This window comes from Mobiluncus mulieris ATCC 35243 (genome assembly GCF_000160615.1).
In the GTDB taxonomy this organism is placed as follows: domain Bacteria; phylum Actinomycetota; class Actinomycetes; order Actinomycetales; family Actinomycetaceae; genus Mobiluncus; species Mobiluncus mulieris.
Window position 1 is genome coordinate 521,675 of sequence record NZ_GG668519.1, and the last position, 57,671, is coordinate 579,345.

Below are 57,671 nucleotides of genomic sequence, written 5' to 3' on the forward strand. Positions count from 1 at the left end.
CGCCGGACCTTTACGTGGCATTACTTCTTCTCCTTCTTTGCACCGTACTTGGAACGTCCCTGCTTGCGGTCACGCACCCCCTGGGTGTCGAGTGCCCCGCGCACAATGTGGTAGCGCACCCCCGGCAAGTCTTTCACACGCCCGCCGCGCACCAGCACGATGGAGTGTTCCTGCAGGTTATGCCCCACCCCGGGGATATAAGCGGATACTTCAATGCCCGAGGACAACCGCACACGAGCCACTTTACGCAGCGCCGAGTTAGGTTTTTTCGGGGTAGTGGTGTACACGCGGGTACACACGCCACGACGCTGGGGAGACCCCACCAAGGCCGGGGTCTTCGACTTGGAGCGCTTCGTGGAACGTCCCTTGTGGACGAGCTGTTCAATAGTTGGCACAGTTACTCCGTTTCTTGCAATCTGTTAATTGGGATTTCTGGCTTCCAATCCCCCAGTGGGCACACGACATCGTCTGGGGGCCGGCCCGCCTTCCGTCCGCGTGAAACGGCTGAGGTTGCGTCCGGAACTCCAAACGATAGGAGCCCGCTGTCCTCTCGGGTTTCTCCGAAAGGCTCTGGGTGACTAAAAACAGACACCAAACGGAGATTCTAGCAAAATTCCCTATCGGCTGGCAATTTCGTTTCAATTGCCGCTTCATGAGGTGCCAGCCCAGTACTATGATTAACACATGATTATACCCCAACAATCATCAAAGAATTCCGGCTTGTGGCAACAGGCCACGCTCCTCCCTATCGCCCTGGTGGCGATTGAGATTCTGGTCATTAATGGAGGCATGATTCTGGATATGACCACCAGTGGCACCAGTGATGCGACCCGGGTACTTTTGATGGATTCCCCGCACTGGTTATTGCTCACCGGCTTGGTTTTAGGAGCCTCGGAAATCCTCGCCTATCGGTTCTTGGTAAAACGATTCGCCAAACGCCCGGTCACAGAATTGGGCGCTACCGGTTGTATTAAGGAAACCGCGCTGGGAATTTTGGTGGGATCCGTGCTGGTCAGTCTGCCGATGCTGATACTTTGGGCGCGAGGATTTTGGCGTTTTAACTCTTTTGCCATTAACTCCGGGATTCTCAAAGGCATTGGAATCGGGTTGATAGCCTGTGTTTTCGAAGAGCTCCTCATGCGCGGAGTCTTCCTGAGGCTACTGGAACAAAAGTGGGGAGCCCCCGGAGCACTGGTTGTCACCAGCCTGGTATTTGGGGCTATGCACCTGAGTAATCCCGGCGTTACCTGGCTGGGAGCCTTGACTATCGGTGTCGAAGCCGGGTTCCTACTGGGGACAGCCTACCTGTGGAAACGCCGCCTGTGGTTCCCCATCGGCCTGCACTTTGGGTGGAACGCCATGCAAGCGGCATTTTGGGGTGTCAACGTGTCGGGAACCGGGAAACAAAGCGGGCTACTGGACGGGACACTCCACGGCCCAACTTGGTTAACCGGAGGCAGCGTCGGGATTGAGGGTTCACTGCTAACAGCCGTGATTGGACTGCTTGCAGCCGGGGTGATTTGGAAACTCACGCCACGCGAAGCGCCCGAAATGGCACCTCATGAAACCAAAACCCCCACCGACGAAGTACCCAACACAGGCGAAACCCCCGCCATTACCGCAAGTGAACCCGGCAGACAAACCCAACGCGACTAGAGCAGCCTTGCCGCCCCCGCATCCAGATAAACCCGCACATCCGGGTGGTTTTGCAACACACTCGCGGGGCAATCCGGGCTGACCGGACCGTGAATCATGTCATAGACCGCCTGAGCTTTGTTCTCGCCCATGGCAATCAAACCGATAGCACGCGCCTCCATAATCGTGCCCAAACCCTGAGTGATGCACTGTGTGGGAACCTGGCTCTGGTCACCCCCGAAAAACCGCGCATTATCCGCAATCGTCTGGGGTGCCAAATCCGCCACATGGGTACGGGAATCCAAGGGCGTGCCCGGCTCATTGAAAGCAATGTGTCCATCAGAACCAATCCCCAGGATCTGGAAGTCCACTCCCCCCGCAGCTTTGATATCCAGATCATAGGCCGCCGCAGCATCATCGAGGGTAGCGATACCTGGGTCACCCACCAGATGTGGATTCGGCACCGCCACATTAGCCGAATTCAAGTCCGTGAGCGCCACCAGGTTTTCCTCGATAAAAGTCCGATAGCTCTGTTCGTGACCGACCGGCAACCCCACATATTCATCGAGTTGGAAAGTCCTCACATTCTTCAGGCTAACCGCCCCGATTTCCACCAGGCGACCCAGCACCCGATAAACCTCTAAGGGGGAAGAACCCGTAGCGGTTCCAAGCACTCCATTGGGCTTGTCGCGGAAAACCGCCGCGACACAAGCCGCAAAATCACGCGCCAATTCCTCGGGGGATTCATAAACTGTATATGGCATCATTGCTGGTAAATCTCCTTTAGCTAGTTGGGTTTCACATCTTAGTGCATGCGGTTGAAAGCGGAATTTTCAACCAGTTGCTCCAAACCATCATGAATGATTTGTGCGCGCTGTGGTCCGACCCCATCAATTTCTTGAAGTTCCTCGGTAGAGACCTCCAGCAGTTCCGACAGGGTGCCCCAGCGGCGCGAAATCGCTTCGACGATATGCGCCGGCAGACGGGGAATACGCGCCAACATTCGCAGCCCGCGCGGCAGCAAAGGAGTCTCGAGAATCTCCGAGCCAGCACCGGAAACCCCGATTATGCGCGCCACCAAACCCAAGTCGAGCAGTTCCGCGTCGTCCAATCCCCCCAGGCGATCCACGACTTTTTCCTCCGAAAAACCCTGCGGGATATAGTCGCGAATCAGCAGGGAACGGTTCACCGCAAAACCACGCATCAACTCGGATTGCTGCATTTTGAGCAAGCGACCGTATTCACCGAGCTGAATCAATTGGTCGGAAACTTCGTGACCCACCCGGCGCACCATTTCCTGGCGTTGTACCACCAGGGACACGTCACGTGCCGTCACCATATCGTCAATTTCAAGGGCAGTTAAGGATTCGGAAACCTCGTCAAGACGGTTGCGATATTTCTCTAAGGTAGCAATAGCCAAACTAGTTCGCGACAGCAACGTTTCGGGGTCATCCAAAACATAGCGCCTATTGTCCAGATACAGCGAAATCGCTCGCAGAGAATGCGAAACAGCAATTACCGGGTTCCCAGTTTGCACCGCCACCCGGTGAGCAGTACGGTGGCGCATCCCGGATTCCGTAGTGGGAATGGAAGGGTCGGGCAGCAGCTGGACATTAGCCCGACGAATCCGCCACCGTTCCGGGTCAATAATCACAGCTCCGTCCATTTTGCACAGTTCGCGCAACCTGGTAGCGGAAAACTCGACATCGATTTCAAAGCCATCTGAACACATCCGCTTGATGTGGTCTTCGTATCCCAACACAACCAGTGCCCCCGCCGAGGCTTTGATAACCCGGTCTAACCCGTCGCGCAGCTCCGTCCCGGGAGCCAACATAGTAATAACTTCCCGGAATCTTTGCGCGTCACTCATGGTTTTATCCTAATAGTTATCCAGCGGTTTTGGCAGGGTTTTCACCGGAGTTTTCCGTCTGGGCAGAGGGCGGGGGCGGATCTTGGAGCGCCAACACGGTTTCGGGGTCAACCGCCACCCCATCCCAAATTGCTTGGCTGCGATAGGTTCCCGCCCGCGCCACTTGTGTAGCGGGACTGCAATCCGAGTTGTGCACCATCCCATCCCAGTTCAGGGTCTGTTTCCAGCTTTTCCCGCCAGCCAGTAAAAGCTGCTTGGTGGCAGTCTTTTCCGGTTGACAGCTGGTGGAGTTATAAACAATTTGGTTTCCGGAAACGATTTGTACCCCAGATTTTCGGGGGTCAATCACGACGGTGCAAGGCGTTTTGCTGGCATTTTGAATCTCGAAGGCCATTTTCTCGCCCGTCCCCACATACACCAGGGGCGCGCCGGGAGTAAGGGCAATTTTCAGGTTTGACGCCGCGCAGGGTTTGGGCGGCTCGAAGGTGCGTTCTTCCATGCGAATCTGGTAGGCCCTGTCTTCAGCGGCCTGGTTTTTTTGCCAACGCTCAAGGGCAGCCACGCTGGAGCGAATTACCATCACAATTGCGATGATAACCACCACCACCAACGCCAAAATCATCAGAGCAATAATCCGATTGCGTCGAATTTGAGCGGGGGTGTATTTGCGACGCACCGCAGGTTTCGCGCCAGGTTTCGCGCCAGGTTTCGCGCCAGGTTTCGCACCCGAAGGCCGGCGCGAGGAGGAACCCGAGGGCTTCGCTGAGGAGGTTTTTTTAGACACCACTTTTCAAAGTTTAGGCGCGAGCGCGGTTTTTCTCCGGTTCCACGCCGTGCTTTGCTAGAATCGTCCGTAGACAAAGGAGTGTGCTATGCCATCACATGACAACCCCAAGACTCGACGTTTCCCATTTGTTCCCAACGCGCGCCAGCAATCCGTTACTTTGTTTGGCACCTTGGTGGTTTTTCTGTGGTACGCCATCCCGGATTTCATAACTGAAAAAAAGGCGCGCTTTTTCACCCGCCTAGCGGCTCTGGGCGGTCTCGCGGGAGTATTTGCTGCGATAACAAAGAATACCGTCAACGAAGTGCGCCGTGACTTCACTATGGAAAGCCCAGACGAGGAAGCCTGGGAAATGAATTCGAATACGGTGCAGCTAACGCGCGAGAACTTGAATGTGCCGATGCTGGTGCTGCTGTTCAGCTTCGGGGGTGCTATCATCACGGGTTCTATTTGGATAGAAACTTGGCTGTTTCGGCGCGGGGAGCGTCGGCGACGCGAGGGGGTGCGTTTCGCCCACACTCGTCAAGCGATTCCCCTCGGGTTGCTTTTCGGCGCGGTTAATCTTCTCGACGACTCCGCTAGTAGACAGGTTTCATGAGGCGCCACTCCGGGTTTCACTCTTAGGCGGGGGCTCGAACCATCCCGGATGGGGGTGGGGACTTGGGATCATTAGGATTTATAGTGCAGATTTTCTCGACCAAGATTCCGGTTATAACCATCAACACCGCGCCCCCCAGCGCCATGATTTTCGCGCCCAACAGTGCCTCCAAGGCTTCATTGGTCAAGTGGAGCAGCAAATTTACCGTTTGGCCGCCGAAAAATCCTCCCAATATGGCTCCGACATGGGATAAAGCTAAAGCCAGAGCCGCGACTCGTGAAGCGCCAACCGCCGTAATCCACGTCTTCTTACGAGACTTAAACCGTTTAACGTGCCACCCCAACCACCCGGCGAACCCGCAGATAACCACGCTAGCCAACCCGAAATCGTAGCCGCCGACAGGCAGGCTCAGCCCCCGGTTCAGCATCCCCCCGAAAACCGCCGCTGTCACCACCCCCACGCCGAGGGCGAGACCCAGTAACACCAGCGGACGTGAGTGCATCAGCGTGCCTCGTGTTTACGTACGCGCTGCCAATCCGGGGTGACGGGGGTGCTGGGGGCGGTACCGGGTTCATGAGGTGCTGGCGCAGATGCACCCGTTTCTTGAATCGAACCGGGGGGAGAATAAATGTCCCCGGCCACATCGTCCACAACCCGCTGGGCGGCGGGTGTCCCCAAAGCGGCCCGCCACGACGGTAAGCCAAAGTCAGCGGCTTCGCTGGGGGGCGGGCCGGCGGGAGTCCCCAAAACACTGGCCGTCTCGGTAGCAGCCTCAGGTGAAGCTGGAGCCACAGCAGTCTTGCCGGGTTCTTCCGGATGGGGTTCGCGGGAATCAGCACGGGGGGTGTCTAGCCAGTCGAGCCACAGATTCACAATCCCCTCGCGGTCCTGGGCGGCGGCTAATTCTGCTACGGGTTGTCCCTCCAGGCGAGCTGTCGCATCCAGCTCCAGCCACGGCACCAACACAAAGGCACGCGAGGCAGCACGCGGATGCGGCAAGGTCAAACTGGGGTGGTCTGATTCCAATCCTTCTACCGCGATAATGTCGATATCCAAGGTGCGTGCTGCCCACCGCGAGGGACGCTTCCGGTGGTGGTTTTGTTCCAAGTGCTGCGCCAAATCCAACAGCTCGGCGGCGGAAAGCCGGGACACCACCCGCACCACCGCATTGTAGTAATCCGGTTGCGGAGCCTGGTTCTTAGCCAGCACGGGACGGGTGCGTGCTAGAGGCGAGACTTGGACTTCTAAGAACTCGGGGACACTTTGTAAATCAGCTACGACTTCCCGCAAGGTTCGCACCGGATCCCCCAGATTCGCCCCCAAGGCTAAGACCGCTACTCGGGGTTTATTCGGGCGAACTGTCAAATCCGCTGGTAGCAAAGTCGCCTCATTTTCAAAGTCTTCGCGGGTGCGGTGGATACAGATGGAAACGTCTTGAAATTCAACATCCAAAGGAGCATGTGGCTTATGCACAGTGACATCAACGGCCAAAATTTGTTCGTCTTCAAGGATGCGCATTGCGATATTATCAGCCAGGCGTTCAATCAAAGCCCGGCTTTTACCGCCAAGCACGGCCTGGACTTTCGTGGCTACCTCGGAGTAATCCACCGTCAGAGCCAAATCATCGACTCGGGCGGCGGGACGGGAGTCGAACCACAGGGACACATCCACCAGAAAATCTTGGGGCTGGTGGTGTTCAAAATCCAATACGCCGTGAATTGCCAGGGTGTGAATCCCTCGCAACGTGATGCAATCTCCCGTAAGCGGATGTGCCTGGTGTTGTTGCTTAGTCACGCTCAGCCTCCTGAACCCTTGAAACACACTGCAGTAATACAGCGGTAATCCTAGTTTTGGACTGGGAATTCACGGCATTCCGACATTTTTCGCAAGGCACGAATCCCCATCGCTATCGTTTCCACCTGGTGTACCCGCACTGCCCACACGCCTTTGAGGGCGCAATATAAGGATAGCAGCGCCGTGACTTCGTCACGAGGGTGGCGACCCGGGATACTGGTTTCGAATCCCGCCAGGAAACGTTTACGCGAAACTCCCACCAAAACCGGAAAGCCCTGCGCCAAAAAAGCCTCCAGATTTGCCAAAATATTCCAGTCTTGATCGCCTTGTTTGGAAAATCCGAAACCGGGATCGAGGATGACCCGACCAAGGTCTATGTCGCCGCGCTGGCGCATCACTGCGACGCGTTCCTGAACCTCTTGGAGTACTTCCCGGTGAGGATTGTCGTAAATTGCCATCCGGTTGGCATCCTTGAGGTGGCCACGCCAATGCTGACATATATAGCTGAGCTGCGGATGTTGCGCTTGCAGGGCTGCCACGGTGTCGAACATGTCCGGATCCGTCAGTCCCCCGCTAACATCATTGATGATGAGCGCTCCCGCTGCAGCGGCAGCGCGGGCAGTTTCGGCGTGTCTAGTGTCGCATGAAATCAGGGCACCGTTGGCGGCCAAGGCTTCGATTACTGGTACCACCCGTGCGGTTTCTTCCTGGGGGGAAACCGGGTCATTTCCGGGGGCAGTGGATTCTCCACCCACGTCGATTAGGTCAGCTCCGGCGGCCAACAGTTCCTGGCCATGAGCTACGGCGGCATCCGTGTCGAGCCATTTCCCCCCGTCGGAGAAAGAATTCGGGGTCACGTTCAGTACCCCCATAACCAGGGTTTTCCCGGGTCGCAGATATTCTGGGGTCACTTGCTTGACAGTGTGGTCAGGGTTCATGAGGTGCCGGCCTAATCTCGAGACAGAATCAAACTCATAGCTTCCGAACGGGTAACTTGGGAGCTTTGCATCACCCCGCGTACAGCCGAGGTGGTGGTTCTGGCTCCGGGTTTTTTGACCCCGCGTACCGTCATGCACATGTGTTCGGCCTGTAATACTACTATCACTCCCAGCGGGTCGAGCACTTCCCACAAGGCCTGCGAGATTTGCTCGGTGAGGCGTTCTTGAACCTGTAAACGGTGGGCATAACCATCCACTAGACGCGCTAGTTTAGACAACCCCGTGACTCGTTTACCCTTCGGGATATAGCCCACATGGGCGTGTCCAAAGAAGGGCAACAGGTGATGTTCACAGGTGGAGTTGAAGGGAATGTCTTTAACTAAAATCAGGTCATTGTGATCGACGGGAAACAAACGCCGCAGGTGTTCTTTGGGATCCTCACGGTAGCCTTCCAACAGTTCCGCAAATGAGCGTCCCAGTCGCGCCGGGGTTTCTATCAGGCCTTCTCGCTGGGGATCTTCACCGACGGCGGCAAGCAAATCCCGCACGGCTTGTTCCACTTTGGCAGCATCGTATTTACGTACAGTCATTGTTTAGCCTCCCCGGAAGGTGTTGTTGAGCTGGGATTACTCGGCGGTAGGGGTGGAAAATCGTGGGAATCCTGAGAGGAAGGGTTGGTGGTATAAGGTTCTTCTTCGTCGAGAATCCGGATCTCGTCAGCCGGGGGTTTCGGGGGCTGCGCTGGATTCGGAGCGTCACTCGAGATAGAACCAGTCGTAGGGGTGGAGTTTACCTCTTCCGGGTTGAAAGGCACTGTCCCCCCCAAACCAGCTTCGGCCAACGGACGGTTCGCGGCATCAAGCGCAAAGTTACCGCTGGTGGCTTCAAGGGCTTTAGCGGTTCGAATCCGTACCGCCTCGGGGATTTCTATCGGTTCACGATTCGCGGCTTCCAGCCCGGGATAGGACTGCCATGTTCCGCGTTTTGCCGACTTGGTCACGCCCGCAAAGATTTCGGCCAAGGCTTTTTCGTCCAGGGTTTCTTCTTCGAGCAGGCGCCTGGCCAATTCATCGAGAATATCGCGGTTATTTTCGATAATCCACCAGGCTTCACGGTGAGCTGCTTCCATAAGCTGCTGAATCTCTTGGTCGATAGTGGCCGCCGTGGTATCAGAGTACCCCGGCCCCCTACCATATTCCATCCCCACAAAAGGCTCATCATGGGAACTACCGTACTTCACTGTTCCCAAGCCCGCAGATAATCCCCATCTGGTAACCATTTTTCGGGCAATCTCGGTGGCTTTTTCAATATCATTAGCCGCCCCGGTGGAAGGATCACGAAACACGATTTCCTCCACCACTCGACCGCCCATGGCGTAAACCAGTTGGTCGAGCAACTGATTGCGAGTCTCGGAATAGCGATCTTCAGTGGGCATCACCATGGTGTAACCCAGCGCCCGCCCGCGCGGTAAAATTGTCACTTTAGTAACTGGATCGGAATAGTTCGAGGCTGCCGCGCAAAGAGCGTGCCCGCCCTCGTGATAGGCAGTTACCAGCTTGTCGTGGTCATTCATAATCCGGGAGTGTTTCTGGGGTCCGGCCACCACTCGATCCACAGCTTCATCGAGGTCGCTAGCATTGATTTCTTCCCGCGTGTGACGCGCTGCTAACAGTGCGGCTTCGTTCAAAACATTAGCCAAATCAGCCCCGGTGAATCCGGGAGTACGTTTCGCTAGGGCTTTCAAGTCAGTGTCTTTACTCAGGGGTTTGTTCTTGGCGTGTACTGTCAAGATAGCTTCGCGCCCCTTGATATCAGGAGCTTCCACCGCTACTTGCCGGTCAAAACGTCCCGGGCGCAGCAAGGCGGGATCAAGCACATCGGGACGGTTGGTAGCCGCAATCAGGATTACATTGGTACGCTCGTCGAAGCCGTCCATTTCCACCAATAGCTGATTGAGGGTTTGCTCGCGTTCATCATGGCCTCCCCCCATACCGGTGCCCCGGTGACGTCCTACCGCGTCGATTTCATCGACGAAAATAATCGCGGGAGCAGCATTACGGGCTTGCTCAAATAAATCCCGCACTCGAGAGGCTCCCATACCCACAAACATTTCCACGAATTCCGAGCCACTCATGGAAAAGAAGGGCACCCCAGCTTCCCCCGCTACTGCTTTAGCCAATAGGGTTTTCCCGGTGCCCGGAGGGCCATAGAGCAACACGCCTTTGGGAATTTTCGCACCCAGCTTATGGAATTTATCTGGTTCAGCCAAGAATTCTTTGATTTCTTGCAGCTCCTCTACGGCTTCATTCACCCCGGCCACATCCGCAAAAGTAACCTTGGTTTCATCCTCTTTATTAAATTTCCGTGCCCGAGATTTCCCGAATCCTAAGGAGCTAATTCCACCACTCATCCGCGAAGCGAACCAGAAGAACAGGCCGAACAATAGCAACATCGGAATCATCAGTGTCAGCATGCCCTCCCACCAAGTGGAGACCGGGTAAATCGAGTCGTAACCCTTCTGGGGGTCAGCCTTTGCTACGGCGGTGGCCACAGTTTCCGCTTGAGGTCGCACATAGGTGAACACGACTTCTTTGCCCACTACCGGGTCAGGCTTGATTCCGAACAGACCTTCCTTGGGTAGATAGCGTTTAGGACGTTTATAATCCTTGGTCAAGGTCATCGACACAGTTTGAGTGCCGTCATTAATCACGACTTTTTCCACAGTGTGGCTCGCCAACAAATCGATGCCCTCCGCAGTGGTGATGCGTTTGGGACCAGACCCGACCGAAATCATCATAATAACTGCTAGTACCGCCAGTACTACCAGCAGGGTTATCCACCCGGTGAGCCGCCTTTTTTTGGCAAGTTTTGGACTATGTTCCATTTTCCCGTTTTCTTTCGATTTACTAGACCCCCTAAGCCTATCAAGTCCGCCGGGATGAAAATAACCCTAAGTTGACACCTCTGTCTCGAGACAACTAGAGCTACTCGTAGACGTGGGGGGCTAAAAGTCCTACAAATGGCAGATTGCGGTATTTTTCCGCATAGTCCAGACCGTAGCCCACCACGAACTCGTTGGGAATATCGAAACCTACATAACGCGGACTAATGGTGGTCTTGGCTGCGTCAGGTTTGCGCAACAAAGCCGCAATGTTAAGCGAAGCGCAACCGCGACCCCGCAAGTTAGACTCTAGCCATGACAGTGTCAAACCCGAATCGATAATGTCTTCGACTATCAAAACGTGGCGGTCTTTGATGTCAGTGTCCAAATCCTTCAAAATCCGCACCACCCCCGAAGACTTAGTCCCGGAACCGTACGAGGAAACCGCCATCCAGTCCATCGCTACCGGGGTGTGGAGTTTGCGGGCTAAATCAGCCATCACCATAACCGCGCCACGCAGCACCCCCACCAAGAGGATTTCATGGCCAACATAGTCTTGGTCGATTACAGCCGCCATCTGTGCTAGGCGGTTTTGAATTTGTGCTTCGGTCAGCAAAATCTTTTGGAGGTCACTGCCCATGTCATTGGCATCCATCAGGTTCCTTTCTAAATTTACTACTTGATTCTAGACCGTTTTCAAGGGACTAATTACCAGTCTTTCTAAACACAATCTGGCCGTTCTCCCTAGACACTTGAACTCCGGGCAAATCCAGCGGCCCTTGCCCGTGCCAATCATGCACTAAATCTGTCACGGATTCGAGATGCTCCATGGTAACATCCCCCGCTCGCATTCCCGCCCAGCGTCCAGCCCGATACATTACGCGACGCAGGATTGGGCGCGGCACGATTCTTGCTTTTCCTATTCCCGAAAAATCGAGTCTCAAAGGTTGTCCCACATCCCACGTAGCCTCGTCCATAAAGACTTTATCTAATACCTCAGCGGCTTCTACTTGCAGATACATCTCGTCGCTATAGGCTTGCTCGGCTAAACGTGCCAGCGCGGGAGCAGGGTCTTGTCCCAAAGCTCGCCGTAATTCCGGTAAAACGCGTTGACGTATCGCCACACGCGGCAAAGCCTCGCCCGCTGCGGTTTTAGCCTCAGATTCCAGTTCATTGGTGGGGTCGTGGGCAGGAATAAGCCCGGCTTGGCGACACGCCTCGTGGGTAGTCTCCCGGCGCACCCCCAATAGTGGGCGCGAAATCCACACCAGGACATCCTCGTCGTTTTTGACAGAGTTCTCCGGGGGTTCTTCACGCCGAGGTAATCCGCTGGTGGAATCCAGCATGTCAACTGGCCACATCGCTGACAGCGCCAACAGGGAGGCACCGCGCCCCAGCCGTAACAACACGGTTTCGGCCTGGTCATCCAGGGTGTGTCCCGTGAAGAAATGGATGCTCTTTAGCTTGCGTTCGCGCGCGATACTCAGTGCTGCTCGCGTCATGAGGCGCCATCGCATTTCCCGGGCGCTCCCCTCGGGTCCTGCGCCGGTCTCCGGAATCTGAGCGCGAAGCACTTTCGCTTGAGCATAGCCCAAATCCCGAGCACACTTAGCCGCCGCAGCGGCCTCGCTTGCCGATTCGGCACGCCACTCATGATCTACCGTTAACGCCACCAGATTACCCGCTGGAACCCGCCGCGTCGCTGCCCGCAACAAACCCGCCGCCAAAGCCAGCGAATCCGGGCCGCCGGAAAGTGCCACCACCAGCAAGGTATCGGTATAGTCGTCGTCCCCCAGACAGTCTTTCAATACGAGTTGAATTTCACCCAGAGCCCCGCCAGCGTCGTGGTTCCACAGCTCCTTGCTTCGACCGGTTGCCGAAATGTAGGGAGCAATCGCGTCAGTCATGAAATAAGCCTATAACAATTCAGAGTCGCGCTACATAAGGCATGATTTTATTCACGCTGTAAAGCGGCACTACCGTAATTGTTTGCCCCGGTCTGGGGGCGTGGAGTAATTTGCCATCACCGGCGTAAATCCCGACGTGATAGACCCCGGCGGCGGTTCCATCCGAAGAGAAAAAGATTAAATCCCCCGGCTGGCGCTCCGCATAAGAGATATTCGCCAAGCTGGAGTATTGCCCCGAAGCGACGCGCGCTATCGAAAAACCGAGGTCTCTCATTCCGGCATATATCAAGCCGGAGCAATCATAGCCATTCGGGCCGCTGCCACCCCAAATGTAGGGCAGGCCCACTTTGCCATACGCCCAGCTCAACAAGGCGGAACCGACTCCCTGAGAAGCAGCGGCACTGGGGGCAATACTCGCGGGCTTCTTTTCGATTTCTTCGGCTTGTTTAGCGGCGCTAACAGCACGGTCTTGGGCAAGTTGCGCCGCCTGCTGTGCCCGGATTCGTTCTTGGGCATCAGCGCGAGCCTTCGCCGCAGCGGCTTCCTGAGCCTTGCGAGCCGCCTCAGCTTGGCGTTGGGCACGGATTTGCGCTTCGCGTAATTCTTGAGCCTTCTTGCGTTCGGCCTCGCGAGCCGCCCGAGCTGCTTCCTCTTGGCGTTTCTTTTCGGCAGCGGCGGCTAAGGCGGCTTGTCTAGCCGCTTCAGCTTTGGCTTGACGCTCACGTTCCTGAGCGAGGCTAATTTCTCGGGCACGCGCCAGCTCAGCGATAATCTGTTCACGTTGCGCCGAAGCCCTTTCGAGGTCTTTCACCGCTTCCTGGGCGCGAGCTCGGGCTTTTTTCTCTGTTTCTTCCAGGTTCTTAGCGGCCAGTTTTTTGCCTTGCACGGCTTGATTGGCTTTTTCTTGCAAAACCTCCGCCACATTTTTCAAGGCGGTAAGGCTCTGTACCTGAGCATCAGCCTTGGCACCTAAGATGTTATTAACTTCCTGCTTGAGCGCCTGGGTGTGGAAGGCATCGGTTTCGGTAATAGTTTCGAAATCAGCCAAATTGTGATGTTCTTGCCGATACTTCGCCACCGCCAGCAACCCCAGTTTGGCTTTAGCTGACTCGGCGGCTAGAGCGGCTTCCTTGGCTTTGCTTATGGCTGCTTTAGCGCTAGTTTCAGCGGCTTGCAGCTCATCAAAGGCTTGGGCATAGGCAGCGGCAGTCTGGTCTACAGCCAAGGCAGCCTTTTCAGCTTTGACACGGTTTTGCGCAATCTGGCTTTCAAGTTTAGCAATCTTATCCGATTTGCTTTCCGGAGCGGCAGTGGCTGGGGGTAAAGCCACTCCACACCAGCTAAACGCAGCGAGAACCGCGCCGACCATGAGGCGTTTCTGCCACGTTTTGAGCGATGTTCCGGTTCCTAGAGTTTCACAAATCAAGATATCCTCCCCGAGAGTCAACTTCCTTAACTCTAACACCATTAAACACATTTGGCACCAAAGTTAACTTAAGTTAATAATTTCCCCAATTTTATCTACAACATCACGAGTAACATCTGTAACAGCTGGGCTTAACTTAAAGGGTGGACCGGTGTCAATCAGAGTGCAGAAATGTTTGGCGCGGCTCTGAAAAAGAGCCGCGCCAAATTATTCCTAAACTAAACCAGCGGTGTCTTACTCGGCCGGGGTGGTCTTGGCCACCACCATCAAAAACTCGGCATTAGACTGGGTGTCCTTTAGCTTCTTCAACACCAGTTCGGTGGCCGCCTGGGTTTCCAGTCCGGCCATCAAACGACGCAAGCGCCACATAATAGCCAGTTCTTCTTTAGTCAACAGTACCTCTTCATGGCGAGTGCCCGAAGCATTGACATCCACCGCCGGATAGATGCGCTTTTCAGACAGCTCCCGAGACAGACGCAATTCCATATTGCCCGTGCCCTTGAATTCCTCGAAGATTACCTCGTCCATCTTGGAACCGGTTTCAACCAGGGCAGTGGCCAAAATCGTCAGCGACCCACCATTTTCCACATTACGCGCCGCCCCAAAGAAACGCTTGGGCGGATACAGCGCCGAGGCATCCACCCCACCGGAAAGAATCCGTCCGGAAGCGGGAGCCGCCAGATTATAAGCCCGCCCCAATCTAGTGATGGAATCGAGCAAAACCACTACATCCCCACCCAGTTCCACCAGGCGTTTAGCACGTTCAATCGCCAGTTCCGCCACGGTCGTATGTTCATTAGCGGGTCGGTCGAAAGTCGAAGCAATAACTTCACCCTTTACAGTGCGTTGCATATCGGTGACTTCTTCGGGACGCTCATCAACCAAAACCACCATGATGTGGACTTCCGGATTATTAATGGAGATCGCATTCGCAATCTGTTGCAAAATAATGGTTTTACCGGCTTTCGGAGGCGAGACAATCAAACCTCGCTGTCCTTTACCGATTGGAGCCACCAGGTCAATCACCCGCGAGGTTACCGCCTTAGCATTGGTCTCTAAACGCAGTTGCTCATCTGGATACAAGGGAGTAAGTTTCTCGAACTGCACCCGCCCCTGTGCTTCTTCAACCGTCAACCCATTGACAGACTCCAGGTGCACCAACGCATTGTGTTTCACACGCTGTACTTCGCCCTCGCGAGGTTTACGAATCGCTCCCACAATGGCATCCCCGGGACGCAGTCCCCAGCGACGTACCTGCCCCAAAGTAACGTAAACATCATTGGATCCAGGCAGATATCCCGAAGTGCGCACAAAAGCGTGGTTTTCCTTTATATCCAAGATACCTGCAATAGGCAGCATTTCTTCCGGACTCAGTTCCTCGCCGCCACTAGAAGAACTACCATTATCGTTTTCATCCCGCTCGCGACCCCGATTGCGGTTACGATTGCGGTTACGGCCACGTTCCTGGTTGCGGTTGCGTCGCTCAAAACGCTCGGAGCGTTCCTGGTTAAACTCCCTCTTAGCACTGGCCTCATTAGCTACCGCTTCCAAAACCGGGATACTTTCCAATTCTTCCATGCTGGCATCAAGCGACTCTTTTTTACTCGGAGCCGCCCCCAAATCATGTTCCAGCGCTGCTTTAACATCAAGCTTCACCTCAGATTCATGCTCGGGTTCCCCCGCTGGTGCCGAGGCACGCCGCCGAGTACGTCCCCGAGTAGGCAGCGTTTCCGGCGAGTCTTCCTTTCCACTTTCCTTGAGGTTTTCCTTAGCGTCCCTTTTTCCGCTTTCTTTCGAGAGCTGCTCTAAGTTATCCTTGACACCGGCCGGTGCCGATTCCGATTCTTGGGGGGAACCAGCCTCGGCCTGCTTCGAACCGAAACCTTGAGCCATCTGGTTTTCTTGGATAGCCTCAATAAGTTGGGGTTTGCGCGCCTGCGAGATTCCCCTTATTCCCAGCGACTTTGCCAACTCGCGCAGTTCGCCCAGTTTCATTGCAGCAAATGATTGATTATCGTTCACCAGTTTCCTTATCTTAGGAGGAGATAGAATACAACTTCCCCGGGTGAAGACTCGGGGCGCACTGATTCCGAAAAATGAATCAGGCAGCTTCGGTTCGGCACAATTCCGCGAACCTGGAGGTAAGAACCTTCCTAATAACGATGATACTAGTTTTTAGGTTCCAAAGTAAAACGCATCGGGCAGCTATGCTTAAAAACATGTCAAAAGCTGAATTTCTTAAACAAGGCACTCCCCAGGCTCTGGCCTATGAAGCCGCCAGCTTAGAGTGGCTGGATCAGGCAAATGGAGCACGTATCGTAAAAGTGTTGCGCCACGACCACGCCGGATTACACCTGGAGTTCTTGGAAGACGGCTTTCAATCCCCGAAAGCCGCTCATGAATTCGGAGCCGCCTTAGCTGCCACCCACGCCGCCGGGGCACCCGGATGGGGGGCAGCTCCCCCCACGTGGGACAGCGAGCAGGCCTTTAAAGGACTGATGCCCATGAGCGTGGTTCCCGCTGGAAAGGACTTTCCATATCAGTCTTTCGGAACCTGGTTAAGCGCGCAACGCCTGCAACCGGTGGCCGAGGCCGCCGCAAAACATGGTGATTTACCCCCGAAGCTAATGGCACGATTCGAGAAACTGTACCACGTGTTACAAACCGGAGAGTTTGATTCTCCGCAACCGCAACTCGTGAAAACCCCCGCCGCCAGGCTACACGGGGATTTGTGGGCGGGGAATCTGTGTTGGACACGCCCCGGCATTGTCCTGATTGACCCCAGCGCGTACGGGGGTCACGCCGAAACCGATTTAGCGGAATGCGAAGTGTTTTCCACGCCGTATATCAACGAAATCTATGCTGGTTATCAAAGTGTCTCGCCGTTGAGCCCCGGGTGGAAAGAACGCCTGTCCTTGCACCAGCTGTATATGATGACCTTGCATTTAGCACTGTTTGGGGGCGGATATCTGCACGCGGTAAGCCGGATTTTGCAACAATACACCTAAATACTTTTCTCTCGGTGCGGTTTTCGTCCGCTTGGTGGCGGGTTCATGAGGTGATAATCCCGGTTCCAGCCACCGCCGGGGATAACACCCTCCAACCTTTATGTTCCAGACCCTGGCGTAACGCCACCGGCAGATGCGAGAACACGATAACCGTGGGACCGGCACCGGAAACTGCGGCCGGATAATTTTGCGCCCGTAAATAATCCACCAGTTCCAGGCTGGCTGGCATCCCTTCGCGACGGTATTCTTGGTGCAACCGGTCTTGGGTAGCGTAAAACAGCAGTTCCGGATGCGCGCTTAACGCCAAAGGCAGCAAGGCCGCCCTACCGGCGGTGAACACCGCGTCCCGGTGCGGAACAAATTCAGGCAACAGTCCGCGTGCCTTCGAAGTGGCCAGCTGAAAGTCGGGAATCAACACCGTGACTTTCACTTCGGAATGAATCGGAAAGGGCAGCGCAAAAGCCCGGGATTCCCCGGCTTGTTGCGGGTCACGCGGATTGGCAGGTTCAATCCATCCCACCACGGCACCCCCGTAAACAGCGGGAGCAGCATTATCGGGGTGTCCTTCTAGCTTGGTGGCCAGTTGAAAGATTTTATCGGCGGGCAGCGCTCCCGGTTCCACCAGCGCACTGGCGGCCGCCAACCCGGAAACTATCGCCGCCGAGGATGACCCCAGACCCCGCCCGTGAGGAATCCGATTCAAGCAATGCATCTCTATACCGATTTGCGGCGCCCCCACGGTTTCCAAGCCCAGGCGTAGCGACTGTACCACCAGATTGTCTTCATCCTTCATGACTCGCCCAGCCCCTTCGCCTTCCACGCTGACTCGGGTAGCACCGGTGATGGCACGCACCGTAATTTCGTCACGTATTTCAAGAGCCAAGCCTATAGCGTCAAAACCCGGACCTAGATTAGCTGATGAAGCTGGAACACAGACAGTAACCTGATCGCGTACTATCCTCATGGCTGTTCGGTCTTTCCCTCGGTTCTATCTGGACTTACAACCCCAAAGCGGTAACGGCTGCACTCAACTCCGGGGCAATCACCTGGGGGGCGATATTCCCTCGATTTTCCATGGCGGTGGCGGTGTCTTTAAGCCCGTTACCCGTGAGTGTACACACGATTTCAGCGCCGGCGGGCACTTTACCCTCTGCTGCCAAGGCCAGCAACCCCGCGACGCTCGCTGCTGAAGCGGGCTCGCAAAACACCCCCACCTCAGCGGCCAAAATCGCTTGGGCTTCCATAATGGCCGCATCCGATACGGCCGTTATCAGTCCCTGGGAATCATCGCGAGCCGCCACCGCATAATCCCAAGAAGCCGGGTTGCCGATGCGAATGGCGGTGGCCACAGTTTCGGGGTTCTCAACGGGTTTTCCGGCCACGAAAGGAGCCGCCCCTTCGGCTTGGATACCCCACATGCGGGGCACCTTGGTGCTTTGCGGTTTGAGCCTCATGGCAGAGTCCTCGATGGAAGAAGCCACTTTATGTCCAAAGTATTCGTTGTACCCCATCCAGTAGGCGCTGATATTACCAGCATTACCCACCGGCAACACGTGAATATCCGGGGCATCCCCTAAAGCATCACAAATCTCGAAGGCGGCGGTTTTTTGTCCCTGCAGCCGATAGGGGTTAATCGAGTTCACCAATGCAACCGGGTATTTTTCGGTCAGCTCTCGGGTGATACGCAAACAGTCATCAAAGTTCCCATCCACGGCCACCAGTCTCGCCCCGTGCATCACCGCTTGTGCCAGTTTCCCCAGCGCAATCTTGCCGGCCGGAAGAACCACGGCGCATTCTACCCCGGCCGCCACCGCGTAGGCGGCAGCGGAAGCGGAAGTGTTTCCAGTAGAAGCACAAGCCACCATCTGGGTTCCAGCCGCCTTCACCTTGGTCATCGCCATGGTCATCCCCCGGTCTTTAAACGACCCAGTGGGATTGGCACCCTCAAATTTCACGTAAATCCTGGTGCCACTAGCGTCCACGCCCACCGCTTCACTGGCCAGCGCCACCCGCTCTTCGAGTCGCGATGCTCGCACCAAAGGGGTGTTTCCCTCGAACAAGGTAACTACGGGGTCGCCTGGTTCCAGGGGAAGACGGTTCCGGTATTCCTCAATCAGGCCGCTCCACACATTAGCCATGGGTGAATCACTCCTTATTCTCTCTTACGGCTAGGGCTACTGTTCAACTGACAGCACCGATGCGATTCTATGCACCAAGGGGGATTTGGCCAAAACCGCCAAAATCGCGTCGAGCTGCTGGCGGCTGGCCGAATGCGTGGAAATAAACAAAGTGGCCTGGTCAGCCCCCGATTCAACCAAAGGCTGACGCACGGAAGCCACCGAAACCCCTTGGTCAAGGCAAGCCTGGAGCACTTGGGAGAGCGCTCCGATTTGCTGTGATACCTCCAGGCGCAGCTGCAGCCTGGTTTGTACCAACCCCGGGTCGCTGATTGGCAAGGCCGCATAGGTCGATTCGCGGGGAGCGTGCCCCCCGTTCGCAATATGCCCCGCCCCGGCCACCACATCGGAAAGCACCGCAGAGGCAGTAGGTGCCCCGCCAGCTCCCGCCCCGTAAAACATCAGTCGCCCCGCAAACTCGGTTTCCAGCACAATCGCGTTGTACGGCCCGTTAATTCCCGCCAAGGGATGTGTTTGTGGCACCAGGGTTGGTTCCACCCCCAAAGCAATCTGTTCTTGCCCGTTTACCATCACTCGTTCGGCTTTGGCCAACAGCTTCACCACATATCCGGCCTCGCGTGCTTGGGCGATATCGGCGGGGGTAATCTCGGTAATCCCCTTGGTGGGAACATCACTGATAGACACCCGAGTGTGATAGGCCAATGAGGCCAAAATCGCGCATTTCGCAGCCGCGTCGTGTCCTTCCACATCGGCGCTCGGCTCGGCTTCGGCGAAGCCGAGCTCCTGAGCCTTAGCCAAGGCCTGTTCATAGGACCAGCCTTGAGTGCTCATCTGGTCAAGAATATAGTTCGTGGTGCCGTTTACAATCCCCAATACCTGGTTGATGCGGTCTCCTGCCAGGGATTCGCGCAAACCATACACCACCGGCACTGCCCCGGCCACTGCCGCCTCAAAGTACAAGCTCGCGTCGTGGGTGTCGGCCGCAACATTCAGTTCCGGCCCATGCGTTGCCAGCACGGCCTTGTTCCCAGTCACCACGGTTTTGCCGTGCTGCAGGGCTCTAAGCATCGCGGTACGTGCCGGTTCCAAACCGCCCATCAGCTCGATAACTAAATCCGCATTATCGATTACCCGGTCAATATCGCTGGTAAGCAGCGCCGAGTCTATTCCCGGGCGCACCTTACCGGTATCGCGCACCGCCACCCCGGACAACACTAGTTTTGCTCCGGCACGCGCGCTAAGTTCCCGGTTTTGTTCCCTCAGGATTCGCGCCACCTGCAAACCAACAGTTCCAGCTCCCAGTAACCCTATCTTTACGGTTTTTTCGCTCATATTTGCCCTTCCGTATCGGCTCTCACCCTAAGGTATCACGGGGTGAGTCCATAAATATTTCCTAAACGCCGGGTCGTGGTGCGCCAGCATTTCTTCGGCGTTTTCCCCAGAAATTAGCCAGTCCGCCCGCCAAGTTTCTTTCGTTTCCGGGATGGCACCTCGTGAAGCCGAATCCGTATCGTCGCCGGAAACTTGCCACACCCCTAACACTCCGGGGCGGGTAAACCAGTTGTAATTCGAACTCATCGACCAACCATAGGCTCCCGTCATCGGCACTGCCAGCAGGTCGCCTTCCGTCAAATCCGCCGGTAAAGCCACGTTTCGCACCACAATATCCCCCGATTCGCAATGTGTCCCCACCACGCGCGTAGCCACCAGCGGCGCGGCACTAAGCCGGTTTGCCAGGGTCGCCGTGTAGTGCGCGTCATAGAGCGCAGGGCGAATATTGTCACTCATTCCCCCATCCACCGCGACATAGCGGCGATACACAACGCTGCCGTCCAGGCGGGTTCCCACGGGTTGATCTTTTATGTTGAGCACGCGATACAAAGTGATGGTAGTGGGCGCTACCAGCGATCTTCCGGGCTCCACCGAGACTGCGGGGAGCGGCTGGTCGTGTTGCTCGCACGCGTCTTGTACCGCTCGGTACAGTTTTTCGGCGATTTCATGAGGTGCCATCCCGGGTGGTGTCGCCGCTGTGTAGGCCACCCCGTATCCCCCTCCAAGATCGATTTCCGGCACTAAATAGCCCGTTTCGCGCGCTACCGCGCCGCGAAACTCGATAATTTTCTGCGCAGCCGCCGTGAAACCCGCAAAGGCGCTAATCTGCGAACCGATATGGGAATGCAAACCCACCAGTTCTAACCGGTCATCAGCCAAGATGAGTTTCACCGCTGCTAGCGCCGGCGAGTCCGCCGGTGAAACCGCATAGCGACCGTCCCAATCCGAGTCATCCGGGCACAATCCAGCGTGGGTACCCGGCTCCAAGGACAGCCCGAATTTTTGGTCTTCATGCGCGGTGGCGATATATTCATGCCCCCCGGCGTGAACCCCGGTGGTCAAGCGAATCATCACCGGCACCGTCGCGGCCTGAGGCAGCGCATCCAAAACTCTTTGCAGTCGGGGGATTTCGGCCAGGGAATCAATAATAATCCGCCCGATTCCGGCGCTGACCGCCTGGTGTAACAAAGCCGCAGACTTTCCGTTGCCGTGCAGGCCGACCCGCAACGGGTCAATCCCACTAGCCAAAGCCAGTGTCAACTCACCAGAAGAAGCCGTGTCCAGCCCCAGTCCTTGCGCTGTGGCAACACGCGCCAACCCCAGGCACAGGAAGGCTTTGCCGGCATAGTACACCTGGGCGTTGCCCTTCCCGAAAGTCTTTGTGAAGGCCTCGCGCCAGGCTCGCGCTCGCTTCCGGAAATCGTCCATATCCATGATGAACACCGGGGTGCGTCCATGCTGTTGCGCCAACAGCGCAACCAGGTTTTGCCCATGTATACGCAGTTCGCCGGAGGCCGCGCGGTTTAAACCAGCCGGCCACATATCAGGCCGCTCGCTAGGTTCCGGGGCGGCCAAGGCTTGCAAACCCGGGTCGCCGGGAGCGAGCCACGCCGGGTCTTCGGGGGCTAAAGAATCTTGACTCACAATGCCTCCTGGTCAGGACTATCTGACGGGGTCGGGGTTTACATCCGTTCGGGAGCGGAAACCCCCAACAGGTTCAATCCATTCCTCAACACTACTGTGACCGCGTCGTTTAGTGCCAATAAAGCCGCATGTTCGGCCGTAACCGGGTCGTCTCCTGCCGGGGTGACTCGACGTTTGCCGTACCAGGCGTGATACGCCCCGGCCAGGTTTTCCAAATACCGCGCCACCAGGTGCGGAGCACGCTCCGTGGCCGCCTGTGCTACGGTAGTAGGGAATTGTGCTAGGACTCCAATTAGTTCTCCGTCCGCTGCGGCGCGCAACTGCCCAGGATCAAAGCCAGCACCTCGTGACACCCCATGAGCTGCCGCGTTTTTCGCAACATTACAGGTGCGAGCATGTGCATACTGCACGTAATACACGGGATTTTCGTTAGTATGTGAAGCCAACACGTCAAGGTCAATATCCAACTGGGTATCCATCGAGGAGCGCACCAGCGAGTAACGCGCCGCATCCACACCAACCGCCTCTACGAAGTCATCCAGGGTGACGATGTTGCCGGCACGTTTGCTCATTTTCACCAGTTGGCCACTGCGATACAGGTTCACCAGCTGACCGATTAGAATTTGCAGGTTCACCCCCGGGGTGTCGCCGAAGGCCGCACACATCGCCATCATGCGCCCAATATAGCCGTGGTGGTCTGCTCCCAGCAGGTATATCGCGCAATCTGCGCCGCGTTCGCGCTTGTCCCGGTAATAGGCAATATCGGCCGCGAAGTAGGCCGCGTTGCCGTCGGATTTAATCAGCACCCGGTCTTTGTCGTCCCCGTGTTTAGTGGTTAACAGCCAGGTCGCGCCGTCTTTGTGGGCAATTTCACCCAAGCCATCCAAGAACTCAATGGCGGCCTCTACTTTGCCGGTTTCATAGAGCGAGTTTTCGTGGAAAAACACGTCAAATTCAGTGCGGAATTTTGCGAGCGCTGCCTTGATTTCGCTGAACATGAGGGTCACGCCATGTGCCCGGAAGTACTCCTGTGCCGCCGCATCGGGCAGAGTAGCGGGATCCGGGTCGCCGGCTTGCTGGGCTTGGGTTTGCACCTGGGCGGCGATATCGGCAATATACTGCCCGCCGTAGCCGTCCTCGGGGGCGGGCAGGCCGCGCGCTGCGGCCAGCAGAGAGGCCGCGAAACGGTCTATCTGGGTGCCGTGGTCGTTAAAGTAATATTCCCGGGTCACTTTAGCTCCGCTCGATTTCATGAGGCGCGCCAGGGAATCACCCACCGCTGCCCATCTGGCTCCACCCAAGTGGATAGGGCCGGTCGGATTTGCGGAAACATATTCCAGGTTGATGTGCTGGCCTTGGAAGGATTGGTTCTGGCCGAAGTTGTCGCCCGCCGCCAAAATATCGGCCACTAGAGCTCCCGCAGCCCCGGCTTCCAGGCGGATATTGATGAATCCGGGTCCAGCGACCTCTGCCGATTCCACGCCTTCGATTCCACTGATGGCTTTCACAAACATTTCCGCCAAATCACGGGGTTTCACCCCTGCTGTCTTGGCCAGTTGCATCGCAATATTAGTGGCCCAATCCCCGTGTTCACGGGATTTGGGGCGTTCCACCTTGACTTTCGCACCCAAATCTACCTCATTGAGGTCAAGACTGTTTTCTTTTGCCACCACAGTAAGCGCAGCAATAATCCGTTTCGTTAGTTCTTCAGGAGTCACGCTTTAACCCTACCGTCTGCCATGACCCGTCCAAAATACGGCCACCAACACTGCAGCTCCACCACTCGCGGGCACCGCTCAAAGTTATAAAACGCGGCAAAAGCCGCGTTTTATAACATGCTCAACTCACACAAGGAGTTCCGCCTAAAACGGCACACCAGTGCCGTTTCTTAACGGCTCCACCCGTTGTTCGGGAAGGAACACCAAAACGAAAACCGTTTCGCTTATGTCCTGCGTATGTCCTAAAGGGGTGTACCCCATTATTGGAACATGACCTTTTGGCTTTATAGCAACGTTTCCAGTTGTGCCCCGGACGGGATTCGAACCCACGACCTTTTGCTCCGGAGGCAAACGCTCTATCCACTGAGCTACCGGGGCGAACAATTCACCCTACCATCCTAGCGAAGAGACGCTACAGGTAAAAACCGACACCTCAAAAGAAGTCCACATAAAACCGAGGACAACCACGAAATTAGAAACCAAACCCAGTCACAAATCAAAAATCCGGCCGCACCCGGCCGGATTCCCTCAAGTTCTAGCCCAAACTAGAAATCAGTATCCAAGGCACGATGTGCCGCCGAGTTATACATCATCAAACGCAACGAAACAAAAGTGGCCGCGCGTTCGCGACTCTCCGCAGTGGCATCCCTCCAGACGCGTTCATTCACACGACTGCCTTTCAAAGCTTCATGACTATGACTCTGACTGGCAACGGCATCGACCAAACGAATCGCGGGGCGTTCCATTGTTGCCTCCTCCCGGGGAATCTCACTCGCACAGTAACCTACCAGGATTCACCCCGTCTTCCAAGCAGTTATTTAGCTCACTACAATGATTCATTCATGTATGCGGGTATTTTGCCTGAAAATGCGGGACTTACACCCTGATTCCGGGACATCAAATTGTCTGAAGTTGATGTAATGTATGGACAAAATCAGTGTAAACTCCGTCTACTCCCAGCCGCGCGAGCCGCTGAAACTGCGAGGTCTCGTTCACAGTCCACACATAAACCGGACACCCTAAGACATGCGCTCCCGCTATAAAGCGCCTCGTGAGCACCGTCACTCCCCACAACCGCTCTGGCACCGCAAACGCACAGGAGTACTCACGTAGCAGACGCGGCACCACCCCACGGCACTGCCGCAAACCACTAAACAAGACACCGCTTTCACAAGCCAACAAGAAACGCGCCACGTCCGCGCTACCCGGCAGATACCCCGGTTCGTGTCCAAGGCGTGCCGCTATCTCCCAAACTCGACCGGCCGAAAAAGAAGCCAAGCCCATCCGTTCTAAATCCCTGCGACCCTCAAGAATCCGCAAGGCTTCAGGTAAAACCGCAGCAACCTTGAAGTCGATATTCACATAAATTCCGGGATAACGATCCAGGAATTCCTCGAAACCCAGCGGATCCTCGCCGTTAGGAAGCCGGTACCGGCACAGCTCCGCCCAGGTCACGTCGGCAATCACTACATCCCCATCCGCCGCGTGCCACTGCGGGTCGTGGCTGATTACGGGATAGCCGTCGCGAGTGGCATGAACATCAGTTTCTAAACCCCGCGCCTCTCCACTGTGGATACAAGCATCGAAGGCTGCCCGCGAATTCTCGGGCACTCCCGCCAGGGGGGAACCACGATGGGCTAACAAAACCGGCTTGCGGCGCTCCACAGTCTCTCCGGTTTCCCTAGCTGTTACAGTTTCCTGGTTGCGCGCCACCGCCCCAAGGTGCCCCGGCTCGAGAGGAAACACAGCGGCAGGTAGCGGATAAGGATAAGAGCAAAATCGCGACATACCTCTATTGTCACCCAGGCTCCCGGAGGCTACAAGCTGTAAAAACTAGTCACAACGCTGGTTCAAATACACCGCACCGTGTTTTTCCATGAAGCTCAGGGGCTCGATGGATTCCATCCTAGAGTTGCGAATTTCGAAATGCAAGTGCGGTCCAGTGGACCTCCCGGTAGATCCAACTCCCGCAATCAAATCCCCAGCTTTAACCATGTCGCCCTTGGCAGCGTAAATCCCATTGGAGTACATGTGCAGATAGCGAGAATAGAACACTACCCCGTTCAGGTGGTGTTTAATCGTAATAATCCCCGTGGAACCCTGTATCCCGGCATTCACAACCTCTCCGTCGGCCACGGCGTAAATATTGGTTCCACTAGGCGCTGCCCAGTCGGCTCCTTCATGCATCATGCGTTCCCCGGTAATCGGGTGAATGCGCATTCCCCAAGGTGAGGTGTAAGTGTAAGAACCTTGGAACATGGGCCACACCAGGGTTTCTTTGGTGGCAGCTGCCTTGACATCCCCGTTAGCGGAGTCTTCTTTCGAGACACATCCACCTAGTTGCTGGGCTTCCTTGAGGCGAATTCGGCTCGAGGCCGGTACTGCATTCAAATCCGAGTCATACAGTGTCACCTCTTCCGAGGCAGCCACCAGGGACAGCAGGGTCTCGCCGGTGTTAAAAATCTTACTGGGGACAGCAGTAGACAAATCCGGGGACACCAGCCCAGTCAGGGGCGCTACCACGGTCACCGAGGCCACCAATCCAAGCAGTGCTGCCCGCAGCACACCGTGATGGAGCTTTTTCTCGCCACCGAAAGCAAGTTTAAACCAGGAGTGGCGTTGCTGCCGTTCTCTTTCACGCAGTTCCCTGCGGGAGCGGGGTTTTTCGCTGTCCACGAGTCACCTTTCTGGATGCTTAGCAAACTGCCTAAAAGTTTATAACAAGTCGATAACATTTTTCAAGGGTTTGAAAGCCTCATTTTTCACACTTTTCACATTGGTCACAAAATTTGGGGATTTTTGCGGGTTTCTTGGGGAAAAACTGGGAGTTTAGCGTGAATTTTCGGGGTCACCTTCCGTTCGACCGGGGTGATTTTCGCTCGGCTTCATGAGGTGCTAGCGCCTCATGAAGCCCCATGTTCACTATCACGCTGGAGAGAATCATGAACCTCGCCCACCAGCCTTTCCAAGATATCTTCTAGAAATATAACCCCACTAACCTCCATCCCCGCCCGGGGTACCACCCCAGCCAGATGAGTTCCCTGCTTTTGCATCACCCGCAGCGCGTCTTCCACTTCCATATCGGGGCTAACCTCGGTCAGCTCCCGAATTCGCCACGATTCCAGGGGCTCGTCGCGCCGAGCCTCGTCAACTGCAATCACGTCCTTGATGTGCAGGTATCCGCAAATCCGCCCGGCCTTGTCCACCACGGGAAAGCGGGAAAACCCGGTGCGAGCCACCGCTTTTTCCACTCCAGAAACACTAACATCGCGGGGCAGCGTCACCAGGTGTTTCAGCCCCACCATCACCCCCGAAACCTGTTCGGTGGAAAATTCCAGGGTACCCGAGAGCAACCCCAAATCGTCTTCCACCGTACCTTCTGCCTGGGATTTCTTAACAATAGAGGTCATCTCCTCGACAGTGAAGGTATTGACAACCTCGTCACGGGGCTCCTTGCCAGCCAAGCGCACGAAAAAATTCGCCACTTTGTTCATGGCTCGAACAATCGGGGCAACACTTTTAGACAACGCCACCAATGTAGGCCCGTAAAACAAAATCAGGGTGGTGTGGGCGGAAATTGACAAATTCTTAGGGATAACCTCACCCCCCACCACATGCAGATACAGCACTATCAGCAGCGCTATCAACACCGCTGCAGCATGCGCCGTGACCGCAGGTGCCCCGGTCAACTCGACTACTGGGGTCAATAGTTGCGCCAAGGCCGGCTCGGCCACCACCCCCAGCCCCGTGGAAGCCAGGGTAATACCCAACTGGCAGGTGGCCAGCATCTCCGAGACGTGTTCCACCGCAAACAAAGCCGCCGAAGCGCCGCGTTTACCGGCTTTGACCAAGGGCTCGATTTCAGCGCGCCGCGAAGCGGTAACAGCGAACTCGGCACCGACGAAAAACCCGTTTACCGCCAGCAGCACCACCATCACCACCAAGCCCAGCCAACTATTCATGTTCGGCTCCCGAATCTTTAGATGATTTAGAGCCCTTTGAGTCATTCGAGCCTGTGTCGGGAAAGATTTTGGTGATGCGCACCCGGGAAACCCGGCGGCCTTCCAGCTGTTCCACCCGCAGCCGATACCCACCTACTTCAACTTCGTCCCCTTGGGCAGGAATGCGGCGCAGCTCGTTCATAATCAGACCACCCAGAGTTTCGTAAGGACCTTCGTCAGGCAGCTCCACCCCGCTTTGTAACAGCAGTTCATCAGGACGAATCACCCCGGGAACCATCCACGAGGTTTCGGTCACCACATTCACCCCCGCCGCGTGTTGATCGTGTTCGTCACTGACCTCGCCCACGATTTCCTCCACAGCGTCTTCAAGCGTCACCAAACCAGAAGTACCGCCGTATTCATCAATCACCACAGCGGTTTGACTCCCCGCTTCACGCAATATCAGCAGCAAATCCGCCAAATCCATGGTTTCGGGGACACGAGGAACCTCGAACATCAGCGAAGATGACGCCACTGGAACTTCCTCGCGGCGTTCGAAGGGCACGGATACCGCACGGCGCAGGTTGGCGAAACCCAAAATATCATCCAGTCCTCCGTCCCCCACCACTGGGAAGCGAGAATACCCGGTTTCGCGCGCCAGGATAATCAAATCCGCCGCCGTAGCATCTTGTTGTAGGTAGTGGATACGCCCTCGGTCGGTCATAACGTCTTTGGCACACAGTTTCGAAATATGCAATGAACGGGTAAACAGGGAAGCGGTGGAAACATCAAGTTTCCCAGCCTCCGCGCTTTGACGTACCAGAGCAGCGAGTTCTTGGGCAGAGCGTTTCGAGGAAAGTTCCTCGACAGAATGCACCCCCAGCCGGTGCAACACCCAGCTAGCCGAGCCATTTAACACCACAATGATGGGGGTGAACAGCCAGGTAAAGACGTTTTGGAAGCGCACCACATTCCCAGCCGCCCCCAGAGGATCAGCTAAAGCAAAGTTTTTCGGGACTAGTTCCCCGAAAACCATAGAAAACACGTTGGTCAATACCAGCGCCAAGATTCCCCCCGCCACCGCAGAAACCCCCAACGCCACCCCGGTGTATCCCAAACCCGAGGTAATCAGCCGCGTCAAAGCAGCCTGAGTGGTGTATCCCAACAGGATGGTGGTAAGAGTGATTCCCACCTGGGTTCCCGATAGCTGCGTAGACAGGCGAGAAATAGCTTTTTTCACCAAGGCGGCGCGTTTATCCCCGTTGGCGGCGCGCATCGATACCTTAGTTTCGTCCACGGCCACGAAAGAAAATTCCGCCGCCACGAACAGAGCGGTGCCAAAAGTGAGCAGCACCCCAACCGCTACCATCAGCCAATCTATCAAAACCGGATTCATAGAATACTTAGCGCTACTTTGCTAATTCCACCTTCGCTGCACGCAGGATTTCACGGCGCATCCGTTTGGAGGGCTGGTCATCATCGTCGAGAATCGCCATTCCCAGTCCCCCCGCCAGCGAAGCCCCAACCACCAGTCCCCGCGTGTAGTTACGGCGTTGTCCAGGAGTTTTCGCCATCCACATCGGATTATTCACCGCTGTTACCGGAAAGTTCACCGCCGCAAGCAGCGCCGCGCAAGTGCGGGGGTACTTGCCCGTCGCCAACCCCAAAGCGCTGGCGACGGTGATAAAACCGGCCAGGCGGGAAAGCAGGCGCGCATCGGAAGTCAGCACGGGTGGAAATCCGAGTTTTTCCAACGCAGGTTCGATTTTTTTGAATCTTTCCACGTGGTCATCGGGTGAGCGCAAGGCATCGAGGCCGTCAAAAAAGAACACAGATGCCAACATGGGTCGTGCCACCAGACGCAAGAGTGTTTTCATAGTTCCATTTCATCACAATCCCGGGTTTTTGCCTAGTTTTACCGGTTTTATTCTCTATCCAAGGCAGAAATATGGGATTTTCCAGGGGGGAGCCTCCACTATTTTGAGCCTCACCCCGATTTTTTCCCAGATTTCTGCCCCGGCTCGCTGACCATACTGGTCTACAATTGCAAAGATAGCGTGATTTGTGCGACAATACACGGGTTCAAGTACTTGAAGATAAAGGAGCATTACCATGTCGAAACGCGGCCGCAAACGTCGTGCCCGGGCGAAGAGTGCCGCTAACCACGGCAAGCGTCCAAACGCTTAGGCTTTACGGAGACCCCCGCGAGGGGGTCTCCGATTTTCATTTCCTTGATTTACCCAGGCACTTACTGGTATTTGGTATAAGAGTGTGCTGAATCTGTTTCGGAGCGCGGGTTTCTTACCATAAATCTGAAATTTTGAATCTTGGGCTGGTACCTAGGGGTCAACCGGAACTCGGGCAGCCTAGAACCGAATTTTGCTCTTAAAGGCCTTGACCACGAAACTGGTACGGGACTCACAGTTGGTCAGCTTCAAAATCTTGGACACATAATCCCCCACGGTGCCCTCCGAGGTGTGCAGCTCTTTGGCGATAATCCGGTTCGACTTCCCCTCTACCAGCAAGGGCACAACCTTTTTCAGGCGATTAGGAATCGCGTGCAAAGCCTCGATAAATTCGACGTCCGGGGGCTCCGCATTGCTTTGACCAGCAATCATATCCGCCAGGGCAGCGGCAGGATCTTCACTGATAATACGTTTGCCATCGCGTGTAGCCAACAGTGCATCGACCATTTCATCTACCGGTTTATCTTTAGTAATGAAACCAGAGGCTCCGGCCTGAATGGCGCGCATCACCGAGGGACGCTGTTCGAAATTCGTAAAGATTAGCACCTTTGTCTCCGGGTGTTTGGTGCGGATTTGCTTCGTAGTCTCGATTCCATCCATCCGGGGCATATCCACATCCATTAACACCACGTCAGCGGTCCATTCCGTAAGAATCTGCAGGGCATGCAGCCCATCCTCGGCCGTTTTCAACGCAAAGATTCTAGGGTCAGATTGCAAGGATGCCCCCAGATAGGTGCGTACGATTTTGTCATCGTCAACCATCAGGACTTTCAACGGTAAAACTTGAGTTTCATTCATCTATTTGACTCCTTTCTTGGCCGGATTCCGGGGAATCCGTATCGGTGTGGTTCAGCGGTGTATTCAACATTTTTTGGTGCAGACTCCGGGGAATCCGCGCGTGCAGCAACCACATTCCCTGGTTAGCGACGTATTCGAGTTCTCCACCACGCCTCACCAGATATGCGGTTAACTGCTTCAGCCCCAGCCCAGAGGTCATAGCGTAATCACTCCTGGCTTTACCAATTTCATTAGTGGACATGAACTCGATGTGATGCGCATTGAATTCGATGGTTAGTTCCGCCGAGGTTCCGGGTTTTCCGTACTTCATCAGGTTCGTGGTAGCTTCCGTCACCAGCATTGACAAGGTGATTTTTTCATAACGGTTGAATTGATCCTCGATATCGGCGGGAACTTGCAGTTCCAAGTTGATATCGGCGACGCGAGCCACTTCGATGCTATCGTGCAGGATTTGGGTCAAAGTAGTGGTGGCGGATTCTTCGGTTACCGAAGTTTTCAACTGACGAATAGTGGTACGCAAGTCCGCCAGCGCCCCCCGCGACTGGGTGGACACCATTCCCAGGATGTCACGAGCTTCGCGGTTCATCTCGGGATTTTTTGCAAGATTTTCGGTTATCAAGGTAAGCCGGGTCAAATCGGCTGCCAGCGAATCATGCAAGTCTTGAGCCAGCGCGTTACGTAGCTGAGCCTGAGCCATACCAGCCTGAATGCGAATTTTCTCATTTTCGTGCTGTGCGCGTTTAAGCCCACGTTGGTAATAACCGAATGTCCAGCCTATGGCTGCAACCATTACACAGCCAATGATGTTGAACACCGAGGACACTACATCGAAGGTATTGGTAGTAAAATCAGACACCGCTATCAGTGTCAGGGAAATTCCCAACATGGCGTAAAGTTGATGAAACGCGAAATAAGCAAAAATCGTTGTTCCGCAAGTAAAGGTTCCTATAAACACCACGTAGCCAGGCAAATACGAAACCACAAACCATAGCATAATCACTGCCATGCCGCACACGCGAGGAAAACGCGCGCTCAATGCAAAGAGCAGCATCCCCAAAAGCTCAACAATCATGTTTCCGGGAACACGCAACGGACTAGCTTTCTCGTTTATTGTCGACAAATCTTGCGCCAAAGAGAAAACCAAGGTAGCTAAAACTACCAGTTTCCAACCAGTAAGATGGTAGCGGATTTTCGCGGAAACACGCATGCCAGCAAGTCTATCAATTTATGAGGTACTATCTACGACTTCAGCGTGATATTTCTTCAACGTGCTTTACTGCAAAACTTCATTCCTCCACCAGCGTCGCCTCTACAGGGTTGCGCCAAAGGCGGCTTCCATTAAGGCCAAAGCCTGTTCCTTGTGGAACGTAGAGTTACCGGTGGAAGGCGCGGCCATAGCCGGGCGCGACACCAGACGCAGGTCACGTCCCCCGGTAAACACGTCGCGGTGCGCGCTAACAAAAGTCCAGGCACCCTGGTTGGCCGGTTCGTCTTGTACCCAAACCAGCTCCGCATTCGGATAAGAATCCAGTATTTCACGCAGGTCATCGTGCAGTGGATAGTACTGTTCCAAACGAACTATCGCGGTCGTTCGATCCTGGCGTTTGTCCCGTTCAGCGACCAAGTCGTAGTAAACCCGGCCGGTACAGATAATCACGCGGCTAACCCCGGCGGCATCCAGTCCTGCGGTATCCCCGATAGCACGTTGAAACTCGCCACTCGTGAAATCTGAAATCTGTGAAACTGCCGCCCGCAACCTAAGCAGCTGTTTGGGGGTAAAGACCACCAGGGGGGTGCGGGGGTGACGATAGGCCTGCGCCCGCAACATGTGGAAGTGATTGGCCGGGGTAGAAGGCTGCACCACCCACATATTGTCTTCGGCGCACAAAGCCAGGAACCGCTCGATACGCGCCGAAGAATGGTCGGGACCTTGGCCTTCGAAGCCGTGGGGCAACAGCAGCACCAGCGAGGAATGCTGATGCCATTTTTGGGCTGAAGAAGAGATGAATTCGTCGATGATGGTCTGTCCCCCAAAGGTGAAATCACCGAACTGAGCCTCCCATAGGGTTAAGGCTTCGGGACGTTCCACGGAATAGCCGTATTCAAAACCGAGGGGCGCAAATTCAGACAGCGAAGAATCGTAAATCATGAAATCGCCTTGGTCGGGGGTCAGGAAGGCCAGGGGGGTCCATTCTTGGCCGGTAAGGTGGTCGTGAATCACAGCGTGGCGCTGCACGAAAGTGGCGCGCCGGGCATCCTCGCCGGACATGCGAATGGGGGTGCCTTCCATCAGAATCGACCCAAAGGCCAGCAGCTCCCCGAATCCCCAGTCAATATTGCCTTCCCGGGTCATGGTTTGGCGACGTTGCAACAGTTTCGCGACTTTCGGATGAACGGCGAAATCTTCGGGATATGCCACTTGGGAATCCCCGATGCGCTGCAACACGTCAAGGGGAATCGCGGAAGTCCAGCCAATCATTTCTTTGTTTTGGTTCGTTTGTGAGGCCGGCAAATTCCAGTCGTTACCGCCCTGTTCCCCAAGACGGGTCGGCTTATAGCCGTGTTCCTTGGTTTCCTCAAAGATACGTTCCAATTTAGCACGGAAGTCCTCCATCGCGGCTTTCGCTTCCGCGTCGGTGATGTCGCCACGACCAATCAAGTTGTTGACATACACCGTGCGAGTGGAAGGCAAGTTATCAATCAGCCCGTACATCACCGGTTGGGTCATCGAAGGGTCATCGCCTTCGTTGTGTCCCCGCCGCCGGTAACACAGCATGTCGATAATGACATCCTTATGGAATTTTTGTTGAAAACGATAGGCCAAACCCGCCACCCGCGTAACCATTTCGGGATCATCGGCGTTGACGTGGAAAATCGGAACCTGTAAGCCCTTAGCCAAATCCGTGCAGTATATCGTGGAGCGGGCATTGGTGGGGGAAGTGGTGAAACCAATCTGGTTGTTCACAATGATGTGCAAGGTTCCGCCGGTTTTATAGGCCTTTAGCTGGCTCATGTTCAAGGTCTCGTACACCACGCCTTGCCCCACGAAAGCCGCATCCCCGTGAATCAACACGGGCATATATCCGTAGTCGCCTTCAATACCTACCTTGTCTTGCTGGGCGCGGACAATGCCTTGCACCACTGGGTCAACGGCTTCCAGGTGTGAAGGGTTCGCGGCAATGTATACCTGGGTGTGGCACCCTTCATATGACTCATAGACCGATTCGGTGCCCAGGTGGTATTTCACATCCCCCGAGCCTTGCAAAGAACCCGGGTCAAGATTTCCTTCAAACTCCGAAAATATCTGCGCATTGGATTTCCCGGCCACATTCACCAACACATTTAGCCTTCCCCGGTGCGCCATCCCGATGGTCACCCCCGCCAGACCATCATGAGCCGCGTCGTCCATTACTCTAAGCAGCAATGGAATCAAGGATTCTCCGCCTTCCAACGAGAAGCGTTTCTGGCCGACATACTTGGTTTGCAAGAAACTTTCAAAGGCTTCGGCGGCGTTGAGACGATTCAGTATCGCCGCGCGAACCTCCTTGGTGGGGGGCTCGTAGGGTTGCTCGATTTCTCGTTGTATCCAGTCACGCTGCTCGGGGTCTTGGATGTGCATATATTCGATGCCGCTGGTGCGAGTGTAGGTGTCGCGCAAATGCCCCAGGAGCTCGCGTAAGGTCATGCGCTGGTTTTTCTTGCCTCCGTATACTCCGATGGGGAATTCCGTGTCCAAATCCCAAATCGACAGGCCATAGTTACACAGGCACAAATCGGGGTGATGCCGTACCCGGTAATCCAGGGGGTCCGTGTCGGCAATCAGGTGGCCGCTAGAACGGTAGGCATGTATCAAACGTTGCACATTGGCCGCTTTGTACTGATTGCTGTAATTGTTGTCAGCTTCGTTTCGAACCCACCCATACGGGTCATAGGGAACTTTTTCAGAGTTGAAAACCCGTTCATAGAATCCATCTTCGCCCTTGAGCTTCTTTTCTACCGTCCCCAGGAAGGTTCCGGACAGTGCCCCTTGAATCACGCGATGGTCATAGGTCGAAGACATATGCATGATTTTGCCAACCCCCGCCCGGGCTAGCTGTTCATCGCTAGCTCCAGCCCACTCGGCCGGGTATGCCGTGGCTCCCACGCCAATAATCGAGCCTTGCCCCACCATGAGGCGCGGCGAGGACATCAGCGTTCCCAGGGTGCCTGGATTGGTCAGGGTCACGGTGGCACCGTTGTAGTCTTCCATGGTCAGTTTACCTTCGCGAGCTTTACGCACCAGCTCTTCGTAGGCGGCCACAAATTCGTGGAAGGACAGCGTGTCGGCCTTTGGCACCACCGGGGTTACCAATAGGCGTGATCCATCGTCTTTGGGCAGGTCTATGGCCAGTCCGAAGCCCACGTGAGCGGGATGGAAAATATAGGGTTTACCATCTCTAAGCTCGTAGCGAACATTCATTTCCGGCAGTTCCGACAGGGCTTCGACGATGGCATATCCAATCAGGTGGGTGAACGATACCTTGCCGCCTCGAGTGCGGCGCAGATGGTCGTTGATTTGAATGCGGTTTTCAATTAATACTTTCGCGGGGATTTGCCGGTAAGAGGTCGCGATGGGTACCGACAGGGAGGCTTCCATGTTTTTCGCGATGGCCGCGTTGATGCCTTTGAGGCGCTCCAGTTGATCTTCGGCGGCGGGGGCAAGATGCCGGTTATGCTCGATTTCGGCGGCTTCCCGGGCGGCGTAGGGTGAACTCGGGTCGGCCGCACGCGATCGCGGCGCTGGTGGCAGGTCGGAACGGGAGACGTCGAGGGTGCGAGCGGGGATAGCGGTGGGGGTGCTTTCGTAGGCTTCAACCCTGGTCTCGCTCTCGGGCGCTGGGCTGGGGGCGGTTTGCCCGCTGGGGGCGGCTTCATGAGGTGCTAGCTCGGTATCACGGCTAGCCACACCATCTGGATTCATTAATCCCAAGGATTCCATCTGTTGAAAATAGCTGCGCCATTCGGGTGAAACCGTTTGTGAATCTTGTAGGTACTGACGGTAATACTCGGCGATAAATTCCGGTGAGGCTTGGTTTCCTGACACCTGTGTCTGAGCCACTGTAATCCCTTTCATGTTATGGTAGTTAGAAGCTAATACTAAATCTAGTAGGGTTTTGGAATTTCCGCCAGAAGACGACGCAATGAGGCCAGTCTTTCGGCGTGTTCGGGATGCTTGTCCAGTTCACAGTCGGGGGAACCTTCCCGGTGGGTACAGCCCCGCGGACAAAGTTGAGCAATGGCATCCAGTTCGCTAAATCCTTTCACCAAGCCCGCTTCATCTACGTGTGCCAACCCAAAGGAACGCACTCCCGGCGTGTCAATCACCCAACCGTCGGGAACCGCCAGGGCGATGGCCGAAGACGAAGTATGGCGGCCTTTGCCGGTGACCTGGTTCACTTCCCCGGTGGCTCGCTGGGCGGCGGGCACCAAGGCATTAATCAGCGTGGATTTCCCCACTCCGGAGTGCCCCAGCAGCACGGTAGTTTCCCCCCGCAGCCTTTCACGTAAATCCTGGAATTCCCCGGTGTCATAGTTATCCCTGCGTAATTTCCATACCGGCAGCAGAGTCTTGTACCGATTGGTCAAATTCGAGGCCGCATCCAAGTCGGTTTTCGTAATCGCTAACAGCGGCTTGACCCCGGCATCCAGGGCACTGACGATAGCGCGGTCTATCATGCCGGGTTTCGGTTCGGGGTTAGCCGCCGCCACCACTATCAGCATCTGGGTGGCATTGGCGACAATCAGTTTTTCTTTTATCCCGGTCTCTGATTCGTCAAATGTCCGGCGCAGCGCGGTGTGGCGTGGCTCGAGGGTTACGATTCGCGCCAAGGTGTCTGCCGTCCCAGAAGTGTCGCCTTCCAGACTGACTTTGTCGCCCACCACAATGCCTTTGCGTCCCAAAGCGCGGGCTTTCACGGCTTGTACCGCTCGTTGCTGGTCGGGAATCGCCACGGTGAATCGTCCTCGGTTTACAGCGGTAACGGTTCCGGGGGTGGCATCAGCAAAGTTGGGACGTTTCTTGGTGCGCGGGCGGGTGCCTTTGCCGGGGCGCACTTTTACTCTGGGGTCGTCGGTGCCAATGTCACGTCGATTCATGAGGTGCTCCTATAACCTGCGCCCACATTTGCGGAAAATCTGGCAGAGTTTTCGTGGTGGCGCCAATATCGTCAATTTGTATCGTTCGGTACAATCCCATCAGGGCGGCAAAAGTCGCCATGCGGTGATCCTCGTAAGCTCGCATCATGAGGGGCTGGTCGGAAGGTAGCCGCGCTCCAAGCTGTGTTCTGGGAATTCCAATAATTTCCAACCCGTCCTCCGGGGTGATAGCACACCTGATACCCAGTTTTTGTAATTCTTGGTACAAAGCATTTAAACGGTCGGTTTCGTGTCCCCGCAGGTGACTCAGACCTTCGAGGTGGGACACCCCCGAGGCGTGCGCGGCCAAGGCTGCAATCGTAGGAACCAGTTCGCCACATTGACTGCAATCTAGTGAAACCGCCCGCAAAACCCCGGTACCACGCGCGGTGAACACCCCGCAGCGGTGACGCACCTGCATGCCGAACTGGGGCAGAATCTGGCGCCATAAATCACCCACTTGGCTGGTATGTGCTGGCCAGCCGGGCACCGAAACCACCCCGCCGATAATCCCGGCTGCTGCCAGGAACGGTCCGGCGTTAGACAGGTCGGGTTCAATGGCAAGATCTTGGCCAAACACCGAATCCGGTTCCACCCGCCATTGCCAGGTGCCGTCGGACTGTATCGATCCAGTGGCATTAATTCCGCGTAAAGACAAAGCTTCCAGGGTCATCTGGATGTGTGGCAACGAAGGCACTGCCGGGGTTTTACAACGTATAGTCAAAGGTTTCCCCCACAGTGGCGCGCTCAGCAGCAATGCCGAGACGAACTGCGAGGATGCAGCGGTATCCACGGTGATTACCTCGGGAACATCACCTCGGCGGGGATTAATGGTAAAGGGGAAGATGCCATCCAAGGGGTCGTCACTTTCCCAGTTGGCACCTAATGAAGCCAAAGCCTCCAGCAACCCGCGTAACGGGCGCTTGTTTGCCGCCGCATCGGCTGTAAATCGCGCCGGCACTCCCAAAGCCACCACCAGGGCGGGTAGGAAACGCATCACCGTACCAGCCAAGCCACACTCAATTTGTACCGGTTGTTCCAATTCCGGGGGGTTACGATGGTTCGCTAGGGAATCCGAGGACGCCAAAGCTTCCAGCCCTGCACCATAATTACTGCTGACACCGGATTGCTTGGTTTCTTCCCACAAACCGGGAATCGGCTGGATTTCTACCGGGTTACCTGCGGGGGGCCACGGGGAAATCCGCGCCCCCAAGCCTTGCAAGGCTCGCACCATCAAATCCGTGTCCCGCGCATACAGCAGACCCTCCACCCGCGAATTCGTATCCCCTATCGCGGAAAGCAGCAGTTCCCGGGCGCTAAGCGACTTAGATCCCGGCAGATGCACGCTGGCATAGACCGACCCACTCGCTTGAGGAGCCGACCAAGGAGTTGGTGCAACATCCGTTTTCACGCCTCTAGCTTAGCGGTTGGGGTTCATGAGGTGCGGGTCGCTTCACAACTTCATTTCACGTTTTGCGGCTTTTCCCTTGATATCTTCAGGAAATACCGGAGCGCAGCGAAGAATATTTTTCCTTTGGAAGCACCCTTTATGCTGGAAGCATGAAAATTCTACACACCTCTGATTGGCACTTGGGTCGCGAATTTTACGGTTATGACCTGCGCGAGTACCAGGAACAATTTTTGGCGCAAATGCTAGGGTTACTCCGCGAGTTCCAGCCCGATGCGCTGGTGATTGCCGGGGACGTGCTGGATAAAAAGAACCCGGCGGATGTGGATGTGCTTATGTTGTCGGAATTCATCTGTGCTGCGAACGAATACTGCCATGTGGTAATAATTTCAGGTAACCACGATGGGGCATCTCGTCTGGGATTCCTCTCCGATGTTTTGCATCGCGTGGGGGTACACATTGTGAGTCGCGGCTCACAGGTGGGGATTCCAATCGAAATTCCTAATCGCGAGGGGAACTTGGCGGGACGGCTGTACCCGATTCCTTACCTTTACCCCCACCAGGAACGCGAGGAGCTCTCGACCTGGACTGATACCGAGGGTAATCCCCATCCGGATGCGTGGCTGGAACAAAACGCTGCACACAGTGAATCCGAGGCTCCGCAACAACGTCTTTTGCCTGGGAAAACCGGGATAATCAACGCCGCAGCTTTAAGGCGTATCGGTAATGACATCTTGGCACGGGGACGCACCGTGCCCCTAATCGGCATAGCACACGACAATTTCACCAAGAATTTCACGCCCCCTGAGGACGAAGTGGGCAAATACACTGTGGGGTCGCTGCCGAATGTGGATAACACGGTTCTCGCTACCTTAGGGGGGGTGGTATCAGGTAATCAAGGGCTGGATTACTTCGCTTTGGGACACATTCACAAGTGCTACCCAGTGATAAAAAGCTCGGGCTTCGAAGCCTGGTATTCGGGTTCTCCTCTGCCATATGCCACGGATGACACGAATGACAAGTACGTGCTCGCAGTCGAGATTAACCCGGCTCACGAGGTAACGGTCGAAAAAATCCCCTTGAGCATGCCCTATCAGGTATGCGAGTTTAACGATAGTTTCGAGAATCTGTTGAATCTAGGAAACCCTAAATACGCCGGGCTTCACGACGCGTTTTGTCAGATTACCCTTACGGAAAACTACACGCCCGAAAATGCCTTGCAACGCATTAAAAGCATCTTTCCACGTATGACTCGCCTGCAGACCTCCTCGAAGACTGGAGGAACTGCGAAATGGGTAACCGAGGCGGTTTCCCCCTTGGAATTCACCAAGACATTTTTGAAAAACGCCCAGTGCTCCGAGGAAGCCATCTTGCTAGTGGAAACAATCTACGAAGAATTAGTGAAAGGCGGCAGCAAATGAGATTTCATCGGCTAACCATGGAAGGAGTGGGTTCCTTTGCCCACCGGGAAGTCGTCGACTTTGATGCCCTGGGTTCTCAAGGCCTGTTCTTGATTCACGGGGATACCGGGGCGGGGAAATCCACGATTTTGGACGCCCTGTTTTGTGCCCTGTACGGCAGTGTCCCCGGGGGCTCAGAAAACAACGAACGCCGCATGGTGTCTTGGTATCTGCCGCCCAAGACCAAACCTCGACTGACTTTGGATTTTTCCGTGGGTAACAAGTTCTATCGGCTAACCCGCACCCTGTGGAGTTACAACGAGCTGGGGGAAAAACTGTCGAACTATCACGCGGCGACACTAGAGGTATCCGTAAAACCGGATTTCTGTGAAATCGACGAAACTATCTCCGGGGTCAATGCGGTCGCCGACCGGGTAGTGCGGGTTCTTGGTCTAGAATCCAAGCATTTCGAGCAAACCGTGATGCTCCCACAGGGCAAAGCCCAAGAATTTTTGACCGCTAACGGTACCGAACGCTATGGGGTGCTAAAAAGTCTATTTAAATCAGAGATTTATTCCGATCTGGAAGAGGCCGCCAAGGCTCGGCAAAAGCAAGGTGCAGACGAGTCCAAGCAGTATAACGCCGCCCAGTTGGAACGCCTAAGCACGTTGGTTTCTGGGCTGGTGAATAATCCGGTACTCGAAGGTTGCGGTATTGACCTCGATTCCATCCAAGAAGCTCTTCACCCGAAACAGGATGGGAAGAAAGGCTGGCAGCCTCGGGTTTTCGACACCCTTTACTCCCAGGTGAAACCGCAATTAGATCAGGTGAAAGAATTTATAGCGAATCAAAGTCAACACACACGACAGCAACTGGAGGAAGCTCAAAAACTTGCCGATAAAGCGGCCGATGATTTTTCTGGGGCTAAAGCAACCTTCCAAAAGATTCAGGCCGCGCACGCCCTGCAAGACCAACTCCAGGTTTTAGAGGCTCGCACGGAAGAAATCGCAAATCTGCGCGAGGAAAACGCCCAGGCCGCCCGCGCAGCCACAGTGATTACGGCCGCTGATAACCTCCAGTCCCCCCAGCTTCAAGCCTCCCAGAAAGTGGCTGAACTGTCTTCACTGGTGCAACAAATTTTGTCAAAAGACCCGGTTTTAAGCAATGTACAAGCGCAAGGGCTGGTTTTAGTCGCAGATACTAAAGCCTGGTTATCGGCCGATTCCACCATGGATTTCCAGCGTAGTGACTCCTGGAAATCTTGGTTTAAACGGGCACGAGAACTGGTACAAAGCCAAGGAAATCGACTCCAGACAGTAGCCGGAGAACTGACCCAATGTCACCAGCAGGCTGAGATAAACCAAGGTTACTCTGTCCAGCTAGGAGAATTGACCCAGGAGCAAGCAAAGCTTTTGTCGCAACAAGATAACCTGCGCAAAGCCCAGGATGCCGCGCGGGCAAAGCTGGAACAAGCCCAGCAGCTGGCCGCTGCCCGCGTCGGCTTAGCGGAACAGAAACAAGAATCCGATAAGGCTTTGGAACAGGCTCGCGATTTAGAACGGTTGCAAAAGAAGACCCAGAAGCTCTCGCAGTTAGTAGCCACGAACAAACAAGCGGTGAAATCCCAAGCCCGCCTCGTCAAACAGGCCTTGGATGCGTGGATTGCCGCTGACGCTCCCCGGTTAGCCGAGACCTTGGTGCTAGGTGAGCCCTGCCCGGTTTGCGGTTCGTGCGCACACCCCCACCCAGCCACGTCCCGGGGCACAGTGGCGGACTACGCCGAGTTTGAATCCGGCAGTGCCCGGTTAGAAGAGTTACAGGCAAAACTCCAAGAATCTGAAAAACAGCTGAGTACCCTCAACGGTGAAATCCAAAATCTGGAAAAAATTCTTGCGGGTCAAAGCCGCCAGGATTTGGAAAAAACCAATCGGGATTTGAATACTAGGCTCCAAGCAGCCACGCAGGCACAGCAGGACTTGGAAAAAACCCAGATTGAAGTCCAGTCCCTGGAAAAACAGCTCCAAGATGTCTTAGCTACCACCTTGGAGCTGGAAAAGTCTTTGGCAGCCACTCGCGCGAATCTGGAAACCGGAGAGGTCGCGCTGCGTCAACTGCAAGCTGCCATCAAAGCTGATTTGGGAGAGAAACCTGGCGAAGTCTCCGTCGAGGACTACGCCGCAAAGCTGCTGCGCCACAACCAACAATCTGTCCAGACCTTAGAGCATATAGATGCCATCTATCAAGAGTGGCTTACTGCCCGGGAACGCTGGCTGACCAGGCAGGAACAACTGCAACAGGCTCTAAGGGAAAACGGGTACGACACCGTTACAGCAGCTCGCGACGATTTTAAACCGGAAAAAATCTTGGAGTCCGACTGTGCCACGGTTTCCCAGTGGGAAACCGACATGACTAGCACTAAAAGTAAGCTAGAGGTGTTACGTGATCTGTTGAATAAAAAAATCCCGGATATGCACGTCTTAGAGCAGGCTCAACTTGCAGCCAAACAGAAGCTCTCCGATTTGCAGTCTTTGGAAAAAGACCTAGCCTTAGTGTCTCGGAAATTCGAAGAAAGCCTCGCCGGCATCGCTGCCAAGGAAGCCGCCTGGGTCGAGTCCTCAAAGCAGATAGCCACTCTAAACGAGCTGGTCGCAGCTCTTAGCGGCAATAATCCTAAAGGGCCGAGTCTGAGTTCCGCCTACCTGTCGACCCGGTTAAAGCAAGTTATCGAGATCGCTAATGACACGGTCAAGGATATTTCTAATGGGTATCTCGAGATGTCTTTTACCTCGCACAGCCTAGATGACCGGTCACGTAGCAAGGAGGGCTTGGGAATCAATATTTATAATGCCGCCGAGGATTCCACTACTTCTCCGCTGTCATTATCGGGTGGCGAGAAATTCTATTGCTCGCTAGCCATCGCCCTGGCGCTGTCTGCGGTGGTACAGGCTGAACGTGGGGGTGTTGAACTGGATAATATTTTTATTGACGAAGGCTTTGGTTCCCTTGACGACACCACCCGTGATATTGTTATCAGCACCCTGAAGCGACTCTACCAGGATTCAAAGCGCAGCGTGGGGATTATTTCACATGTCAACGAGTTGAAAGTGGATATTCCGCTGCAGCTCGAGGTGAAAAATTATCGCAGCGGCTCGGGAGGCAACCGGGATGCCGTTAAGAAAGGATCCTATTTGCAGGTTATCGGTTTGGAGTAATTCCCAGGAATTCTCGCACCAACTCTAGTTCACTAACGTCGAACCACAGCAAGCTGGGAAGCTCCACTCCCGCAGAGGTCAGGCCATCAGCTTCACTTTCGCTAGCGTTGCCTCCCGGAGAATCACTTTCCGTAACAGCCTCGCTGACATGAAATGACACGACTTCCGCAAGTGGCACGGGACGAGACAGTGAGTACTCCCCGGGTTCCCCGGGTCGGCTTTGCAATTCGGCGGCAGTTTCCGCCGCCGCCTGGTATAGAGCCGTGTCCTCGGCGATTTCCTGGTCTTCCCCGTGTAGGCCGCCCAGCCCAGGGAAGTTATTAGCTTTAAGGAATTCCTCGTCCACCACCGTGGCACAAGCCCCGCTAAACTCTAGGTTTTCGAGTTCATGGGGATTAAGCGCCAGATAGACTCGATGTAGTTTTCCTTCTTTCACCGTGCTCTCCTTTATTTGTCGGGGGGCAGCGGCTTTTCTACTGCCGGTTTGCCCGTCACGGGTTTTTTCGCCTCGGCGTCACCCGAATGTCGGCCACGCTTGGAAAGGCTTTTTCTTTGCCGCCCCGAATTTATGCCCGCCTTTCGACGCGGGCGCATTCCCAACAGCTGTAGCACCGAATTTGTTAGCTTGAGGAAATCCGTCAGCACCTTGGCCTCGGGGTTTGCCGTGACGATATCACAGCCAGCCACCAGGGCTCGGTCAAAGTCTTCACTCGCATCACGAATACATACCCCGGGGATTTCTGGCAAAAACTGAGCCAGAGCCTGGGAAATAGATTTATCCCAGTGCGAACCCGCCACGCCAACACGAGCGCGATTGACCACCACCAGGGCAGGACAGTGCCACAGGTCCCCCGCCACGGCCTGGTCGTGGTTCACTACCAGGCGACGCAAACCCACCGGATCAGCCAAACCTACCTCAAGCACCAGATCGGCAACGGATAAAACCGCTGTCTGTGCCGCAAAACGTGATGCCCCCATCCCGGCTAAAGGATCTGCGGTGTCTTCGAATCCGGGCGCCAAGTCAACCAGAATCCACGCGTATTTCTCGCGAGCCCATTCCACCACCGCCGCCAAGGGTTTATCGCCAATTTCGCGCCATCGATTTCCTTTGTTCAGCCCCGACAAAAGGTCTACCTGTGACCCCACATTCGTGACTACCTCTGCAAAGTTGCGCTGATTAAGGTGTCCAAGTTGTGCCAAACGACAGGCTTGCACCAAACCGGAAGCCTCGAGGGAAATCCCCAACATTTGTACCAGACAAGAATCTACCGTGTCGGCATCTATCAGCAAAACTTCGCCGTAGCCACGCAGGAATGACGCTAAGTTCACCACCATCGAGGATTTTCCGGTAGAACCGGGAGGTCCCCACACCGCTACGACTTTGCCGGATTTTTGGGCAACGGTAGCGGCGTCAGGCGTGTCGTTCTGGGGGCTCGCTGGCGGATGGGAGGGTGCCTGCGGACTGGGTGGTGGGGGCGGCATCATGAGTTGCATTACCAGGGCGAGGATTCTGTCGGTATCGCTGTCGGTAATTTCGGGCAGGCGCGGATCGGTTTTAGCCAGTACCGAGATTCCACCCCAATGCGTCAGCAATTCTAGGTCATCCACCGGAGCCAAGGCCACAACTGTCGTCTGAGCCTGGGTCAAATCCTGGCGTGCCGCCGCATCTAAATCAATGATTTCGGTGTCAATGATGGCTATATCTACCAGTTGCGCGGCGGAGGCCGCCAAAATCTCGGTAATATCCCTACAGCGGCGCACTATTTTCAACGGTAGCTTCCGCTGCTCGATTTCACGGATTATTTCAGCCTCTAAATCCGGATCCAAGCAAGTGGCTATCCCGGTTTCACTCATGATGCCACCGGAATAGCCACGAGGGATCGCTGCAAGCCGACGGCGGCGAGCAAGTCCTCTAAGTCTTTGTTTTCCACCAGGATTTCAATCGAAATATCCTCGGTAACCCGCATCGCCACCCCGGGTTTTTTCTCGGATACAAACACGACCCGAGGAGCAATATTGTGCGCCTCCCGAGGCAAAGTTTCTACGTCGGTATCGCTGTCCGTCCCGTTGGGGAGCTGCCAGATTTCCAGGTAGTCACCTTTAGAAACCCCACTGGGCAGCGGGGAGGCCAACTTCAGCACGATTTTCTTGACATTTCCAGACCCGCTGGACACGCAGCCTCGTGACAATAATTCCCCGGCACCGATGGTTTGAGTGGCGCGAATTTGTCCCAGTTTAGCGGCCGGGAAATAATGCCTGGTCGCCACCCCCGGATTAGCTTCTATCGCCACCAGCATATCTTTGGTTATGGATTGACCCGCCAAGATAGTGTCCTTGGCCGCCCAGTATCGATCCATATGACCCGCGACCCGAATAGCTACAAAAGTCAGCATCATAGCCAGAGCTATCAGGATGATTCCGATATATACCCGGGGGCTGTGCCACCACCCTTGGGTTTTCCCACTGCCAATCGGCACTAGCATCACCTCCTATTATTTTCTCCCTTAGAATATCATCCCCAACTGAATACTTTTTGTTGCGTCTTGGTTCTTTTTGATGTACCATGATGTCATGGACTTCAATTTTTACACGATTGCTGATGTAGCCGACATGCTCAAGGTTTCCCCCGGAGCGGTGCGTAACCTCATCAACAACCAAGAGTTGCGTGCCATCCAGATTGGGGGGCGGGGATTGTGGCGAATTGAACAATCGGCACTGGAGGAATACGTCCAAAAACAATATGCCCAAAGCGCGGAGCGCCTCGAGTCGGGACAGGTTTTGCTCGCCGACTAGGTTTTTCCCCTATAGCTCTTCGCTAGCGCGGACAAGACACATAGAGCAAGGCCTCAAAAGGCAAGGTAACCTGCCTGCCGTGGTCGATGATGTCCACAAAATCTTGCCCCACGCGTTGAATGTAGCCCTGTAGGGAACTATTGTGGGTTACGAACTGAATCTCTAAGCGACTGGCTGCGAAGTCGCGCAGAATTTTCGCGGCGGTGAGTCTTTCTTCTACCTTGGTTGGCCACTCTGGAGTGGCATCCAAACCCGAGATGGCACCTAATGAACGGTACCACACCAGCAACTGCGCGCGCTGCAGCTCCAGGATCAGCCACGTTCCCGCCGCGCGCAATACTTGACCCCGCAAAGATTCTCCGTTCATGAGTCGCAACTCGAGCTCCGTGCCCACACTCCCTAAGAGGCGGCCGGCCAGGGTAACTTCGGTCGCCTCAGCGGTGGCCATATCAGCAACTTCCACTTGGCGTTGCACCTGGAGCTGGGCATCAAATTGTGAAGAAATATCGCTAATTAGAGGGTTTTCTCTCATGTTTCCAGTCTAGAACATCCCACCCCCTCAGGGCATAAATCAATCAAACAACACCAAACAACATCGCTTGACAACTAACCTGATGTATGATTGTATTATAGTCATAACAAACCTAAGCCCTCTAAACCAGTGGCTAAACCTAATGAAAGAAGGCGCAACATGACATCCACCACCCTCACCTATCAAACAAAGCCTGTTACGAACCGGGTTGCTCCCGAAGAGAGCTTCCGGTATTTGACTTGCCGCACACCCCCACGTGGGGGCACCTCGCTGTGCCAGCAGACCTCACGGCTCCGGCGCACTCGTCAAAACGCGGGCTCAACTCGCCCCGCTGATACCCGCCCCGGGCCTAGGCGCGGGAAAACCTCTCCGGATTTAGTGGCCAAATCCCCCTTTGATGACCCCAAGTTGCCAGACCCACGACGCTGGGCAGCTCAGATTGCGCGCTGTTCCCTAGAGGCCATCGAAGGTGAACGACCACTGACACAGTTAAATCCGTGGGTTACGCCCCTGCAATATCGGCTCCTAGAAAAGCAGCGCCAACGCAACCAGGGTTCACGCAGCCCGAAACATGGCTCGAAGCTTTCACAAAACCTGGGTACCCCACCGCAAGTACGTCCCGTCCGGGTACTTTCTGCTCGGTGTCGTGCCACCTTAGACGGAGCCCAAGAGGCCACCGTGGTGCTTCACGACGGGAAACGGGGGCGCGCCAGCTCGATGCGCTTGGAAAACCAGGGCAACCGCTGGCTGGTGACGGCGCTAAAAATCGGTTGAGTGCCAACCGCAACGATTGGCACTCAAGCTCAGCTGAAAAAATTCACCGCCGTTTCTTGGAAGCTCTACGCTGAGCCCGGTTTCCAGTCACAGCCGGTTCCAGGGAATCATCCCCGGAATACGTCACCTGTTCGCTCATAGCGGCACGCCCGGTATCCCCCATGACGCTGCGATTGGCACTAATCGACTTGGCTCCCGCCCGACGCCCTTTCGGCTTCGAACTCTTGCGGGAGTGACCGGCCTCATCACGAGGTTCTGATGCCGCGTTCTCATCCGCAACGGCCGACTCAGTTTCGCCGCCTTCCACCAGCTGTGCCTGTTCAAAAGCCTCCATAAAGGCCTTAACATAACCGAACACATTTTGGACGGTTTCTTCCTTTACCCGCTCCATCATGGACTTAAACATCAGGTAGCCCTCGGTTTTGTACTCTACCAGGGGATTTCGCTGCCCCATGGCACGTAAACCGATGCCTTCTTTCAAGTAATCCATCTCGTAGAGGTGTTCGCGCCACAGGCGATCCACCACGGAAAGCAACACCCGGCGTTCCATCTCGCGCATGGGGTCTTTACCCAACTGGGTTACGGCAATCTGGTTTTCCGCCAACGATTTTTCAGCCAATTCGTATTGCAGTTTCGCGTCATCAACCAACTGTTCGGAGATAAATTCGCTGGTCAAGGCACTCCGTCCCCCCACGGCATTCTCTATATCCGCCACCGTTAGGGAAACCGGGTAAATGTTTTTCAACCCCGCCCACAGAGTTTTCAAATCCCATTCACTGGATTCTTGAGCCGTGGTAGCCCCCTCTACCGCCGTGGACACGGTGTGCTCAATAAAGGATTCAATCGTGGGTTCCAAGTTTTTGCCATGCAACACCTGGGAACGTTCCCCGTAAATCGTCTCGCGTTGCTCGGTCATCACGTCGTCATATTTCAAGACATTTTTGCGAATCTCGGCGTTACGACCCTCCACCTGAGCCTGGGCGGATTTAATCGCCGAGGACACCATCTTAAACTCCAAGGGAATATCATCAGGCATCCCCGACTGCATAAACCGCGCCGCCGCCCCGGTGTTGAACAGGCGCATCAAATCGTCTTCCATCGACAGATAGAAACGCGACTTCCCAGGGTCACCTTGACGCCCGGAACGACCGCGCAACTGGTTGTCGATACGCCGCGACTCGTGGCGTTCCGTGCCCAACACATACAACCCGCCGAGCTCCACAACCTCGTCGTGTTCCTTCTTTACCGCCGCCTTGGCTTTCTCTAAGGCTTCTGGCCAGGCGGCTTCATAAGCCTCGGAATCTTCTTCGGGATCCAAACCTTGGTCTTTCAAAGCCTGCACCGCCAGAAACTCGGCGTTGCCCCCAAGCATAATATCGGTACCACGACCAGCCATATTCGTGGCCACCGTAACTTGGCTTTTACGCCCCGCCATCGCTACCACCGCTGCTTCGCGTTCATGCTGCTTCGCGTTCAAAACCTGGTGAGGAATATGGCGGGCATTGAGTAACCTCGACAAATATTCGGATTTTTCCACGGAGGTCGTACCCACCAAAACCGGTTGCCCCCGGTGATAGTTCTCTTCGATGTCATCTACCACCGCCGCGAACTTGGCTTCGGCCGACTTGTAGACCACATCTTGTTTGTCTTCACGAATCATGGGTTTGTGGGTCGGAATCGGCACCACCCCCATCTTGTAAGTCTCTTGGAATTCGGCGGCCTCCGTCTCGGCGGTACCGGTCATACCGGCTCGCGAGCCTTGGGGGTAAAGCCGCACATAGTTCTGCAGGGTAATCGTAGCCAAGGTCTGGTTCTCGGCCTTAATCTCTACCCCTTCTTTGGCCTCAATGGCCTGGTGCATCCCCTCGTTATAGCGCCGACCCGGCAACACACGCCCGGTGTGTTCATCCACAATCAAGACTTCACCCTCGGGGGAAACAATGTAGTCCTTGTCCAGTTTGAACAATTCCTTGGCTTTAATCGCATTGTTCAAAAACCCAATCAGCGGGGTGTTAGCTACCTCGTAAAGATTGTCAATTCCCAGGTAATCCTCTACCTTGTCGATACCGGGCTCCAGAACACCAATCGTGCGTTTCTTTTCATCAACCTCGTAGTCCTCGCCGCGATTCAAGGTCAACACCACCTTCGCGAAATCCTGGTACCAGTGGTTGACATCGCCCTGGGCGGGACCAGAAATAATCAAGGGAGTACGAGCCTCGTCAATCAGAATCGAGTCAACCTCGTCGACGATGATGTAGTTGTGACCACGCTGCACCAAGTCCTCAACCCGCTGCGCCATATTGTCACGCAGATAGTCGAAACCGAACTCGTTATTTGTCCCATAGGTAATATCGCAGTTGTACTGCTTGCGCCGCTCCGCCGGATCCATCTGAGCCAAGATAATACCCGTGGTCAAACCGAGATAGCGGTACACCCGCCCCATCAGCTCGCCTTGATAGGAAGCCAGATAGTCGTTGACCGTCACGACATGCACGCCTTTACCACTCAAGGCTCGCAGATAACACGGCAAGGTGGCCACCAAGGTTTTGCCTTCACCAGTTTTCATTTCAGCGATATTGCCCCAGTGCAACGCCGCCCCACCCATGATTTGCTCCCGGAAATGGCGCAAACCCAAAATCCGGTCAGAAGCCTCGCGTACCGTAGCGAAAGCCTCTACCAGCAGGCTGTCCAGGGACTCCCCATCCTCAAGGCGCTTCTTGAAATCCGCAGTTTTCGCTTTCAACTCCTTTTCGGATAGCGCCTTGTATTCATCTTCCAGTCGATCCACTGCGTCGGCGATTTTCACCAGTTTCTTAAGGACTTTACCTTCACCTAAACGCAAGAACTTATCGATAACGGACACGTTTTCCCTTTCCTTTGGGGCTCGTTTGGGACTCTGTGGTGGCGACGCGACAAAGAGCTAAAACATCGCAGCCTCCCCCATTTTAGGGGAAAGTTCCATATTTAGCTAAAGCAAATCGGCAAAATGGCACCTCATGAAACCGAAAACCCAACGTCGCCCCCAGGGAAACCTAGCCTCGGGGCTCAAAGAGAACCCCGAGGCTACGCTACTGAAACCAATAAATAAAACCTATCCTTGGTTGATAGTGCAATTCGCGTTGAGCCGAATCACACCATAAGTCCAGCCTTGACGGTGGTAAACCACGGCGGGTTGCATGGTTTCCGAATCGATAAACAGATAGAAGGGATGCCCCACCAGCTCCATCTCGTCCAAAGCCTCCTCCACACTCACCGGCGTGGTTTCATGCAATTTTTCACGCACAATCACGGGAGAATCCCCCAGTTGATCCTCGCGTACCTCGCCGGGCTTTAACGGGGCGCGAACCGGGGCGGGCTTGGCTTGCGGCTCGGGCATCGCCACATCCAAATCGACATCCGGGGGAATATCGTAGCGACGGTGATTCTTGATGCGGTCGCGGGCACGACGCAGCCTTTCATAGAGTTTACCCGCCGCAATATCAACAGCCGCATAGCGATCCGAAGACGAAGCCTCGGCGCGCACCACCGGACCTTTGCCATGAACTGTAATTTCGATACGCTCCGCAGTATCGACCTGTCGAGGATTGCGCTCGTGGGTCAATTCCACGTCCACACGTTGCGTACGCGGCGCTAACTGTTCCACCTTGGCGATTTTTTCCTCTACATACTCGCGAAAATTCGGGTGGATTTCGGCGTTTCGGGCTTTTAGTGTGATTTCCATTGTTGGCCTCCTTAAGAGTTTGAGTTGGGACCCAGCACCAGCTGCTGGGACGGATGGTTCGCGTCTCACCTCCCTTCCGCGCGGGCAACACTCCGTCGTGTTTTACCTGCTGTTTTTACGTTAATTTTATTCTAGTGCAAGCGGATTATCCGCGCAGTATTTCCGGGGGGTTTATTTCATGAGGCGCCGGCTTCGCCGGTGAATTTCAGGCTACTATTGGGAAAACTGGCTGGTAGCGAACACGAATCCACCCAGGATTTCTGTCCCCACGCCTTGCAAAACCCGCGCCATTTCCCGCAAGGTGGAACCAGTGGCGCTGACATCATCAACCAAAACCGCCGCCACCCCGGAAAGCTCCGAACCAGCCCCGGGCGCAACCAGGGTCATTCGATGGTGCCGATTCGTCACCCGCTGCGAATACCCCAGCCCGGCCTGTTTTTTGGTGCCCGGCCGCATTTTTAGTACCTCTAGCACTCCCGACTGGCTCGCCACCCCGGATTTGACCAACCCAGACATGATGCCGGTGGCGAAAGCCCCCGCGACCGGGGACGATGCTCCCGGGGTGGTCGAGGGTGCGGGGACTACGAACACTTCGCGATGGCACCTCATGACCCCGAGGCGCGCCGCTAAAACCGCCGCGTTTTCACCCGCGGCCGCAAAGTAAGACCGCAAATCCAAACGCGGGTCGTGTTTGCCCGCCAAAACAAAACGGCGCATAGCGCCTTCGTAATTCGCCACAGCGAAACCGGGGATGCCGGCAAGCTCCAGGTCAAGCGCCTGGGGTTCACCCAAAATTTGCGCCAAACACCGGTCACAAACCATTTCATCCCAAGCTCCGCAACCCACACATTCCGTGGGCAGCAGCACCCCACCCAAATCCGTCAGCGCGGCCCGCAGTTCGCGACTGACTCGCCGTGCGCGACGTGAAGAATCCTCAAATTCACCGCCCACGATGACTACCCAGGATAGGTGGGGTCTTGCACCCCGCTCAAAGTGTGCTGCCAGTTACGCCCCGAACGCGAAAAGAGTTCGCCGTTCTTGGTGGCCAGGTAAACCTCGTTTTCGGTGCGCCCCCCCGCCAAGGCCACCGCGTCTTTCACCCCCGGCAGGGTCGAAACCGGACCGAACAGCGGGATTATACGCACCGTGGTTTTCTCGCCGCCGCCGGTCAAAGCGGCCAAAGTATAGCCTTGCAACCACGACAAATCCGCCACTGTACTAGTGCCGATTTCCAGCTCCTGAGTGCCCACCAGGGTTTCGGGCAGGCCGTACTGGTTACGCAGGATTATCGCCAGCGAAATCTGGTCTTTGCCGTCCACACTGCGAATCGCCGCCAAACGGCTGCCGTCCGGACTGATTGCTAGGGCGGTAACTATGCGGGAATCGTGCCAGGGCAGCTCGATTTGAATACCACTGCCGTCGTCGTTATACGCCAAAATATGGTTGGGTTGGGCGCTGTCTACCGTCCAAATCCAGCCCAAACGATCTACCACGGGCGCTGCTAATCCCAGGCCAGAGTACAACACCTGGGCGGAGCGTTGCTTCCACACATAGAGTTTTTGACGCGCGCCATCCGTGAAAGCAATCGTTTTCCCATCCACGGACACAGCCGGGTGGCTCATAGAAATCCCCGCTAAGTTCGACGCTGACAGCAGCACTTCAACTTTGTCCCCATCCAGGCGAACCAGGTTGCCATCTTTAATCATCACCGGGTTGACCACCCCCGACGGGTCGCTAATCGGCTCGGTGTTTGGCAGCGGTACATTACCCAGACTCAAACTGACCGAAGAAATCCCCGCCACATCGCGCAAAGTCGAGCCGATTTGCCAATAGGCCAGAGCGATGGTGTGTGGGTCGGTAAAGGGCTGGGTCGAATCGATGTTGACATTGGCTACCCCGTCGAAAACCTCGACGGTTCCCCCGCGCAGACTGGTTCCGGGGGGAAACACCGAGGTCGCCGCGCCACGAAAACTTCGTGGCGGCCCGGCCAAAATCGCGTTGACCAGGTAGGACGCCATGCGGCGGCGCGGGTACCAGCGTAAGTCTGGAATCAAGGCCCCGTGGTTGGCGGCCAAAAAGAATATCGGGGCTGAAGCGTAAATCGAAGCAAATACGGATTGGGACAGAATCACGCCGTCTTCAAGATTCGCGATGCGCCACTGGTTGTCCGCCGCTTTGACCAGGGAAAAACGTTCTTGAATCTCGGAGGTGGTGTTGGCGACTGAATATTTCCCGGAACTGTCGACGCTGCCCACGGCTTTCGCGTTGGCCTGAACCGCAGCGTCACTGGTGGTGGTGATGTCTATGCCCGAATCGGTGTCGACAATCACCACTTGGGCATCTGGTTTCCAGTCCACCGCCGCCTTAGAGGCCAAAAAAGACCTGGCTACGGTGAAATCGTCGGAATACCCGGCCGCACAGGCGCGAATAAAGCCCCGCACGATTTCTTCCGGGGACGCATTCGGTACCGGCCCGGGCGCGTTTAGACCCAGCAATGGCTGGTTGGCTGCGATTTCGATATCGGATTTTTGTACCGTTCCGGCATACGGCAGGGTTGCGCAAGCACCTAATGAAACCGCCCCGACCAACAGGGCAGCTATCGTTACGTAACGGGGTTCATGAGGTGCCATCCCCGTTGCTCTCCGCCCCCACCACTGTGACTTTCTAAACATCTTCACCCCCGACTGTGCTTTGGTATTCCTCAAGTTTGGGTTCTACGTAGTCAGTCAAGGCTACGGGAGCCGGTCCCATTTCGCCTCCACGCAATCGGGGCAGAGTCAAACGGAAGGACGAGCCGTAGCCTTCTTTGCCCCAGGCCTCCAAGGTACCCCCAGAGAGCCGGGCGTCTTCGAGGGAAATCGCCAGTCCCAACCCGGTTCCCCCGGTGGTGCGCGCCCGAGCGGTGTCCGCCCGATAGAAACGGTCGAAAACCCTCGAGGTCACTTCCGGGCTCATGCCCACCCCGTGGTCGCTTACCCGCAGGGAAACCGCAGTTTCGCTGGTGTCCGTGGTGATGACCACCGGGTTGCCTTCCGAATGCTCGATGGCGTTTACCACCAGGTTGCGGATGATACGGGTAACCCGGCGGGTGTCGAGTTCAGCGGTGCAAGGATAGGCGGGCAGGTTCAACACCACCTTGCAGCCGACTTTTTCGGCCAAACTGGCGGTGTCCTCTACTACCTGGCGTGCCAGGGCGTTGATATCTGCCGTTTCAAAAGACAGGCGAGCCGAGCCGGAATCGATACGCGAGATTTCCAGCAAATCCGCCAGCATCGCGTCGAAACGCTCGATTTGGTCGTGCAGCAACTCCGCGCTGCGCAGCGCGGCGGGATCCAAGGCTCGGCGCGCGTCAAAGATTACATCATCGGCGATTCGCATGGTGGTCAGGGGGGTGCGCAGCTCGTGGGATACATCCGAAACGAAACGCTGCTGCAGGCGTGACATTTGCCCCAGGGTGTCGATTTTTGATTGCAAGGATCCAGCCATTTTATTGAAGGAATCCGCCAGCTGCGCCATCTCGTCTTGGCCTTGGGACAACACCCTAGCGTTAAGGTCGCCAGCGGCCAGACGTTCGGCGGTGCGCACCGTGCGGCGCACCGGCACCAACACGGAGTACACCACTACCCAGGTCATGGCCCCCACCAACAGCAGCAGAGCCACACCCCCCGCGCCCAACACTTGCATAACCAAGTCCAGATTGGCCTGTTCATCGGCCAGGGAATACACAAAATACAGTTCATGTGCTCCCGCCAAGGGCAGTATCAGGGGGGTTCCCACCGCAATTCCCGGGGCAAAGCGCCCGTTTGTTTCCTTGATTTTCACGGACTGCCAGTATTGTCCCGGCTTTTTTTCCACGGCTTCGCGCAGTTCGGGGGTGATGGTTTCCCGCAGGTTTCCCGTCCCGATTTCGTTAATCACAAAAGAAGATGTTTCGTGGGGGTTTCGCAGAATCAACACCGCCGGGGCGCTCCCCCCCGAGGCGAGGGTGGCCATGGAAGTAATCACGTCTTGAGCCAATGATTGCACTTGTTCCACCGTGGAGACTGGGGCTAAATCCAAACGATTTTGCGCTGATTTGGCGCGGGAAGCCGATTCGACCAGCAGCTGGTTGAGTCGTTCTTGAAAAATCCCGTCTCGGATTGAATTCGCGGTATACAGTCCGATTCCACCCAAAATCACCAGGGTGGACACCAGCATGACCATTCCCATGCGCAGCGTCAGGGATTTTTGTAAAGGCAGCGGCACCCATGATGACTGCAGCAGCTGTAAAGAATATCGGGTGACGGTGTTGATTAGCTGGCTGACCCGGCGTTGTCGCCTCGAGCGGCGAAACACTGCGGGGGTAGAGGCGCTCACGAATGCGCACTTCCAATCCGGTATCCCACTCCTCGAACCGTCAAAACAACCTGGGGGTTATCCGGATCAACTTCCACTTTGGCGCGCAGTCGTTGTACATGCACGTTCACGAGTCGCGTGTCGGCACCGTGACGTAAGCCCCATACTTGCTCCAGGAGTTCTTCGCGGCTCAAGACCCGCCCGGGTTTCGAGGCTAGTGCCACCAACAGGTCATATTCCAAAGGGGTGAGTCCCAAATCCCGACCGCCGCGAGTCACCTGGTGGGAGGCCAGATTAATCTCGAGGTCGGCGGCTTTCAGTACTTCTTCGGCTTGGGTTTCCAAGTGTCGCAGCCGGGCGGCGACCCGCGCCAGGAGTTCTTTGGGTTTAAAGGGTTTGGGCACATAGTCATCCGCCCCGGCCTCCAGGCCAGCCACCACATCAGTGGTGTCGGTTTTGGCAGTCAACATGATAATCGGCACCACCGAGGTCTGGCGGATGCGCCGACAGATTTCAATTCCATCCATCCCGGGCAGCATCAAATCCAACAACACCAAGTCGGGGTTTATTCGGTTGAATTCACCCAGGGCTTTTGCCCCGTCGGCGCAAAAGCTCGGGGTGTAGCCGGATGATTCCAAAATAATGCCTATCATTTCAGACAGGGCGGTGTCGTCGTCAACTACCAGAATTTTAGAACTCATAGTCCTATTTTGACATGATTTACGGAAGCTGGGGCATTAGTCCTGGGAAAGCCGGGGATTTTTATTCACTTTGACAAGAAATTACGGCTCGGACATGGCAACATAGACTTGGGCTTAGTGAAAGGGAACAAATATTTATGAACCAACCGAATCAATCACCCACCCCGCCCAACCCCTCAAGTTGGGGCAACTCCGAGGTTCCTACCAGCGGATATGGACAGTTCAGCGCGGGTTCCTGGCAGAATCCCGGGGGGTCGCCCGCTGGCACGACTGCTGAGGCGGGAAATGGCAGTATTCCTCCGTCGGGTGTGTTCGGCGGAATATCGCGTCCAAATAACCCAGCCGGCTCCGACAATCAAAGTACTGCGGATACCTCGGGGATGGCTTTTAGGGGAACTCTGAATGCCAGTGCTGGTGCGAGTGCTGGTGCTGGTGCGGGAACCATGCCGGGGTTTAGTGAAAATCCTCGGGATTACCAGCAGGTTCAACCCGGGGTGATTCCCCTGCGGCCGTTGTCTTTGAGCGATATTTTCAACGGCGCATTCCGGGCGCTGCGCGAAGCCCCTTCGGTGATGTTCGGTCTGATTTTGGGAATCTGGGCCGTGTTTGCTTTGGTTTCGGGAATTATTACCGCCCTGTCATTCCCCGACATAAACCAGGCGATGCAAACGCTTGAAAACAGCGGTGAAAACACCGAGGCCATGTTGGATACCGTCCTGGGAATGATAGAGAGCGCTCTGCTGGTCAGCATCCCCACCAGTATTGTTCGGATTGCGGTTCTGGCGATAACCACGGGTATCGGGGTGGCGGCTATCGCCCCCATGGCTTTGGGGCGCCGTCCTTCCATCGGTGACACTTGGGACGCGGTTAAACCCCACTTTTGGAGGCTGATTGGCTTTACTTTCCTGCTGGATTTGATTGCTATCGGGGTGGCGATGCTGGCTTTCTCGCCGCTGATTTTGACTTTCGTTGGGACTTATACCCAAAACCTGTGGATGGCGGTATCCGGGGGGTTACTGGTGTTGCTCACTGGTTTAGCCGGATTCCTGTGCTATGTGTTCATAACCATCCGCGTTATTTTCGCGGTTCCCGCTATGGTTATGGAGAACATCGGGGTGGGGGCATCCATGCGCCGCTCTTGGGCTCTGACCAAGAAGTCTTTTTGGCGGATTTTCGGTGTCATCGCTCTCACATACATGATTTGGATGGCGATTATGGCTGGACTAGGTTTCATTGTCCAGATAGTGGTTACGGTGGCTGCGACCGTCACCAAAAACATGACCTTGGTAATGGGAATCAGCGAAACCTTAAGCGGGGTTATCGCCGGGGTCTATATCCCGTTTATTGCCGGGGTACAGTCCATCCTCTATATCGATTTACGAATGCGCCGCGAAGGTCTGGCTTTAAGTTTGCTGCGCGCTTCCCAACAACAGGACTGAGAGGTTCCCTGTGTTCGCCCCCGTGTTTACCGCCTTCACTGTCTTCCCCACCGACGACAGTGCGAGTGACGCACCCCTGGGGGGGGCAGCCGGGCGGGAATTGTTGGAACGGGAGCTAGAAAAACCCATCTACCAGGAGCATCACTCGATACTCAAAGGCCTTATCTCTCAGCTTATCGAACTGTTTTCCGGCGCGCATTTCAACCCGGATTTGCCTTCCTTCAATTGGATTGTGGTTGCCCTGTTGATAGCGGTGATGGCGGCGGTGGCTACCTTGCTGTTGACCAACAGTTCCTGGCGAATCCACGCCCCAACAACAGGCAAAAAACCAAAAGATTCCGTGGTGTTTGACGACAACCGCAGCGCTATCCAATATTTGGCGGCGGCACGGGCAGCCGTGGGACGCGAAGACTTCTCGGTGGCTTTCCTCGAACAGTTCCGTCACCTCATGAAGATGTGTGAAGGGGAAGGCAAGCTGGTTATCCCCCCGGGGCTCACCGCCGTGGAAGCCAGCCAGAAACTGA

General features: G+C 55.4%; 50 protein-coding genes and 1 tRNA gene (2 of these 51 running past the window's edge). 10 read left to right on the top strand and 41 right to left on the bottom strand.

Annotated elements, in window-relative coordinates; genetic code table 11:
* Both rpsG and rpsL read right to left on the bottom strand, forming a co-directional pair.
* A protein-coding gene (gene rpsG / locus HMPREF0577_RS07365) for a 30S ribosomal protein S7 (protein WP_004013178.1) crosses the window boundary here: on the bottom strand, positions 1 to 21 show its 5' portion. It extends 450 nt beyond the left edge of the window; 21 of the gene's 471 nt are visible here — the first part of the coding sequence; the start codon lies at positions 19 to 21; its stop codon lies beyond the left edge, outside the window.
* Positions 21 to 395, bottom strand: coding sequence for a 30S ribosomal protein S12 (gene rpsL, locus HMPREF0577_RS07370; RefSeq protein ID WP_004013179.1), 375 nt, complete (start codon positions 393 to 395; stop codon positions 21 to 23). Before rpsL ends, rpsG begins: the two co-directional genes overlap by 1 nt.
* 289 nt (positions 396 to 684) lie before the next feature.
* Here rpsL and HMPREF0577_RS07375 point away from each other — a divergent pair, with 289 nt between their 5' ends.
* Positions 685 to 1,656 carry a CPBP family intramembrane glutamic endopeptidase gene (locus tag HMPREF0577_RS07375; RefSeq protein ID WP_004013180.1) on the top strand — a complete coding sequence of 324 codons (972 nt, stop codon included), beginning with the start codon at positions 685 to 687 and terminating at the stop codon, positions 1,654 to 1,656.
* On the opposite strand, the gene HMPREF0577_RS07380 is transcribed toward HMPREF0577_RS07375, so the two are convergent.
* From HMPREF0577_RS07380 to HMPREF0577_RS07390, 3 genes are read right to left on the bottom strand one after another with little or no spacing between them, the layout of a single operon-like run.
* Positions 1,653 to 2,402, bottom strand: coding sequence for a glucosamine-6-phosphate deaminase (locus HMPREF0577_RS07380; protein ID WP_004013181.1), 750 nt, complete (start codon positions 2,400 to 2,402; stop codon positions 1,653 to 1,655). The genes HMPREF0577_RS07375 and HMPREF0577_RS07380 overlap by 4 nt on opposite strands.
* Before the next feature lie 38 nt (positions 2,403 to 2,440).
* Positions 2,441 to 3,505, bottom strand: a complete 1,065-nt coding sequence (gene disA / locus HMPREF0577_RS07385; protein ID WP_004013182.1) for a DNA integrity scanning diadenylate cyclase DisA — start codon at positions 3,503 to 3,505, stop codon at positions 2,441 to 2,443.
* A 16-nt stretch (positions 3,506 to 3,521) separates the two neighbouring features.
* Complete coding sequence (locus HMPREF0577_RS07390) at positions 3,522 to 4,289, bottom strand: hypothetical protein (RefSeq protein ID WP_248613752.1); 768 nt, start codon at positions 4,287 to 4,289, stop codon at positions 3,522 to 3,524.
* A gap of 88 nt (positions 4,290 to 4,377) precedes the next feature.
* Between HMPREF0577_RS07390 and HMPREF0577_RS07395 the strand changes: the two genes are divergently transcribed.
* Complete coding sequence (locus HMPREF0577_RS07395) at positions 4,378 to 4,887, top strand: hypothetical protein (protein WP_004013184.1); 510 nt, start codon at positions 4,378 to 4,380, stop codon at positions 4,885 to 4,887.
* Between the two features lie 22 nt (positions 4,888 to 4,909).
* Here the strand turns inward: HMPREF0577_RS07395 and HMPREF0577_RS07400 are convergent, their stop codons facing one another.
* From HMPREF0577_RS07400 to rho, 9 genes are all read right to left on the bottom strand, one after another.
* The gene (locus tag HMPREF0577_RS07400; RefSeq protein ID WP_004013185.1) at positions 4,910 to 5,389 is read right to left on the bottom strand and encodes a DUF3180 domain-containing protein; all 480 of its coding nucleotides are present in this window, start codon (positions 5,387 to 5,389) and stop codon (positions 4,910 to 4,912) included.
* On the bottom strand, positions 5,389 to 6,681 hold the full coding sequence (folK, locus tag HMPREF0577_RS07405) for a 2-amino-4-hydroxy-6-hydroxymethyldihydropteridine diphosphokinase (protein ID WP_248613753.1): 1,293 nt from the start codon (positions 6,679 to 6,681) through the stop codon (positions 5,389 to 5,391). Before folK ends, HMPREF0577_RS07400 begins: the two co-directional genes overlap by 1 nt.
* A gap of 50 nt (positions 6,682 to 6,731) precedes the next feature.
* A complete protein-coding gene (folP, locus tag HMPREF0577_RS07410; RefSeq protein WP_004013187.1) occupies positions 6,732 to 7,619 on the bottom strand; it encodes a dihydropteroate synthase in 888 nt (295 codons plus the stop codon).
* Between the two features lie 11 nt (positions 7,620 to 7,630).
* Positions 7,631 to 8,209, bottom strand: a complete 579-nt coding sequence (folE, locus tag HMPREF0577_RS07415; protein WP_004013188.1) for a GTP cyclohydrolase I FolE — start codon at positions 8,207 to 8,209, stop codon at positions 7,631 to 7,633.
* Positions 8,206 to 10,503 carry an ATP-dependent zinc metalloprotease FtsH gene (gene ftsH / locus HMPREF0577_RS07420; protein WP_004013189.1) on the bottom strand — a complete coding sequence of 766 codons (2,298 nt, stop codon included), beginning with the start codon at positions 10,501 to 10,503 and terminating at the stop codon, positions 8,206 to 8,208. The genes folE and ftsH overlap by 4 nt, the downstream gene beginning before the upstream one ends.
* 100 nt (positions 10,504 to 10,603) lie before the next feature.
* Positions 10,604 to 11,155 (bottom strand): hypoxanthine phosphoribosyltransferase, encoded by a 552-nt coding sequence (gene hpt, locus HMPREF0577_RS07425; protein WP_004013190.1) that lies wholly within the window; start codon positions 11,153 to 11,155, stop codon positions 10,604 to 10,606.
* A gap of 49 nt (positions 11,156 to 11,204) precedes the next feature.
* Positions 11,205 to 12,407, bottom strand: coding sequence for a tRNA lysidine(34) synthetase TilS (gene tilS / locus HMPREF0577_RS07430; RefSeq protein WP_004013191.1), 1,203 nt, complete (start codon positions 12,405 to 12,407; stop codon positions 11,205 to 11,207).
* Between the two features lie 19 nt (positions 12,408 to 12,426).
* Positions 12,427 to 13,833 carry a C40 family peptidase gene (locus HMPREF0577_RS07435; RefSeq protein WP_244854443.1) on the bottom strand — a complete coding sequence of 469 codons (1,407 nt, stop codon included), beginning with the start codon at positions 13,831 to 13,833 and terminating at the stop codon, positions 12,427 to 12,429.
* A gap of 234 nt (positions 13,834 to 14,067) precedes the next feature.
* The gene (gene rho, locus HMPREF0577_RS07440; RefSeq protein ID WP_004013193.1) at positions 14,068 to 15,855 is read right to left on the bottom strand and encodes a transcription termination factor Rho; all 1,788 of its coding nucleotides are present in this window, start codon (positions 15,853 to 15,855) and stop codon (positions 14,068 to 14,070) included.
* A gap of 74 nt (positions 15,856 to 15,929) precedes the next feature.
* Between rho and HMPREF0577_RS07445 the strand changes: the two genes are divergently transcribed.
* Complete coding sequence (locus HMPREF0577_RS07445) at positions 15,930 to 16,841, top strand: fructosamine kinase family protein (RefSeq protein WP_004013194.1); 912 nt, start codon at positions 15,930 to 15,932, stop codon at positions 16,839 to 16,841.
* 43 nt (positions 16,842 to 16,884) lie between these two features.
* Here HMPREF0577_RS07445 and thrB read toward each other — a convergent pair whose 3' ends face one another.
* From thrB to HMPREF0577_RS07505, 12 genes are all read right to left on the bottom strand, one after another.
* The gene (gene thrB / locus HMPREF0577_RS07450; RefSeq protein WP_004013195.1) at positions 16,885 to 17,805 is read right to left on the bottom strand and encodes a homoserine kinase; all 921 of its coding nucleotides are present in this window, start codon (positions 17,803 to 17,805) and stop codon (positions 16,885 to 16,887) included.
* A gap of 34 nt (positions 17,806 to 17,839) precedes the next feature.
* Positions 17,840 to 18,979: a threonine synthase gene (thrC, locus tag HMPREF0577_RS07455; RefSeq protein ID WP_004013196.1), complete on the bottom strand. Its 1,140-nt coding sequence runs from the start codon at positions 18,977 to 18,979 to the stop codon at positions 17,840 to 17,842.
* A gap of 36 nt (positions 18,980 to 19,015) precedes the next feature.
* A complete protein-coding gene (locus HMPREF0577_RS07460; RefSeq protein WP_004013197.1) occupies positions 19,016 to 20,311 on the bottom strand; it encodes a homoserine dehydrogenase in 1,296 nt (431 codons plus the stop codon).
* Positions 20,312 to 20,338: 27 nt separating this feature from the next.
* The gene (locus HMPREF0577_RS07465) at positions 20,339 to 21,955 is read right to left on the bottom strand and encodes a diaminopimelate decarboxylase family protein (protein WP_004013198.1); all 1,617 of its coding nucleotides are present in this window, start codon (positions 21,953 to 21,955) and stop codon (positions 20,339 to 20,341) included.
* A gap of 38 nt (positions 21,956 to 21,993) precedes the next feature.
* Entirely contained in the window at positions 21,994 to 23,673 is a 1,680-nt protein-coding gene (gene argS, locus HMPREF0577_RS07470) for an arginine--tRNA ligase (RefSeq protein WP_004013199.1), read from the bottom strand.
* Between the two features lie 305 nt (positions 23,674 to 23,978).
* Positions 23,979 to 24,051: transfer RNA gene (locus tag HMPREF0577_RS07475), tRNA-Arg, on the bottom strand.
* A gap of 167 nt (positions 24,052 to 24,218) precedes the next feature.
* The gene (locus HMPREF0577_RS12000) at positions 24,219 to 24,341 is read right to left on the bottom strand and encodes a hypothetical protein (protein ID WP_256585169.1); all 123 of its coding nucleotides are present in this window, start codon (positions 24,339 to 24,341) and stop codon (positions 24,219 to 24,221) included.
* A gap of 229 nt (positions 24,342 to 24,570) precedes the next feature.
* The gene (locus HMPREF0577_RS07485) at positions 24,571 to 25,461 is read right to left on the bottom strand and encodes a glycerophosphodiester phosphodiesterase (RefSeq protein ID WP_004013201.1); all 891 of its coding nucleotides are present in this window, start codon (positions 25,459 to 25,461) and stop codon (positions 24,571 to 24,573) included.
* A gap of 45 nt (positions 25,462 to 25,506) precedes the next feature.
* Positions 25,507 to 26,349 (bottom strand): M23 family metallopeptidase, encoded by an 843-nt coding sequence (locus HMPREF0577_RS07490; protein WP_004013202.1) that lies wholly within the window; start codon positions 26,347 to 26,349, stop codon positions 25,507 to 25,509.
* 227 nt (positions 26,350 to 26,576) lie between these two features.
* Positions 26,577 to 27,635: a hemolysin family protein gene (locus HMPREF0577_RS07495; protein WP_004013203.1), complete on the bottom strand. Its 1,059-nt coding sequence runs from the start codon at positions 27,633 to 27,635 to the stop codon at positions 26,577 to 26,579.
* Positions 27,628 to 29,010: a hemolysin family protein gene (locus tag HMPREF0577_RS07500; protein WP_004013204.1), complete on the bottom strand. Its 1,383-nt coding sequence runs from the start codon at positions 29,008 to 29,010 to the stop codon at positions 27,628 to 27,630. Before HMPREF0577_RS07500 ends, HMPREF0577_RS07495 begins: the two co-directional genes overlap by 8 nt.
* 13 nt (positions 29,011 to 29,023) lie before the next feature.
* Positions 29,024 to 29,491, bottom strand: coding sequence for a DoxX family protein (locus HMPREF0577_RS07505; protein ID WP_004013205.1), 468 nt, complete (start codon positions 29,489 to 29,491; stop codon positions 29,024 to 29,026).
* 235 nt (positions 29,492 to 29,726) lie between these two features.
* On the opposite strand from HMPREF0577_RS07505, the gene HMPREF0577_RS12075 reads away from it, so the two are divergent.
* Positions 29,727 to 29,801: a 50S ribosomal protein bL37 gene (locus HMPREF0577_RS12075; protein ID WP_370444841.1), complete on the top strand. Its 75-nt coding sequence runs from the start codon at positions 29,727 to 29,729 to the stop codon at positions 29,799 to 29,801.
* A gap of 179 nt (positions 29,802 to 29,980) precedes the next feature.
* Here HMPREF0577_RS12075 and HMPREF0577_RS07510 read toward each other — a convergent pair whose 3' ends face one another.
* The 5 genes from HMPREF0577_RS07510 to HMPREF0577_RS07530 form a co-directional block, all read right to left on the bottom strand.
* Entirely contained in the window at positions 29,981 to 30,658 is a 678-nt protein-coding gene (locus HMPREF0577_RS07510) for a response regulator transcription factor (RefSeq protein WP_004013207.1), read from the bottom strand.
* Entirely contained in the window at positions 30,651 to 31,865 is a 1,215-nt protein-coding gene (locus HMPREF0577_RS07515) for a sensor histidine kinase (RefSeq protein ID WP_004013208.1), read from the bottom strand. The genes HMPREF0577_RS07510 and HMPREF0577_RS07515 overlap by 8 nt, the downstream gene beginning before the upstream one ends.
* 102 nt (positions 31,866 to 31,967) lie before the next feature.
* Complete coding sequence (locus HMPREF0577_RS07520; protein ID WP_004013209.1) at positions 31,968 to 35,771, bottom strand: multifunctional oxoglutarate decarboxylase/oxoglutarate dehydrogenase thiamine pyrophosphate-binding subunit/dihydrolipoyllysine-residue succinyltransferase subunit; 3,804 nt, start codon at positions 35,769 to 35,771, stop codon at positions 31,968 to 31,970.
* Positions 35,772 to 35,800: 29 nt separating this feature from the next.
* Positions 35,801 to 36,793: a ribosome small subunit-dependent GTPase A gene (gene rsgA, locus HMPREF0577_RS07525; protein ID WP_004013210.1), complete on the bottom strand. Its 993-nt coding sequence runs from the start codon at positions 36,791 to 36,793 to the stop codon at positions 35,801 to 35,803.
* A complete protein-coding gene (locus tag HMPREF0577_RS07530) occupies positions 36,780 to 38,243 on the bottom strand; it encodes a 3-phosphoshikimate 1-carboxyvinyltransferase (protein WP_036342604.1) in 1,464 nt (487 codons plus the stop codon). The genes rsgA and HMPREF0577_RS07530 overlap by 14 nt, the downstream gene beginning before the upstream one ends.
* A gap of 149 nt (positions 38,244 to 38,392) precedes the next feature.
* Between HMPREF0577_RS07530 and HMPREF0577_RS07535 the strand changes: the two genes are divergently transcribed.
* Positions 38,393 to 39,661: a metallophosphoesterase family protein gene (locus HMPREF0577_RS07535; RefSeq protein ID WP_004013212.1), complete on the top strand. Its 1,269-nt coding sequence runs from the start codon at positions 38,393 to 38,395 to the stop codon at positions 39,659 to 39,661.
* Positions 39,658 to 42,852 (top strand): AAA family ATPase, encoded by a 3,195-nt coding sequence (locus HMPREF0577_RS07540; protein ID WP_004013213.1) that lies wholly within the window; start codon positions 39,658 to 39,660, stop codon positions 42,850 to 42,852. The genes HMPREF0577_RS07535 and HMPREF0577_RS07540 overlap by 4 nt, the downstream gene beginning before the upstream one ends.
* On the opposite strand, the gene HMPREF0577_RS07545 is transcribed toward HMPREF0577_RS07540, so the two are convergent.
* From HMPREF0577_RS07545 to HMPREF0577_RS07555, 3 genes are read right to left on the bottom strand one after another with little or no spacing between them, the layout of a single operon-like run.
* Positions 42,836 to 43,288 carry a hypothetical protein gene (locus tag HMPREF0577_RS07545; RefSeq protein WP_004013214.1) on the bottom strand — a complete coding sequence of 151 codons (453 nt, stop codon included), beginning with the start codon at positions 43,286 to 43,288 and terminating at the stop codon, positions 42,836 to 42,838. The two genes, HMPREF0577_RS07540 and HMPREF0577_RS07545, sit on opposite strands and share 17 nt — an antisense overlap.
* Before the next feature lie 11 nt (positions 43,289 to 43,299).
* Entirely contained in the window at positions 43,300 to 44,706 is a 1,407-nt protein-coding gene (locus HMPREF0577_RS07550; protein WP_004013215.1) for a CpaE/TadZ family protein, read from the bottom strand.
* On the bottom strand, positions 44,703 to 45,335 hold the full coding sequence (locus tag HMPREF0577_RS07555) for a hypothetical protein (RefSeq protein WP_004013216.1): 633 nt from the start codon (positions 45,333 to 45,335) through the stop codon (positions 44,703 to 44,705). The genes HMPREF0577_RS07550 and HMPREF0577_RS07555 overlap by 4 nt, the downstream gene beginning before the upstream one ends.
* An 88-nt stretch (positions 45,336 to 45,423) precedes the next feature.
* On the opposite strand from HMPREF0577_RS07555, the gene HMPREF0577_RS07560 reads away from it, so the two are divergent.
* Positions 45,424 to 45,645, top strand: coding sequence for a helix-turn-helix domain-containing protein (locus HMPREF0577_RS07560; RefSeq protein ID WP_036342688.1), 222 nt, complete (start codon positions 45,424 to 45,426; stop codon positions 45,643 to 45,645).
* Between the two features lie 22 nt (positions 45,646 to 45,667).
* Here HMPREF0577_RS07560 and HMPREF0577_RS07565 read toward each other — a convergent pair whose 3' ends face one another.
* Positions 45,668 to 46,177 (bottom strand): hypothetical protein, encoded by a 510-nt coding sequence (locus HMPREF0577_RS07565; protein ID WP_004013218.1) that lies wholly within the window; start codon positions 46,175 to 46,177, stop codon positions 45,668 to 45,670.
* 159 nt (positions 46,178 to 46,336) lie between these two features.
* Here HMPREF0577_RS07565 and HMPREF0577_RS07570 point away from each other — a divergent pair, with 159 nt between their 5' ends.
* Entirely contained in the window at positions 46,337 to 46,951 is a 615-nt protein-coding gene (locus HMPREF0577_RS07570; protein ID WP_004013219.1) for an Rv3235 family protein, read from the top strand.
* Positions 46,952 to 46,994: 43 nt separating this feature from the next.
* Here HMPREF0577_RS07570 and secA read toward each other — a convergent pair whose 3' ends face one another.
* The 6 genes from secA to mtrA all read right to left on the bottom strand — a co-directional run bounded on the left by secA (position 46,995) and on the right by mtrA (position 55,708).
* Complete coding sequence (secA, locus tag HMPREF0577_RS07575) at positions 46,995 to 49,814, bottom strand: preprotein translocase subunit SecA (RefSeq protein WP_004013220.1); 2,820 nt, start codon at positions 49,812 to 49,814, stop codon at positions 46,995 to 46,997.
* A gap of 228 nt (positions 49,815 to 50,042) precedes the next feature.
* The gene (gene hpf / locus HMPREF0577_RS07580; protein WP_004013221.1) at positions 50,043 to 50,672 is read right to left on the bottom strand and encodes a ribosome hibernation-promoting factor, HPF/YfiA family; all 630 of its coding nucleotides are present in this window, start codon (positions 50,670 to 50,672) and stop codon (positions 50,043 to 50,045) included.
* Positions 50,673 to 50,885: 213 nt separating this feature from the next.
* Positions 50,886 to 51,623 (bottom strand): ComF family protein, encoded by a 738-nt coding sequence (locus tag HMPREF0577_RS07585; RefSeq protein ID WP_004015563.1) that lies wholly within the window; start codon positions 51,621 to 51,623, stop codon positions 50,886 to 50,888.
* Between the two features lie 5 nt (positions 51,624 to 51,628).
* Entirely contained in the window at positions 51,629 to 53,377 is a 1,749-nt protein-coding gene (locus tag HMPREF0577_RS07590; protein ID WP_248613755.1) for an LpqB family beta-propeller domain-containing protein, read from the bottom strand.
* Entirely contained in the window at positions 53,337 to 55,028 is a 1,692-nt protein-coding gene (gene mtrB, locus HMPREF0577_RS07595) for an MtrAB system histidine kinase MtrB (RefSeq protein ID WP_004013224.1), read from the bottom strand. The genes HMPREF0577_RS07590 and mtrB overlap by 41 nt, the downstream gene beginning before the upstream one ends.
* Positions 55,025 to 55,708, bottom strand: coding sequence for an MtrAB system response regulator MtrA (gene mtrA, locus HMPREF0577_RS07600; RefSeq protein ID WP_004013225.1), 684 nt, complete (start codon positions 55,706 to 55,708; stop codon positions 55,025 to 55,027). Before mtrA ends, mtrB begins: the two co-directional genes overlap by 4 nt.
* 137 nt (positions 55,709 to 55,845) lie before the next feature.
* Here mtrA and HMPREF0577_RS07605 point away from each other — a divergent pair, with 137 nt between their 5' ends.
* Both HMPREF0577_RS07605 and HMPREF0577_RS07610 read left to right on the top strand, forming a co-directional pair.
* Positions 55,846 to 57,147: a glycerophosphoryl diester phosphodiesterase membrane domain-containing protein gene (locus tag HMPREF0577_RS07605; RefSeq protein WP_112664838.1), complete on the top strand. Its 1,302-nt coding sequence runs from the start codon at positions 55,846 to 55,848 to the stop codon at positions 57,145 to 57,147.
* 10 nt (positions 57,148 to 57,157) lie between these two features.
* Positions 57,158 to 57,671 carry the 5' portion of a hypothetical protein gene (locus HMPREF0577_RS07610; RefSeq protein WP_004013227.1) on the top strand. The gene runs 236 nt beyond the window's last position, so the window shows 514 of its 750 coding nt (coding positions 1-514); its start codon is at positions 57,158 to 57,160; the stop codon falls past the right edge of the window.

Excerpts from the sequence above, each read along its gene's own strand:
- HMPREF0577_RS07395 (WP_004013184.1), top strand. The coding sequence starts at position 4,378 with ATGCCATCACATGACAACCCCAAGACTCGACGTTTCCCATTTGTTCCC.
- HMPREF0577_RS07485 (WP_004013201.1), bottom strand. The coding sequence starts at position 25,461 with ATGTCGCGATTTTGCTCTTATCCTTATCCGCTACCTGCCGCTGTGTTT.
- HMPREF0577_RS07375 (WP_004013180.1), top strand. The coding sequence starts at position 685 with ATGATTATACCCCAACAATCATCAAAGAATTCCGGCTTGTGGCAACAG.
- hpf (WP_004013221.1), bottom strand. The coding sequence starts at position 50,672 with ATGGAAATCACACTAAAAGCCCGAAACGCCGAAATCCACCCGAATTTT.
- HMPREF0577_RS07605 (WP_112664838.1), top strand. The coding sequence starts at position 55,846 with ATGAACCAACCGAATCAATCACCCACCCCGCCCAACCCCTCAAGTTGG.
- HMPREF0577_RS07550 (WP_004013215.1), bottom strand. The coding sequence starts at position 44,706 with ATGAGTGAAACCGGGATAGCCACTTGCTTGGATCCGGATTTAGAGGCT.
- HMPREF0577_RS07515 (WP_004013208.1), bottom strand. The coding sequence starts at position 31,865 with ATGCGTGTTTCCGCGAAAATCCGCTACCATCTTACTGGTTGGAAACTG.
- HMPREF0577_RS07500 (WP_004013204.1), bottom strand. The coding sequence starts at position 29,010 with ATGAATCCGGTTTTGATAGATTGGCTGATGGTAGCGGTTGGGGTGCTG.
- HMPREF0577_RS07495 (WP_004013203.1), bottom strand. The coding sequence starts at position 27,635 with ATGAATAGTTGGCTGGGCTTGGTGGTGATGGTGGTGCTGCTGGCGGTA.
- HMPREF0577_RS07445 (WP_004013194.1), top strand. The coding sequence starts at position 15,930 with ATGAATCAGGCAGCTTCGGTTCGGCACAATTCCGCGAACCTGGAGGTA.
- thrB (WP_004013195.1), bottom strand. The coding sequence starts at position 17,805 with ATGAGGATAGTACGCGATCAGGTTACTGTCTGTGTTCCAGCTTCATCA.
- folE (WP_004013188.1), bottom strand. The coding sequence starts at position 8,209 with ATGACTGTACGTAAATACGATGCTGCCAAAGTGGAACAAGCCGTGCGG.
- HMPREF0577_RS07570 (WP_004013219.1), top strand. The coding sequence starts at position 46,337 with ATGACATCCACCACCCTCACCTATCAAACAAAGCCTGTTACGAACCGG.
- HMPREF0577_RS07560 (WP_036342688.1), top strand. The coding sequence starts at position 45,424 with ATGGACTTCAATTTTTACACGATTGCTGATGTAGCCGACATGCTCAAG.
- ftsH (WP_004013189.1), bottom strand. The coding sequence starts at position 10,503 with ATGGAACATAGTCCAAAACTTGCCAAAAAAAGGCGGCTCACCGGGTGG.
- hpt (WP_004013190.1), bottom strand. The coding sequence starts at position 11,155 with ATGGATGCCAATGACATGGGCAGTGACCTCCAAAAGATTTTGCTGACC.
- folP (WP_004013187.1), bottom strand. The coding sequence starts at position 7,619 with ATGAACCCTGACCACACTGTCAAGCAAGTGACCCCAGAATATCTGCGA.
- HMPREF0577_RS07540 (WP_004013213.1), top strand. The coding sequence starts at position 39,658 with ATGAGATTTCATCGGCTAACCATGGAAGGAGTGGGTTCCTTTGCCCAC.
- HMPREF0577_RS07510 (WP_004013207.1), bottom strand. The coding sequence starts at position 30,658 with ATGAATGAAACTCAAGTTTTACCGTTGAAAGTCCTGATGGTTGACGAT.
- tilS (WP_004013191.1), bottom strand. The coding sequence starts at position 12,407 with ATGACTGACGCGATTGCTCCCTACATTTCGGCAACCGGTCGAAGCAAG.
- HMPREF0577_RS07555 (WP_004013216.1), bottom strand. The coding sequence starts at position 45,335 with ATGCTAGTGCCGATTGGCAGTGGGAAAACCCAAGGGTGGTGGCACAGC.
- disA (WP_004013182.1), bottom strand. The coding sequence starts at position 3,505 with ATGAGTGACGCGCAAAGATTCCGGGAAGTTATTACTATGTTGGCTCCC.
- HMPREF0577_RS07400 (WP_004013185.1), bottom strand. The coding sequence starts at position 5,389 with ATGCACTCACGTCCGCTGGTGTTACTGGGTCTCGCCCTCGGCGTGGGG.
- HMPREF0577_RS07565 (WP_004013218.1), bottom strand. The coding sequence starts at position 46,177 with ATGAGAGAAAACCCTCTAATTAGCGATATTTCTTCACAATTTGATGCC.
- HMPREF0577_RS07520 (WP_004013209.1), bottom strand. The coding sequence starts at position 35,771 with ATGAAAGGGATTACAGTGGCTCAGACACAGGTGTCAGGAAACCAAGCC.
- rsgA (WP_004013210.1), bottom strand. The coding sequence starts at position 36,793 with ATGAATCGACGTGACATTGGCACCGACGACCCCAGAGTAAAAGTGCGC.
- HMPREF0577_RS07505 (WP_004013205.1), bottom strand. The coding sequence starts at position 29,491 with ATGAAAACACTCTTGCGTCTGGTGGCACGACCCATGTTGGCATCTGTG.
- HMPREF0577_RS07460 (WP_004013197.1), bottom strand. The coding sequence starts at position 20,311 with ATGAGCGAAAAAACCGTAAAGATAGGGTTACTGGGAGCTGGAACTGTT.
- mtrA (WP_004013225.1), bottom strand. The coding sequence starts at position 55,708 with ATGAGTTCTAAAATTCTGGTAGTTGACGACGACACCGCCCTGTCTGAA.
- thrC (WP_004013196.1), bottom strand. The coding sequence starts at position 18,979 with ATGGCTAATGTGTGGAGCGGCCTGATTGAGGAATACCGGAACCGTCTT.
- HMPREF0577_RS07380 (WP_004013181.1), bottom strand. The coding sequence starts at position 2,402 with ATGATGCCATATACAGTTTATGAATCCCCCGAGGAATTGGCGCGTGAT.
- HMPREF0577_RS07535 (WP_004013212.1), top strand. The coding sequence starts at position 38,393 with ATGAAAATTCTACACACCTCTGATTGGCACTTGGGTCGCGAATTTTAC.